Source organism: Brevibacillus antibioticus, from assembly GCF_005217615.1.
Classification (GTDB): Bacteria; Bacillota; Bacilli; order Brevibacillales; family Brevibacillaceae; genus Brevibacillus; species Brevibacillus antibioticus.
Map to the genome: position 1 here is coordinate 577,501 of NZ_SZNK01000001.1, position 55,953 is coordinate 633,453.

At 48.1% G+C, this 55,953-nt stretch carries 61 protein-coding genes, 15 tRNA genes and 1 rRNA gene (2 of these 77 cut by a window edge); 65 read left to right on the forward strand and 12 right to left on the reverse strand.

Translation table 11 applies throughout. The features are described 5' to 3' along the window. The 16 genes from E8L90_RS02645 to E8L90_RS02720 form a co-directional block, all read left to right on the forward strand. Positions 1–620, forward strand: a 23S ribosomal RNA gene (locus tag E8L90_RS02645) (it extends 2,309 nt beyond the left edge of the window). Positions 621–672: 52 nt separating this feature from the next. Beyond that, positions 673–748: transfer RNA gene (locus tag E8L90_RS02650), tRNA-Asn, on the forward strand. A gap of 6 nt (positions 749–754) precedes the next feature. Further along, positions 755–830 (forward strand) — tRNA-Thr (locus E8L90_RS02655). 19 nt (positions 831–849) lie between these two features. Continuing rightward, a tRNA-Glu gene (locus E8L90_RS02660) sits at positions 850–923 on the forward strand. A 33-nt stretch (positions 924–956) separates the two neighbouring features. Further along, positions 957–1,032, forward strand: a tRNA-Val gene (locus tag E8L90_RS02665). 79 nt (positions 1,033–1,111) lie between these two features. Next, positions 1,112–1,188 (forward strand) — tRNA-Met (locus E8L90_RS02670). A 77-nt stretch (positions 1,189–1,265) separates the two neighbouring features. Further along, a tRNA-Asp gene (locus tag E8L90_RS02675) sits at positions 1,266–1,342 on the forward strand. A 98-nt stretch (positions 1,343–1,440) separates the two neighbouring features. Beyond that, a tRNA-Thr gene (locus tag E8L90_RS02680) sits at positions 1,441–1,516 on the forward strand. Between the two features lie 7 nt (positions 1,517–1,523). Further along, a tRNA-Tyr gene (locus E8L90_RS02685) sits at positions 1,524–1,608 on the forward strand. 7 nt (positions 1,609–1,615) lie between these two features. Beyond that, positions 1,616–1,691 (forward strand) — tRNA-Lys (locus E8L90_RS02690). A 65-nt stretch (positions 1,692–1,756) separates the two neighbouring features. Next, positions 1,757–1,843, forward strand: a tRNA-Leu gene (locus E8L90_RS02695). A 19-nt stretch (positions 1,844–1,862) separates the two neighbouring features. After that, a tRNA-Gly gene (locus E8L90_RS02700) sits at positions 1,863–1,938 on the forward strand. Between the two features lie 6 nt (positions 1,939–1,944). Beyond that, positions 1,945–2,018 (forward strand) — tRNA-Arg (locus tag E8L90_RS02705). A gap of 34 nt (positions 2,019–2,052) precedes the next feature. Then, positions 2,053–2,129 (forward strand) — tRNA-Pro (locus tag E8L90_RS02710). 25 nt (positions 2,130–2,154) lie between these two features. Next, positions 2,155–2,242, forward strand: a tRNA-Leu gene (locus tag E8L90_RS02715). Between the two features lie 13 nt (positions 2,243–2,255). Next, positions 2,256–2,329: transfer RNA gene (locus E8L90_RS02720), tRNA-Gly, on the forward strand. Between the two features lie 291 nt (positions 2,330–2,620). On the opposite strand, the gene E8L90_RS02725 is transcribed toward E8L90_RS02720, so the two are convergent. Further along, the gene (locus E8L90_RS02725) at positions 2,621–3,787 is read right to left on the reverse strand and encodes a sensor histidine kinase (protein ID WP_137027883.1); all 1,167 of its coding nucleotides are present in this window, start codon (positions 3,785–3,787) and stop codon (positions 2,621–2,623) included. A 213-nt stretch (positions 3,788–4,000) separates the two neighbouring features. On the opposite strand from E8L90_RS02725, the gene E8L90_RS02730 reads away from it, so the two are divergent. From E8L90_RS02730 to ytfJ, 13 genes are all read left to right on the forward strand, one after another. Beyond that, positions 4,001–4,651, forward strand: a complete 651-nt coding sequence (locus tag E8L90_RS02730) for a TerC family protein (RefSeq protein ID WP_137027884.1) — start codon at positions 4,001–4,003, stop codon at positions 4,649–4,651. Positions 4,652–4,772: 121 nt separating this feature from the next. Further along, complete coding sequence (locus tag E8L90_RS02735) at positions 4,773–5,357, forward strand: YkoP family protein (protein WP_137027885.1); 585 nt, start codon at positions 4,773–4,775, stop codon at positions 5,355–5,357. Next, positions 5,357–6,487, forward strand: a complete 1,131-nt coding sequence (locus tag E8L90_RS02740; protein ID WP_137027886.1) for an MGDG synthase family glycosyltransferase — start codon at positions 5,357–5,359, stop codon at positions 6,485–6,487. Before E8L90_RS02735 ends, E8L90_RS02740 begins: the two co-directional genes overlap by 1 nt. Before the next feature lie 79 nt (positions 6,488–6,566). Beyond that, the gene (locus E8L90_RS02745) at positions 6,567–6,770 is read left to right on the forward strand and encodes an alpha/beta-type small acid-soluble spore protein (RefSeq protein WP_007717155.1); all 204 of its coding nucleotides are present in this window, start codon (positions 6,567–6,569) and stop codon (positions 6,768–6,770) included. A 150-nt stretch (positions 6,771–6,920) separates the two neighbouring features. Beyond that, positions 6,921–7,127 carry a DUF1657 domain-containing protein gene (locus E8L90_RS02750; RefSeq protein WP_007717150.1) on the forward strand — a complete coding sequence of 69 codons (207 nt, stop codon included), beginning with the start codon at positions 6,921–6,923 and terminating at the stop codon, positions 7,125–7,127. An 82-nt stretch (positions 7,128–7,209) separates the two neighbouring features. After that, complete coding sequence (locus E8L90_RS02755) at positions 7,210–8,070, forward strand: DUF421 domain-containing protein (RefSeq protein ID WP_137027887.1); 861 nt, start codon at positions 7,210–7,212, stop codon at positions 8,068–8,070. Positions 8,071–8,085: 15 nt separating this feature from the next. Further along, positions 8,086–8,559, forward strand: a complete 474-nt coding sequence (spoVAC, locus tag E8L90_RS02760) for a stage V sporulation protein AC (protein WP_137027888.1) — start codon at positions 8,086–8,088, stop codon at positions 8,557–8,559. Positions 8,560–8,562: 3 nt separating this feature from the next. Next, positions 8,563–9,579, forward strand: coding sequence for a stage V sporulation protein AD (gene spoVAD / locus E8L90_RS02765; protein ID WP_137027889.1), 1,017 nt, complete (start codon positions 8,563–8,565; stop codon positions 9,577–9,579). Positions 9,580–9,583: 4 nt separating this feature from the next. Continuing rightward, complete coding sequence (spoVAE, locus tag E8L90_RS02770; protein ID WP_137027890.1) at positions 9,584–9,934, forward strand: stage V sporulation protein AE; 351 nt, start codon at positions 9,584–9,586, stop codon at positions 9,932–9,934. Positions 9,935–10,028: 94 nt separating this feature from the next. Next, positions 10,029–10,676 carry a spore cortex-lytic enzyme gene (gene sleB, locus E8L90_RS02775; RefSeq protein WP_137027891.1) on the forward strand — a complete coding sequence of 216 codons (648 nt, stop codon included), beginning with the start codon at positions 10,029–10,031 and terminating at the stop codon, positions 10,674–10,676. Positions 10,677–10,824: 148 nt separating this feature from the next. Beyond that, a complete protein-coding gene (locus E8L90_RS02780) occupies positions 10,825–11,793 on the forward strand; it encodes an S-layer homology domain-containing protein (RefSeq protein ID WP_137027892.1) in 969 nt (322 codons plus the stop codon). 66 nt (positions 11,794–11,859) lie between these two features. Continuing rightward, entirely contained in the window at positions 11,860–12,519 is a 660-nt protein-coding gene (locus E8L90_RS02785) for a DUF2953 domain-containing protein (protein WP_137027893.1), read from the forward strand. A 108-nt stretch (positions 12,520–12,627) separates the two neighbouring features. Beyond that, entirely contained in the window at positions 12,628–13,113 is a 486-nt protein-coding gene (gene ytfJ / locus E8L90_RS02790) for a GerW family sporulation protein (RefSeq protein WP_137027894.1), read from the forward strand. Positions 13,114–13,181: 68 nt separating this feature from the next. On the opposite strand, the gene E8L90_RS02795 is transcribed toward ytfJ, so the two are convergent. Further along, positions 13,182–13,868, reverse strand: a complete 687-nt coding sequence (locus tag E8L90_RS02795) for a hypothetical protein (RefSeq protein WP_137027895.1) — start codon at positions 13,866–13,868, stop codon at positions 13,182–13,184. 73 nt (positions 13,869–13,941) lie between these two features. Beyond that, complete coding sequence (locus tag E8L90_RS02800; RefSeq protein ID WP_137027896.1) at positions 13,942–17,388, reverse strand: pyruvate carboxylase; 3,447 nt, start codon at positions 17,386–17,388, stop codon at positions 13,942–13,944. 111 nt (positions 17,389–17,499) lie between these two features. Between E8L90_RS02800 and E8L90_RS02805 the strand changes: the two genes are divergently transcribed. The 13 genes from E8L90_RS02805 to E8L90_RS02860 all read left to right on the forward strand — a co-directional run bounded on the left by E8L90_RS02805 (position 17,500) and on the right by E8L90_RS02860 (position 26,492). Continuing rightward, positions 17,500–17,943, forward strand: a complete 444-nt coding sequence (locus E8L90_RS02805) for a gamma-glutamylcyclotransferase family protein (protein WP_137027897.1) — start codon at positions 17,500–17,502, stop codon at positions 17,941–17,943. A gap of 49 nt (positions 17,944–17,992) precedes the next feature. After that, on the forward strand, positions 17,993–18,526 hold the full coding sequence (locus E8L90_RS02810; RefSeq protein WP_137027898.1) for a hypothetical protein: 534 nt from the start codon (positions 17,993–17,995) through the stop codon (positions 18,524–18,526). Positions 18,527–18,613: 87 nt separating this feature from the next. Next, complete coding sequence (gene tpx, locus E8L90_RS02815; RefSeq protein ID WP_007717107.1) at positions 18,614–19,135, forward strand: thiol peroxidase; 522 nt, start codon at positions 18,614–18,616, stop codon at positions 19,133–19,135. Positions 19,136–19,311: 176 nt separating this feature from the next. Then, positions 19,312–19,941: a TetR/AcrR family transcriptional regulator gene (locus tag E8L90_RS02820; protein ID WP_137027899.1), complete on the forward strand. Its 630-nt coding sequence runs from the start codon at positions 19,312–19,314 to the stop codon at positions 19,939–19,941. A gap of 9 nt (positions 19,942–19,950) precedes the next feature. Next, positions 19,951–20,655 (forward strand): MBL fold metallo-hydrolase, encoded by a 705-nt coding sequence (locus E8L90_RS02825; protein ID WP_137027900.1) that lies wholly within the window; start codon positions 19,951–19,953, stop codon positions 20,653–20,655. 73 nt (positions 20,656–20,728) lie between these two features. After that, positions 20,729–21,208 carry a hypothetical protein gene (locus E8L90_RS02830; protein WP_137027901.1) on the forward strand — a complete coding sequence of 160 codons (480 nt, stop codon included), beginning with the start codon at positions 20,729–20,731 and terminating at the stop codon, positions 21,206–21,208. An 85-nt stretch (positions 21,209–21,293) separates the two neighbouring features. Beyond that, positions 21,294–22,214: an RluA family pseudouridine synthase gene (locus tag E8L90_RS02835; RefSeq protein ID WP_137027902.1), complete on the forward strand. Its 921-nt coding sequence runs from the start codon at positions 21,294–21,296 to the stop codon at positions 22,212–22,214. Between the two features lie 389 nt (positions 22,215–22,603). Further along, positions 22,604–23,521 carry a fumarylacetoacetate hydrolase family protein gene (locus E8L90_RS02840; RefSeq protein WP_137027903.1) on the forward strand — a complete coding sequence of 306 codons (918 nt, stop codon included), beginning with the start codon at positions 22,604–22,606 and terminating at the stop codon, positions 23,519–23,521. Positions 23,522–23,546: 25 nt separating this feature from the next. Next, complete coding sequence (locus E8L90_RS02845) at positions 23,547–24,707, forward strand: homogentisate 1,2-dioxygenase (protein WP_137027904.1); 1,161 nt, start codon at positions 23,547–23,549, stop codon at positions 24,705–24,707. 18 nt (positions 24,708–24,725) lie between these two features. After that, positions 24,726–25,346 (forward strand): flavin reductase family protein, encoded by a 621-nt coding sequence (locus E8L90_RS02850; protein ID WP_137033240.1) that lies wholly within the window; start codon positions 24,726–24,728, stop codon positions 25,344–25,346. Positions 25,347–25,462: 116 nt separating this feature from the next. After that, positions 25,463–25,810: a PspC domain-containing protein gene (locus E8L90_RS02855; protein ID WP_137027905.1), complete on the forward strand. Its 348-nt coding sequence runs from the start codon at positions 25,463–25,465 to the stop codon at positions 25,808–25,810. Positions 25,811–25,990: 180 nt separating this feature from the next. Further along, positions 25,991–26,146: a hypothetical protein gene (locus E8L90_RS29835; RefSeq protein ID WP_162309028.1), complete on the forward strand. Its 156-nt coding sequence runs from the start codon at positions 25,991–25,993 to the stop codon at positions 26,144–26,146. Positions 26,147–26,312: 166 nt separating this feature from the next. After that, a complete protein-coding gene (locus E8L90_RS02860) occupies positions 26,313–26,492 on the forward strand; it encodes a hypothetical protein (protein ID WP_015892331.1) in 180 nt (59 codons plus the stop codon). A gap of 65 nt (positions 26,493–26,557) precedes the next feature. On the opposite strand, the gene E8L90_RS02865 is transcribed toward E8L90_RS02860, so the two are convergent. The 3 genes from E8L90_RS02865 to map form a co-directional block, all read right to left on the reverse strand. Continuing rightward, complete coding sequence (locus E8L90_RS02865) at positions 26,558–27,154, reverse strand: TetR/AcrR family transcriptional regulator (RefSeq protein ID WP_137027906.1); 597 nt, start codon at positions 27,152–27,154, stop codon at positions 26,558–26,560. 14 nt (positions 27,155–27,168) lie between these two features. Further along, positions 27,169–28,194, reverse strand: coding sequence for an LLM class flavin-dependent oxidoreductase (locus E8L90_RS02870; RefSeq protein WP_137027907.1), 1,026 nt, complete (start codon positions 28,192–28,194; stop codon positions 27,169–27,171). A 178-nt stretch (positions 28,195–28,372) separates the two neighbouring features. Next, positions 28,373–29,119 carry a type I methionyl aminopeptidase gene (gene map / locus E8L90_RS02875; protein WP_137027908.1) on the reverse strand — a complete coding sequence of 249 codons (747 nt, stop codon included), beginning with the start codon at positions 29,117–29,119 and terminating at the stop codon, positions 28,373–28,375. Between the two features lie 132 nt (positions 29,120–29,251). Between map and nadE the strand changes: the two genes are divergently transcribed. From nadE to E8L90_RS02890, 3 genes are all read left to right on the forward strand, one after another. Next, positions 29,252–30,004, forward strand: a complete 753-nt coding sequence (gene nadE / locus E8L90_RS02880) for an NAD(+) synthase (protein ID WP_137027909.1) — start codon at positions 29,252–29,254, stop codon at positions 30,002–30,004. Positions 30,005–30,006: 2 nt separating this feature from the next. After that, on the forward strand, positions 30,007–30,831 hold the full coding sequence (locus E8L90_RS02885) for an MBL fold metallo-hydrolase (RefSeq protein ID WP_137027910.1): 825 nt from the start codon (positions 30,007–30,009) through the stop codon (positions 30,829–30,831). Positions 30,832–30,895: 64 nt separating this feature from the next. Beyond that, a complete protein-coding gene (locus E8L90_RS02890) occupies positions 30,896–31,117 on the forward strand; it encodes a hypothetical protein (RefSeq protein ID WP_137027911.1) in 222 nt (73 codons plus the stop codon). Positions 31,118–31,180: 63 nt separating this feature from the next. Here E8L90_RS02890 and E8L90_RS02895 read toward each other — a convergent pair whose 3' ends face one another. Beyond that, positions 31,181–31,666, reverse strand: a complete 486-nt coding sequence (locus tag E8L90_RS02895; protein ID WP_137033242.1) for a DUF2062 domain-containing protein — start codon at positions 31,664–31,666, stop codon at positions 31,181–31,183. Positions 31,667–31,878: 212 nt separating this feature from the next. Here E8L90_RS02895 and E8L90_RS02900 point away from each other — a divergent pair, with 212 nt between their 5' ends. The 7 genes from E8L90_RS02900 to E8L90_RS02930 all read left to right on the forward strand — a co-directional run bounded on the left by E8L90_RS02900 (position 31,879) and on the right by E8L90_RS02930 (position 39,257). Continuing rightward, the gene (locus E8L90_RS02900; protein ID WP_137027912.1) at positions 31,879–32,508 is read left to right on the forward strand and encodes a DedA family protein; all 630 of its coding nucleotides are present in this window, start codon (positions 31,879–31,881) and stop codon (positions 32,506–32,508) included. Next, the gene (locus E8L90_RS02905) at positions 32,501–33,019 is read left to right on the forward strand and encodes a YkvA family protein (RefSeq protein WP_137027913.1); all 519 of its coding nucleotides are present in this window, start codon (positions 32,501–32,503) and stop codon (positions 33,017–33,019) included. The genes E8L90_RS02900 and E8L90_RS02905 overlap by 8 nt, the downstream gene beginning before the upstream one ends. A gap of 19 nt (positions 33,020–33,038) precedes the next feature. After that, positions 33,039–33,986 carry a 3'-5' exoribonuclease YhaM family protein gene (locus E8L90_RS02910; protein ID WP_137027914.1) on the forward strand — a complete coding sequence of 316 codons (948 nt, stop codon included), beginning with the start codon at positions 33,039–33,041 and terminating at the stop codon, positions 33,984–33,986. A 123-nt stretch (positions 33,987–34,109) separates the two neighbouring features. Further along, positions 34,110–35,672 carry a YcdB/YcdC domain-containing protein gene (locus E8L90_RS02915; protein ID WP_137027915.1) on the forward strand — a complete coding sequence of 521 codons (1,563 nt, stop codon included), beginning with the start codon at positions 34,110–34,112 and terminating at the stop codon, positions 35,670–35,672. A 166-nt stretch (positions 35,673–35,838) separates the two neighbouring features. Continuing rightward, complete coding sequence (locus E8L90_RS02920) at positions 35,839–36,834, forward strand: hypothetical protein (RefSeq protein WP_137027916.1); 996 nt, start codon at positions 35,839–35,841, stop codon at positions 36,832–36,834. Further along, the gene (locus E8L90_RS02925; RefSeq protein WP_017250361.1) at positions 36,831–37,106 is read left to right on the forward strand and encodes a hypothetical protein; all 276 of its coding nucleotides are present in this window, start codon (positions 36,831–36,833) and stop codon (positions 37,104–37,106) included. The genes E8L90_RS02920 and E8L90_RS02925 overlap by 4 nt, the downstream gene beginning before the upstream one ends. 81 nt (positions 37,107–37,187) lie before the next feature. Beyond that, positions 37,188–39,257, forward strand: a complete 2,070-nt coding sequence (locus E8L90_RS02930) for a YecA family protein (RefSeq protein WP_137027917.1) — start codon at positions 37,188–37,190, stop codon at positions 39,255–39,257. Positions 39,258–39,330: 73 nt separating this feature from the next. Here E8L90_RS02930 and E8L90_RS02935 read toward each other — a convergent pair whose 3' ends face one another. Next, complete coding sequence (locus E8L90_RS02935; protein WP_137027918.1) at positions 39,331–40,548, reverse strand: MFS transporter; 1,218 nt, start codon at positions 40,546–40,548, stop codon at positions 39,331–39,333. An 86-nt stretch (positions 40,549–40,634) separates the two neighbouring features. Here E8L90_RS02935 and E8L90_RS02940 point away from each other — a divergent pair, with 86 nt between their 5' ends. The 9 genes from E8L90_RS02940 (at position 40,635) to E8L90_RS02975 (ending at position 49,647) form a co-directional block, all read left to right on the forward strand. Beyond that, positions 40,635–41,732: a carbohydrate kinase family protein gene (locus E8L90_RS02940; RefSeq protein ID WP_244297140.1), complete on the forward strand. Its 1,098-nt coding sequence runs from the start codon at positions 40,635–40,637 to the stop codon at positions 41,730–41,732. A 56-nt stretch (positions 41,733–41,788) separates the two neighbouring features. Continuing rightward, the gene (locus E8L90_RS30070; protein WP_167497575.1) at positions 41,789–41,926 is read left to right on the forward strand and encodes a hypothetical protein; all 138 of its coding nucleotides are present in this window, start codon (positions 41,789–41,791) and stop codon (positions 41,924–41,926) included. A 229-nt stretch (positions 41,927–42,155) separates the two neighbouring features. Then, positions 42,156–43,613: an LCP family protein gene (locus E8L90_RS02945; RefSeq protein WP_137027920.1), complete on the forward strand. Its 1,458-nt coding sequence runs from the start codon at positions 42,156–42,158 to the stop codon at positions 43,611–43,613. A 176-nt stretch (positions 43,614–43,789) separates the two neighbouring features. Then, positions 43,790–44,104, forward strand: a complete 315-nt coding sequence (locus E8L90_RS02950) for a hypothetical protein (RefSeq protein WP_007717017.1) — start codon at positions 43,790–43,792, stop codon at positions 44,102–44,104. 76 nt (positions 44,105–44,180) lie between these two features. Then, a complete protein-coding gene (locus E8L90_RS02955; RefSeq protein ID WP_137027921.1) occupies positions 44,181–44,651 on the forward strand; it encodes a hypothetical protein in 471 nt (156 codons plus the stop codon). A gap of 145 nt (positions 44,652–44,796) precedes the next feature. Further along, entirely contained in the window at positions 44,797–46,800 is a 2,004-nt protein-coding gene (locus E8L90_RS02960) for an NADPH-dependent 2,4-dienoyl-CoA reductase (RefSeq protein WP_137027922.1), read from the forward strand. A gap of 165 nt (positions 46,801–46,965) precedes the next feature. Then, positions 46,966–47,262 (forward strand): hypothetical protein, encoded by a 297-nt coding sequence (locus tag E8L90_RS02965; protein ID WP_106782606.1) that lies wholly within the window; start codon positions 46,966–46,968, stop codon positions 47,260–47,262. Positions 47,263–47,335: 73 nt separating this feature from the next. After that, positions 47,336–48,184: a YtnP family quorum-quenching lactonase gene (locus E8L90_RS02970; protein ID WP_137027923.1), complete on the forward strand. Its 849-nt coding sequence runs from the start codon at positions 47,336–47,338 to the stop codon at positions 48,182–48,184. A 227-nt stretch (positions 48,185–48,411) separates the two neighbouring features. Further along, positions 48,412–49,647 (forward strand): MDR family MFS transporter, encoded by a 1,236-nt coding sequence (locus tag E8L90_RS02975; protein WP_137027924.1) that lies wholly within the window; start codon positions 48,412–48,414, stop codon positions 49,645–49,647. On the opposite strand, the gene E8L90_RS02980 is transcribed toward E8L90_RS02975, so the two are convergent. Beyond that, entirely contained in the window at positions 49,639–50,427 is a 789-nt protein-coding gene (locus tag E8L90_RS02980) for a GDSL-type esterase/lipase family protein (protein WP_137027925.1), read from the reverse strand. The two genes, E8L90_RS02975 and E8L90_RS02980, sit on opposite strands and share 9 nt — an antisense overlap. Before the next feature lie 129 nt (positions 50,428–50,556). Between E8L90_RS02980 and E8L90_RS02985 the strand changes: the two genes are divergently transcribed. The 3 genes from E8L90_RS02985 to E8L90_RS02995 all read left to right on the forward strand — a co-directional run bounded on the left by E8L90_RS02985 (position 50,557) and on the right by E8L90_RS02995 (position 53,006). Further along, complete coding sequence (locus tag E8L90_RS02985) at positions 50,557–51,516, forward strand: ABC transporter ATP-binding protein (RefSeq protein WP_137027926.1); 960 nt, start codon at positions 50,557–50,559, stop codon at positions 51,514–51,516. Next, complete coding sequence (locus E8L90_RS02990; RefSeq protein WP_137027927.1) at positions 51,482–52,477, forward strand: ABC transporter permease; 996 nt, start codon at positions 51,482–51,484, stop codon at positions 52,475–52,477. Before E8L90_RS02985 ends, E8L90_RS02990 begins: the two co-directional genes overlap by 35 nt. A gap of 88 nt (positions 52,478–52,565) precedes the next feature. Further along, on the forward strand, positions 52,566–53,006 hold the full coding sequence (locus E8L90_RS02995) for a small multi-drug export protein (protein WP_137027928.1): 441 nt from the start codon (positions 52,566–52,568) through the stop codon (positions 53,004–53,006). A 40-nt stretch (positions 53,007–53,046) separates the two neighbouring features. Here E8L90_RS02995 and E8L90_RS03000 read toward each other — a convergent pair whose 3' ends face one another. Further along, the gene (locus E8L90_RS03000; RefSeq protein ID WP_137027929.1) at positions 53,047–53,493 is read right to left on the reverse strand and encodes a GNAT family N-acetyltransferase; all 447 of its coding nucleotides are present in this window, start codon (positions 53,491–53,493) and stop codon (positions 53,047–53,049) included. Between the two features lie 159 nt (positions 53,494–53,652). Between E8L90_RS03000 and E8L90_RS03005 the strand changes: the two genes are divergently transcribed. Next, positions 53,653–53,913, forward strand: coding sequence for a YusU family protein (locus tag E8L90_RS03005; protein WP_137027930.1), 261 nt, complete (start codon positions 53,653–53,655; stop codon positions 53,911–53,913). A 284-nt stretch (positions 53,914–54,197) separates the two neighbouring features. Here the strand turns inward: E8L90_RS03005 and E8L90_RS03010 are convergent, their stop codons facing one another. Both E8L90_RS03010 and E8L90_RS03015 read right to left on the reverse strand, forming a co-directional pair. Beyond that, a complete protein-coding gene (locus E8L90_RS03010) occupies positions 54,198–55,592 on the reverse strand; it encodes a hypothetical protein (protein ID WP_137027931.1) in 1,395 nt (464 codons plus the stop codon). Then, positions 55,573–55,953, reverse strand: the 3' portion of a protein-coding gene (locus E8L90_RS03015) for an RNA polymerase sigma factor (protein WP_137027932.1). It continues 189 nt past the right edge of the window; 381 of the gene's 570 nt are visible here — the last part of the coding sequence; its start codon lies off the right edge, out of view; it ends in the stop codon at positions 55,573–55,575. Before E8L90_RS03015 ends, E8L90_RS03010 begins: the two co-directional genes overlap by 20 nt.

The following is a 55,953-nucleotide window of genomic DNA, read 5'->3' on the forward strand; positions in this document are numbered from 1 at the left end:
GCGCCCAAAGGTTCCCTCAGAATGGTCGGAAATCATTCGTAGAGTGTAAAGGCAGAAGGGAGCTTGACTGCGAGACCTACAAGTCGAGCAGGGACGAAAGTCGGGCTTAGTGATCCGGTGGTTCCGCATGGAAGGGCCATCGCTCAACGGATAAAAGCTACCCTGGGGATAACAGGCTTATCTCCCCCAAGAGTCCACATCGACGGGGAGGTTTGGCACCTCGATGTCGGCTCATCGCATCCTGGGGCTGAAGTAGGTCCCAAGGGTTGGGCTGTTCGCCCATTAAAGCGGTACGCGAGCTGGGTTCAGAACGTCGTGAGACAGTTCGGTCCCTATCTGTCGCGGGCGTAGGAAGTTTGAGGAGAGCTGTCCTTAGTACGAGAGGACCGGGATGGACGCACCGCTGGTGCACCAGTTGTCACGCCAGTGGCACAGCTGGGTAGCTATGTGCGGACGGGATAAGCGCTGAAAGCATCTAAGCGTGAAGCCCCCTCCAAGATGAGACTTCCCACAGCGCAAGCTGGTAAGACCCCTCATAGACGATGAGGTTGATAGGTTCGATGTGGAAGCGCGGTAACGCGTGGAGCTGACGAATACTAATCGGTCGAGGACTTATCCACAAATTCTTAGCAATCATGCGTATTCAGTTTTGAAGGAACAAACCTTCAATGTTCCTCGGTAGCTCAGTTGGTAGAGCAATCGGCTGTTAACCGATCGGTCGGCGGTTCGAGTCCGTCCCGAGGAGCCATATTATGCTCCTGTAGCTCAGTCGGTAGAGCGTTTCCATGGTAAGGAAGAGGTCGCAGGTTCGATTCCTGTCGGGAGCACCAGAAGTAATCTTATCATCTTGGCCCGTTGGTGAAGCGGTTTAACACAGCAGCCTTTCACGCTGTCATACAGGGGTTCGAATCCCCTACGGGTCACCTAGAAAAGTCCCTACATCTTGTAGGTGATTTGGAGGCTTAGCTCAGCTGGGAGAGCATCTGCCTTACAAGCAGAGGGTCGGCGGTTCGATCCCGTCAGCCTCCACCACTTATATTTAACGGACAAAGAAGGTCAGCTAAAAGCGCCACTTCCTGTGGCAACACTGACACTCAGTCGTCCTGACTATCGCGGGATGGAGCAGCTCGGTAGCTCGTCGGGCTCATAACCCGAAGGTCGCAGGTTCAAATCCTGCTCCCGCAACCAAATTTTCTACTTGCTCTACGTCGAGTAATCTACTTGATCAAGTAGGATCGGAGTGCCCATTAGGTGCAACCAAATATGGAGCTGTGGTGAAGTTGGAGTTCACGCCGGTCTGTCACACCGGAGGTCGCGGGTTCGAGTCCCGTCAGCTCCGCCATCTTTCTTAACAAGATGGCATAGTATTAACATGAAAAAGGTTTAACGGAATAAAAAAACGTTGATTTTTCATGAAAGATATGATATAATTAAAGATATGCCGGTATAGCTCAATTGGTAGAGCACCTGACTTGTAATCAGGGGGTTGTGGGTTCAAGTCCTATTGCCGGCACCATGAAATTGGGGAGATAGTGAAGTGGCTAAACACGGCAGACTGTAAATCTGCTCCCTCCGGGTTCGGCGGTTCGAATCCGTCTCTCCCCACCATTTTCATGAGCCATTAGCTCAGTTGGTAGAGCATCTGACTTTTAATCAGAGGGTCGAAGGTTCGAGTCCTTCATGGCTCACCAGTTTTCATAAACCCGAAAAGTGAGAGTCAGCTTGTTAACAACTCTGGCTTCTTGGATGGGAAAATGCGGTCGTGGCGGAATTGGCAGACGCGCTAGATTCAGGTTCTAGTGGTGGCAACACCGTGGAGGTTCAAGTCCTCTCGACCGCACCAATCAACTTCTTTTTACAATGCGGACGTAGCTCAATTGGTAGAGCGTCGCCTTGCCAAGGCGAAGGTCGAGGGTTCGAGACCCTTCGTCCGCTCCATAACATGTGCCCTTAGCTCAGCTGGATAGAGCGTTTGACTACGAATCAAAAGGTCGGGAGTTCGAATCTCTCAGGGCACGCTTCTTTACTACAAAAGTGAAGATGATAATTTGTCGGGAAGTAGCTCAGCTTGGTAGAGTACTTGGCTTGGGACCAAGGGGTCGCAGGTTCGAATCCTGTCTTCCCGACCATGATTTGCCCACGTTTTACAGGTTTGCCGGGGTGGCGGAATGGGCAGACGCAACAGACTTAAAATCTGTCGGGAGTTTCTCCCGTACCGGTTCAAGTCCGGTCCTCGGCACCAGCATTTATTTGATGCGGGTGTAGTTCAATGGTAGAACTCCAGCCTTCCAAGCTGGTCGCGTGGGTTCGATTCCCATCACCCGCTCCATACATAAAGCAGAGAGCCAATAGGTTCTCTGCTTTTTTGTGTCTAGGAAGGCAGACCTATTTTTACTTGAGCCGAAAGTATGGAGGCTTATCCAATCGCTGAAAGGATAAGCCTTTGTTCAATACAGGTATAAATGATTGTCGAAAGCTGTCTGACGTTTTCTATGGTAGAAACATATGTTTTTGTGTACAGTAAAACTAAGGTCGCTTACCGATGAAATTGGTAACGGATCTCTTGCGTTGCCTCCTGCATTGACAGGGGGCTTTTTTGCGTGATTCAAAAGAGAGCGACCTAGAGGGCTTCCATTCTTGGGCCGACTTCCTGGGCATTTGCAATCGGCAGAGAAAGGATAAAGCGTGTACGTTTTTCATTGGAATCACAATGGATCGTGCCTTGATGCTTTTCAATAATATTTTTGCAGATGGAGAGGCCGATACCTGTCCCATTTTGTTTAGTCGTAAAGAATGGTTGGAAAAGATTTTCCACGATCTCAGGTGGAATCCTTTCGCCGTTGTTTTCCACACTCAAATAGAGCCATCCATCTGAAGAAGTGGAAATGACATGAATATACTTGTCTGTACGATTTTGTACGGCGTCAATGGCATTGTTTAATAGATTGACGACAACTTGCTTCAAGCCTTCTTCATAACATGCGAGTGAGCAGGGGTGGATTTGTTTTTCAAAACGTATGTTTTCTCCCACGAGGCGAGGGGTAATCAGCATCTCTACTTCTTCAAGCAGTTCTTCTACTTGAACGGTTTTAAAAATTTCATCGAGAATTGGTTTCTTGGAAAAGCTGAGGAATCCGGTCAGTTGCCGATGTAAATTCTCAAACTCATGCATGACGACTTGGATATACGTCTGAAGCTGGGCCTGTTCCTGTGTAGACTCACCGATTAGCTTTAGGAACCCTTCAATGGCGCACAACGGATTGCGCAGCTCATGAGCCATATTGGCGGCAATTTTTCCGAGCATGGTCAATTTGTCGTTATGCAAATAGGAGATCGTTTCTTCCTTCTGAACCAGCTCTTTATTCATCATTTGTTCAAAGTGATAAACAGCCCAGAAGACACTTTCATCCATGGCCTTGCCCAGTTGGCTTTCCAAATAATGCATTTCCTGTGAGGAGAGGGACCATCTCTGTAATTCCGGTTGGAGAACCCGCCAGAATACATTCCGGTACAATTGATATGTGCGCAAAATGGAGGAGAAGGGGAATTCCTGGGAACGAAGCCACTCTCCCATATCTAATGCCCAAGTCTGCATGTCATGATCTACATCCTCAACCAGATAGCGAGCCAAGAGCACTGTTCGTTTTTCTGCAAAATCGCGAGGAATGGTTACAGGAATTTCCATGCTGCGAACAATTTCTTGCAGCCATATTGTGGTGATACTTGGTGTTAAGTCCAAAATCTTCCTTGAAACGTCATAAAGGTTCAGCGTCACAGTCTCCACCATCTCTTATCCACCCCATTAAAATCGTAAGGGAAAATGCCTAATTTAGACAAGGTATAATTAGCCTGATTTCGCAATAAAATGTATTTTTTCAGGAAGTTTTTATCTACAAAATCCGCTGAAAACCGCCTTTTTTCGGAAGAATATTCAATCATGAGTCCGATTCCAGTCGCATAAAGTAGAATGGACGAACTTTATTGGACCAGGGAGGCAGGGATGGGCGAGTATTTTTGGCTGGGTCTTGTACACATCTTCATGATCGATCTGGTATTAAGTAGTGACAATGCTGTGGTCATAGGTATGGCCTGCCGTGGACTCCCTCACCATGAGAAAAAACGGGCGATTTTATATGGGACATTGGGTGCAATCCTCTTGCGAATTGTTTTAACAGGAATGACTACCTGGATGTTGGATATTCCTCTCGTGAAGGCGATCGGGGGATTATTATTGCTATGGATCGCGTGTAAGCTGATGCTGGGTGAGTCTGAAGAGCTCGCAGGCGTATCGCATAATCAGACAATTGGTCAGGCAGTCAGGACCATCATAGTAGCAGATTTTGTCATGAGTTTGGACAATGTTTTGGCAGTTGGTGGAGCAGCACATGGCGATTTATGGTTAGTTTTGCTTGGGTTAGCGATGAGCATTCCATTATTAATGTGGGGAAGTGTGTGGATTGCCCGCATGATGAATCGGTTTCCTAGTATGGTCATCATTGGCGGTGGAATTCTTACCTTTACAGCAGTTGATATGTGTCTTCAGGATCCGTATGTTTGGAAGTGGGTGAATCCTTTGCTGCTCAACCATATGTGGTTGCCCGTATTTGCTGCCGTAGTGGTCATGTTTTGGGGGCGGATGAAAAGGACGTGAAAAGGTGATGAGGATTGTACATTCTAGGGCATACTACTACAAAGGTCATGACCGTTTTGCGTAAATGTAAGGGGTCACATCCAGCTTCATGAAAACATAGCGGGAAAGGAACTTTTTCGAAATGAATACAAGCCTCTTGATGCTATGGGGATACTGGGATGAAGTCTACCAACGCTGCACCAGACTTACCTATATTGAAAAAGGGAAAAATATATTTCGAGTAGTGGTTTTACGCTATCGGGGAGAGCCACTCGTTACTTCCGATAATTGCATCATTCATGACGGGGATTTGATCTTAAAACTACATATACACAATTATTATTTTGCTACTCTGTGCAAAGAAGTAAAGGATGAATTGCGCGTGGCACTTCTTTTGCGAAGACTTATCCTCCAATCACTGCCGACCCTAGCCACGTTCCTGAATTCGATGGAAAATAAAGATCAAATAAAAGGGATAGTGGGAACGACCATGCTACACAAAGGGGTAACACCTCTGGGCTTCTCGATTTCTGATGTACCTATGACTTGGTTTTTTCGATACAAGCGATGGTACTTGCGTCTCATGCTCAGAATCGTGCATCCCAATGGAAAGCGGCGGTTGCAATCATGGAATCATGAAATGCCCCTCAAGCGTGTTTATATGTCCAAGGAATTTTTACTCAATCGATATACGGAGGGCAAGCAGCCTCTAGGAGAGTCCTACTAATGGCAAAGCGGTTTCTGTTAGTGACAGAGGAATGGGCAGGGAGTGGTCATCGGATGGCTGCCGAAGCCCTGCAAGAAGTCTTACTAGAAAATGAGGGTACACGATCGGCGCGAGTGGTGGGAGGACTGAAAACCGCCAGTCCTGGCTTATGTGTGCTCTCTCATTTTTTTTATCGCAATATGCTGCGTTACGGTCAACCCGTGTGGCAACGCATCTATGAACAGGAAGAAATGCTGGGCCGTGCATTGACCAAAGCACTGGGATGGTGGCTATCTGCTAGATTAACCAATCAACTGTTGCAAGAAGAGAAGCCAGATGTCGTCATCGCTACGCATGCATACTGCTTGTCCGCATTGGCAGAAGCGAAGAAAAGGGTGTCCAAGTCTTTTCAGCTCGTTTGTGTTCCCACGGACTTTCATATTAATCGATTTTGGGTTCATCCAGAAATTGATGCGTACATGGTGGCACATGAGCAGATTGCGCAAATTCTAATGGAGCGCTATAGGATTGCCCCTAAAAAAATCCATGTTCATGGCATTCCAGTTCGGCCTGCTTTTACTACAGCGCTACATACTGACAAAGCGACTTGGAAAAAACAGCTGGGACTCGTGCCAGATCAATTCACGGTGCTGATTGGTGGGGGAGAAGGCGGTTATGGTGGAGTGGAGCAGGTTGTACGAGAGTTGATACTGGAAGAGCAACCATTGCAGGTCATAGTCGTCACGGGGAAGAATGCGAGCCTGTACAGAAGACTGGCGGACTTGTTACGTACAAAGAGTAATGACCATCGTTTTATATTGAAAGGGTTTGAGCCGCAAATGTGGCAGTGGATTGGAGCAGCTGACGCCTATATAACGAAGCCAGGTGGCATTTCGTGCGCGGAGTCACTTGCTCTTAAGACACCGCTCATTTTGTTCCACCCATTGCCCGGACAAGAAAAGCATAATTGCTCCTTTTTGCTCGAGCAACAAGCGGCGATCTTGGCTGAAACAACGGTGGAAATCAAAGAAATCATCAGGTCATGGCGTCAGCCTGAAAAAAGGGGTGCTTTTGCAGGAGATTTGGACAAGCTGGGGAGACCAGATGCGGTTTACCAAATTGCACAAACCCTTCTTCAATTAACAGACTAAAATTGGAAGAAAAAAAGGGCGCATGAACAAGCAAAACTTCACACATATTAAACTTACCAACGACGAGGAGGTGATATAGATGGCGAACAACAACAGATCCAGTAACAATCTGGTGGTTCCTCAAGCAAACCAAGCTCTGGACCAACTGAAATACGAAATCGCATCCGAATTCGGTGTTCAGCTTGGACCAGACACTACTTCCCGTCAAAACGGTTCAGTTGGAGGAGAGATTACAAAACGTCTTGTCTCCTTTGCTGAGCAACAACTGGCTGGACGTGGCTAATCTCATAAGCTGGATGAAGGGAGGCACCAATGGTGTCTCTCTTTTAATTTTTCTAGAAAAAGGGAAAATATTGTTAGATGAAAAGGGGGCAGACCACCGCATAAATAATGGGTGGAGGCGGATTCTATATGTGTTAGGAGGTGAGTGGATATGACAGTAGGAGCACAGGTGAAACAAACGCTTGCCAGCTTGAAAGGCGCACAAGCAGATTTTGAAACGTTTGCTCTTAGCACGCAAAACAAGAAAGCGAAGCAACTGTATTCGCAAGCAGCAGAGCAAACGCAATCCATCGTAGATAACCTCCAGCAGCGTGTAACAGAGCTGGAAAAGGAAGAACCACAGTTTAAGGGATTCTAGGAAGTATTGGGAAAGGGAGAGGGGCTTCCTCTCTCTTGGTTTTACTCTCTATAAAAATCACCTCAGGTGATGGAGGTGGCTTATGCCTGATTGGTTAATAATCCTTTTGCGCTCAATAGGCGCTGTTGCTTACTTATTTCTATTGACAAAGATCATTGGGAAAAGGCAAATCAAGCAACTTACATATATCGAATATATCGTCGGTATCAGCATCGGTTCGATTGCGGCTTTTATGGCAACTGAAATGGATGGGCCGGTCTACCATAGTTTAATCGGGATGGGGGTTTTTGCGCTTTTCCCTTATTTAATGGAGTGGCTTTCACTCAAGAGCAAGTTTCTCCGTGACCTATTTGAAGGGAAATCTACGGTTCTCATCAAGGAAGGCAAGATTTTGGAAGACAATCTGAAAAAGGAACGTTTGACCGCGGAAGACTTGATGGAACAATTACGAATCAAAAACGTGTTCCGAGTAGCCGATGTCGAGTTTGCATTAATGGAAACAAGCGGGGAAGTCAGTGTCCTCTTAAAATCAGAGAGTCAGCCGGTAACTCCCAAACACCTTGAATTGACAGTGGCTCCTTCGGAAGAGAATCAAGTGGTCATTATGGATGGGATGATCATGGACGAGCCTCTAGCAACAGCAGGTCTAAATCGCAGATGGGTTCGCACGGAGCTGCAAAAAGCGGGAGTGGCTTTGGAAAATGTTTTCCTCGGCCAAGTGGACAAAGGGGGAGAGCTCTATCTCGACCTGTATGACGATAAACTGATGGTCCCTGGGGCCCAAGCGATGAAGCTGGCTTTTGCTACATTGAAAAAATGTCAGGCGGATCTGGAGCTGTATGCACTCAATACAAAAAATGAACAAATGAAGCGTACCTACCAAATCGATTCGGAACAGCTCCAACAGATTATCGATCAAGTAAAGCCGTTCATGATACGGTAAAAAGGAGTGAGTGACATGGCAGATCAAAAAAAGAAAAAGCTTACCCCCGTCCAGCAAGAATACCAGCAGTTGGCAAAAACGCATGAGCCTCCGCGACCGCTTTTGCGCAATTTTACCCGGGCATTTGTAGTGGGTGGCATCATTTGTATGATCGGACAAGGGATACAAGAAATGTTCATTCACTACTTTAATTTTACGGAGAAAACCGCTGGAAATCCAACAGTAGCTGTCTTGATCATTCTTTCTGCTCTTTTGACCGGTCTAGGGCTATATGACCGGATTGCCCAATGGGCTGGGGCAGGTACAAGTGTGCCAGTAACGGGTTTTGCCAATTCGATTGCATCTGCGGCCATCGAGCACCGTAGCGAAGGATTTGTGCTGGGGGTCGGCGGTAACATGTTCAAACTCGCGGGGTCAGTGATTGTGCTAGGAGTGGCGGCGGCATTCGTCGTTGGCTTGATCAAAACATTATTTACGATGGGAGGCTGACAGATGCGTCAGGGCCATCAGTCTTGGGTCTTTCCTTTAAAACCTGTCATTCTCGGTCACGCTGCGATTGGTGGGCCTTTTGAGGCTAAGGGACCGTTAGCCGACGACTTCGATATCCTGCACGGTGACTTGATGATTGGACAAGATAGCTGGGAAAAGGCGGAAAAAGTCCTGCTGGAAGAAGCGTGTTCGAAAGCGGTGGAGAAAGCGGGGCTCACGAAAGAGCAAATAAACTTTATGCTTGCCGGGGATTTAATGAACCAGATCATATCTGCCAGCTTTTCGGCCCGGACGCTTTCGATTCCGTTTCTGGGGATTTTCGGAGCGTGCTCAACAGCGATGGAAGGCTTGGCCTTGGCTGCCCTCATGGTGAATAGCCAAGCTGCTGATTACGTCTTGGCTGCTACCTCCAGTCACAATGGGGCTGCGGAAAAGCAATATCGTTATCCGACAGAGTACGGCTCACAGAAGCCCCCAACGGCACAATGGACCGTGACGGGAGCAGGAGCAGCTGTTGTAGCCAGTCAGGGTAGGGGATTGCGGATTACGGGAGCCACGATCGGGCATGTCGTCGATATGGGATTGACAGACCCATTCAATATGGGAGCAGCGATGGCACCAGCCGCATTATCCACGATTGAGTCGCATTTCCGTGACTTTCAGCTCCCTCACGACCATTATGATTTGATTGTAACAGGCGATTTAGGACGAACAGGTCATGCCATTTTATCTGATCTGTTGCCCAAGCATCACATGCACATTCCACTAGACCGTTACGTCGATTGCGGGAAGCTCATTTATGGAGAAAATCCAAATGTGTGGTCGGGGGGGAGCGGATGTGGTTGTATTGCTACCGTAACCTATGGACATCTACTTCGGCGGATGAAGCAAGGAGAATGGAAGCGAATCTTGCTGGTTGCTACGGGAGCCCTTTTATCCCCGTTGACCTTCCAGCAGGGAGAAAGCATTCCTTGCATCGCGCATGCCGTGGCTGTTGAGTCGGAGCAACTTGGAGAGTGATACCATGATGTTTTTGTGGGCGTTTCTCGTAGGAGGAACAATTTGTTTAGTCGGTCAATTTCTTATGGATGTCGTCAAGCTCACACCTGCCCATACGATGTCCTCTCTTGTTGTGACGGGAGCTGTGCTAGACGGGCTCGGTCTATACGAGCCACTGGTTAATTTTGCCGGAGCAGGAGCGACAGTACCCATCACGAGCTTTGGAAATGCACTGGTGCACGGGGCAATGGCGGAAGCCGAAAAGCATGGAGTCATTGGCATCATTACCGGCATTTTTGAAGTGACGAGTGCGGGGATTTCGGCTGCCATCGTCTTCGGATTTATCACGGCAGTCTTGTTCCGACCAAAAGGATAATGGCAGGTACATGTTACCACTTGTGCCAAAATACTTGAATTGAACCTACTTTCGCCAACTTGTAGAATGAGTTGGGTAAAGGAGGGAACAACTTATGTGGTGGAGCAAGAAAGTAGTAACATCCTTGCTTGCTGCCTTTATGGCTGTAACGTTTATTTTCCCAGCCGACTCCCTGGCAGCCACACAGATTCAGCGTGGTAGTGTGAACGGGGATGTATGGGACTTGCAGTATCGTTTGCAGATACTGGGCTATTACAATGGGAAATTGGATGGCATTTACGGAGCGAATACAACAAAGGCCGTCAGACAGTTTCAAATAACATACGGATTACAGATTGACGGTATCACTGGTCCAAATACATGGCGCGTTCTCAAGAAAGTGTCGGTAAATCAAGCGGAAATGCAGATGCTGGCCCAACTGGTCTATTCTGAGGCTCGCGGAGAACCTTATGAGGGCCAAGTAGCTGTAGCTGCAGTTGCATTGAACCGTGTCCAGTCCAAAAACTTCCCTGATACACTTGCGGGTGTCATCTTTGAGCCATTAGCGTTTACCGCTGTAGATGATGGACAATTCTGGATGACTCCTAACAAGACAGCTTACAAAGCAGCATGGGATGCGGTACGAGGATGGGACCCGACAAACCATTCTCTTTACTACTTTAATCCTGTTACAGCGACCTCCGAGTGGATTTGGTCTCGTACACAAGTGAAAAAGATCGGCAAACACATTTTTGCCATTTAACCATTGACATGCAGCCCTTGAAGCAGTCTTCGTCATGATGCTGTTCGAGGGCTATCCTTTTGATTGGAAACTATTGTTCGTTGTTTTTGCAAAATAGTTCGATAAAATGGTACGAAAGGATTCGCATATTTCCCCATGGAGGTTGATGATGAAGAAACGGATGATCCTTGCCTCGCTGGCAGCCTTTTTGCTCATAGGTACGCCAGTTGTCGAGGCAGAAACAACTCACATGAACGAAACACCTTATGTAGACATTAGCGGCCATTGGGCAGAACAAAAAATCAATCAACTATACATAGCCAACGTAATTGGTCAAAACGAATATTTTCGACCTAATGACAACGTGACATTGGGTGAACTGCTCACGATGTTTATGAATGCCAAAGGAATCGAACCCCTTGGCAACAAGCAATCATCCTTTGCGGACGTACCGGCAAACAGCTGGTTGTCGACCTATGCCGAGACGGCCTATCGACTGGGAATTGTCCATGGGCAAAAGCAGGGGAATAACCTGTACCTACATCCAGATGCTCCAGTAAAAAGAGCGGAGCTCGCCTCTATTCTGGTAAGAACGATGGGGGACAGCGGAGCAGTCAATAACTTGAAGTGGTCTACGACGATCCAGACATTGAACCAATACCCGGATGGGAACAATGTGAAAGAGAAAGAGCAACGCCCACTCGTTTACGCCATGCAAAACAGGTTAATGAGTGCCTATGAGGACGGTACATTAAAACCGAACAAGTATATGACGCGAGCCGAAGCAGTCACATACGCGGCCCTTCACTTGCTTCCGAATAAGCTGAGAACGACAAAAGCCCTCGCAAACGGAACACCTTTTCGCCAAGAATTAACGGTACAGACGACTGCTTACAGCTACACGAACGACAAGATCCTGTCGTATCTGGAGTATCCACTGCGCGAAGGTGTTGTAGCGGTTGATCCAAATGTCATCCCGCTTGGTACACACTTGTACATCGATGGCTACGGCTATGCAGTGGCAGCTGATATCGGTGGTGCGGTAAAGCAACGCCATGTGGATCTGTATCTTCCGACGTTGAACGAAGCTGAAAATCACGGCCTGCAAAAAGGCGTTAAAGTATACGTACTTGATTAACAAAAATGCTGAACATATTTCCTGCTCTTTCCACTCATACTAACGTGGAAGGGGTGGGATTTTTTCATGGTATGGGTGTTGTTAGGATTGCTTTGTTTATTTGTCCTACTAGTGATCACGCCAATAAAATTGACGTGTTTTTACAGTCGCGAGGGCGAAAATGATCAATTGGAAATTACGATAGCGGCTTGGGGTATCATTCGCAGGAAATACGAAATACCCGTTCTCCTTTTGAAAATGACGGAAGCTGGTCCTGAGCTTGTCGCAAAGGTGGAAACCATTCAGCATGGAAGAAAGCTTCGGGAAAAGGTCAAAGATTTTACGCGGAGGCAAGTGAAATTATGGTATCGGAATTATCGGGATGTGCTGGAAAGAGTACGTGACTTGCTGCCTTTGCTAAAAGACCTGTTCAAACAAATTCGTTGTACGAAATTAGAATGGCATACCTTGTTAGGCACAGGTCAGGCGGCTGAAACAGGGGCACTGACAGGATTGATCTGGGGAGTGAAAAGCTTGATTGTAGGGATCCTCTCCCATTCCATCTCCTTACAAACGATGCCTGCCATGAGTGTACAGCCTGTCTGGAACCAAGCACTTCTACATACGAAAGTTCAAGCGGTGTTGCATTTTTATTTGGGGCAGTTTGTTTTCTACGCGTTGAAAGTTTTTCTGCGGATTCGAAAAAGTAAGCAGCGAAAATGGCAAGCTGCACCGACGCGTGCCTAAAAATAAATGTGGTACCAAACATATTTATTCCTTTGTACAGGGTACATGCTCCGGATTTGTTGGGGGAATGATAAAACATGAAACAGATAGGAAGGAGGAGCGACAAATATGGCAGACCACCCGATTCAAGGCCTCATGAGAACAGCGATGGAAAATCTCAAGCAAATGGTGGACGTGAATACAATCATTGGTGATCCTGTTGAGACACCTGATGGTAGTGTCATTCTTCCGATCTCCAAGGTAGGATTTGGTTTCGCGGCCGGGGGTAGTGAGTTCCAATACGATCACCATCATAATGGGCACCAACACAATCAACAGTATGAACATACGGGTAACCCATTTGGTGGGGGGAGTGGGGGCGGTGTTTCCATCACACCTGTAGCTTTCTTGGTCGTTGGCAAACAAGGAATTCGTTCGATTCCGCTTGAAAATACGACCCATCTCTACGACCGGATTTTGGATTCTGTTCCGCAAATCGTGGATAAGGTTCAGGGGATGTTTACCAAATCGGATGATACTCCTGTTTATTCCAATACGACGATTATTGCCGGAGCAGAAGAACAAGATTTGGAAGACCTTATGGATCGAAAGTAAAACAAACACAAAACAGGTATGCTCCATAGAAGGGGCATACCTGTTTTTTCAATAAGAGGCGTATGGCATTACCAGCGTTCGTTTACATACAAACCTGTTTTCGCAGCATGTTGATAATGAAGGCTAGAGCTAGATGAGGCGATATAAGGATGGAGGGCCATCGCTTCCTCGTAGTAACGTGAAAAGGAGCCAAGGGGCTTACTTTGCAATCCCAATGTACCTGCTCTGAATGCTTGGGCTACACGCTCCACTGTATTTATATAGTCAACATAGCTGCTCTGTACGGCCTCCAACCATTTCTCATCGTCCATTTCCAATTGTCCATCTGGTAACAGTTTGATTCCAAACGTTTGGAGTTTTTCCTCTTCGTCTTTTACCACTTGAGCGAATGCATCCAATTTTTGCGTCGTTAACGTATCTGCTTTTTCGGCAAGCAACAGCTGCAGACGATTGTATTTACTTAGTAGCGAGTGTGTGCGCTCCTGTAATCGCTCAATGTCAGTTCCAGCCTCGTCATCTTTTCCCGCAGCAATAAATTCGCGAGCACTCTTCTCCAAATCTGAGGAAAACCGGTACAGACGCGATAAGGAATCAGACAGCTCCGTTGTCCATTGCTGCTGGCGAGTGTAATACGGCTGCAAATTAAAACTGAGAATCGGATTCACTGGCGTGCTTAATTTTGCATGAAGCATATGGGAATGATAGCGGCCTACCCGCTGCGTAAATGGAACATGGCTGACTCGATTCGTTTTCATGTCGGTCACCTCCTCACAAGCAAATGGAATGAATCCCCAGGAACAATTTACTATCTTCTATTATAGACGATGCCTACTCCATTTCAATGAGCAGATCGCCGGTTTGAATGGCTTCGCCTGCTTTTACATAGACGGCTTTAATTTTTCCGTCGAGTGGGGCCTGAATCGTCGTCTCCATTTTCATCGCTTCACTCACCAAAAGATGCTCGCCTTTACGCACCTTGTCACCTTCTGCTACAAGCACCTTGAGCACTTTTCCTGGCATAGAAGCACCGAGATGGGCAGGGTTTTGCGCCTCTGCTTTTCGGCGGATCAGTTCAGAGACTTTTGCGGAGTGGTCTCGGATGAAGATTTCACGTGGCTGTCCGTTCAGTTCAAAATAGATGATGCGTCGGCCATCTGGATGAAGCTCGCCGACTGCGACCAGCTTGATAATCAGCGTTTTACCGCGCTCAATCGTAATGGCAGTTTCCTCACCCGGACGCAATCCGTAGAAAAACGTTCCCGTATTCAATACCGACAGGTCACCGTATTCCTTCATACGTTGTTCAAATTGCAAATAGACTTGCGGATACATGATAGAGGACAGGATGTCTAAATGACTGGGTTCACGTCCGATTTTGGCTTCCAGCTCAGCAGCAACTTGCGAAAAGTCAATGGGTGCGAGCAATTCGCCAGGACGTGCAGTAAAGGCATCGCGGCCTTTTAGCACGAGTTCCTGTAACTCCTTGGGGAATCCGCCTGGCGGTTGGCCAAGATACCCTTGGAAAAATTGAATGACGGAATCCGGAAAGTCGAGGCGTGTTCCTTTCTCCCAAATGTTTTCCTCATTCAAGTTGTTTTGGACCATGAACAGCGCCATATCACCGACGACCTTGGAAGAAGGGGTCACTTTTACAATGTCACCACACATTTGATTGACCACAGCATACATCTGCTTCACTTCGTCCCAACGACCTTCCAGACCAACGGCTTTAGCTTGCTGCTCCAGATTGGTGTATTGTCCGCCTGGCATTTCGTGAACGTATACCTCCGTGTTGCTCGCTTTCATGCCGCTCTCAAAGCCTTGGTAGTACGGACGTACATCCTCCCAGTAATCAGACAGCTTGTTGAACGATTCAAGAGATAAGCCCGTCTCACGCTCCGTATGGGCAAGGGTTGCGATCAACCCGTTCAAGCTTGGCTGGGAAGTGAGTCCAGACATGGAGCTGACGCAAGCATCGACGATATCCACGCCTGCTTCGATCGCTTTCAGAAGCATGGCTCCAGCATTGCCAGACGTATCGTGAGTGTGCAGATGGATCGGAATGCTGATTTCTTGTTTTAAGGCAGAGACGAGCGAATAAGCAGCATACGGCTTCAAAAGACCTGCCATATCCTTGATCGCGAGAATATGGGCACCTGCTTTTTCCAATTCCTTCGCCAGATTGACATAGTAGGCCAAGCTGTACTTGGTCTTGGTCGGGTCGAGAATATCTCCGGTGTAGCAAATCGCTGCTTCGGCTACCTTGCCGGATTCACGAACGGCTTCAATGGCTGTTTGCATGCCAGGAAGCCAGTTCAGGCTGTCAAAAATCCGGAAGACATCAATGCCATTTTCTGCAGATGCTTTGACGAAGGAGTGAATCACATTATCTGGGTAGTTGGTGTAGCCTACGCCATTTGCTCCGCGCAAAAGCATTTGGAACAAAACATTCGGTATGCGCTGGCGGAGAATTTGTAGCCGCTCCCAGGGAGATTCCTGCAAAAAGCGCATAGTCGTGTCAAAAGTAGCACCTCCCCACATCTCCAGCGAGAAAAGGCCAGAACCGAGCTTGCCTGTCGCCTCTGCAATGGAGGCGAGATCATAGGTGCGCACACGCGTAGCAAACAAAGACTGGTGGGCATCGCGGAATGTCGTGTCTGTAACGAGCACCTGCTTCTGCGCCTGAATCCAGCGTACCAGACCGTCGGCACCTTCTTTGTCCAGAATTTGCTTCGTGCCGTCCGGATATGGCTGAGTAAATGGTGTCCGCGGGATGCGAGGCGAGTCAAAGTGCGGCTTTTTCTCCGATTTCTGGAGACCAGGATATCCGTTGACAATCGTGTCTCCGATATAAGATAGTAATTTTGTACCCCGGTCTTGACGACCAGGGAAGATGAACAGCTCTGGTTTGGTATCAATAAACGACGTATCGTAGTTGCCACTCAAAAAATCAGGATGTGTCACGACATTTTCCAAAAACGGCAGGTTCGTTTTCACGCCACGAATACGGAACTCACGCAAAGTTCGCAGCATTTTCCGAGCGGCTTGATCAAAGCTCGCGCCATACGTGGAGATTTTGACCAGTAGCGAGTCATAAAACGGTGTAATGATCGCGCCTGGATAACCATTACCGCCATCCAGCCTTACGCCGAAGCCTCCACCAGAACGCCAGGCGGACAAGCGACCGGCATCTGGCAGGAAGTTGTTTTCAGCATCTTCTGTTGTGACACGGCATTGGATGGCAAAACCACTCATCTGGATATCACTTTGCGCACTGATGCCAATCTCCTCATCGGAGAGCGCATGACCCTCAGCTACGCGAATCTGCGACTGAACAATGTCGATTCCAGTGATAAGCTCCGTGATGGTATGCTCTACTTGAATGCGAGGATTGACTTCTATAAAATAAAAACGCTTGTCCGGCGTTAACAAAAACTCGACAGTACCAGCGTTCGAATAACCGGCTTTTTGCATGAGAGTGAGAGCAGCCTGGCAAATATCTCCACGTAGCTTGTCATCCAACGATAGGCTCGGTGCTACTTCGACCACTTTTTGATGGCGCCGTTGAACAGAGCAATCGCGCTCATACAAATGGACGATGTTTCCATGGTTGTCACCGAGAATTTGGACCTCGATGTGTTTGGGCTGTTCCAAGTATCGCTCTAAATACACCTTGGCATTGCCGAAGGATGAGCGGGCCTCGGAACGGGCGCGATCTAACGAATCTTGCAATTCATCCTGACTGCGGACGATACGCATGCCACGGCCTCCGCCGCCAGATACGCCTTTAATAATGATGGGGTAGCCGTATTCTTTGGCAAAGAGAAGCGCCTCTTGGAGTGTTTCGATTGGCTCCGGAGTGCCTGGAATCACTGGGATTTTCGCTTCAATTGCAAGACGACGGGCTTCTACCTTGTCCCCGAATTTGTCGATCAGCTCAGGGGATGGTCCAATGAAAATGATGCCTTCCTCTTGGCAACGCTTTGCAAACTCAGCGTTTTCAGCAAGAAATCCATAGCCTGGGTGAATGGCATCGATATCGTTGCGCTTGGCAATTTCGATGATACTTTCGATATCGAGGTAAGCCTCAATAGGCCCTTTTCCCGCTCCGACCAAGTAAGACTCGTCAGCCTTGAAGCGATGGATAGAAACGTTGTCCTGCTCGGAGTATACAGCTACTGTACGTATGCCGAGTTCCGTTGCTGCACGAAAGATCCGAATGGCGATCTCACCGCGGTTTGCTACCAGTAGGCGATTGATTTTTCTCTTTTTCATTATTCTCTCCCCCTTACGTCTCGAAAAAAAGACGTATTAAAATTATATATAGAACAAATATACAAAATTTTCTCGACACAAGACACCCTTTTTTCGATCACAGGAGGATGGATGAACGTGAACAATCAAAACGACAAGCTGCCTGTATTTGTGTACGGCACACTTTTGGCGGGCTTTGGAAATCATAGGAATTACGTGAATCCATATAAGCATGAGGCAACACCTGCGACGATTCGAGGCGAGATCTATCATTTGCTGGCAGGCTATCCAGGATTGCTGAAAGGAGAGCAGGAGGTCGTGGGGGAGATCGTTACGTTTGCCCCTGACGTGTACGAGCAAGCACTAGCTGGACTGGATGAGCTGGAGACGTATTATGGCGAGGGTGATCCGCGCAATGAATATGAACGGATCATCGTGCCCTCGACCATGGAAGGAACAGGTCAGGTCGTGAACGTCTACGTTTATCGTTATTTGGATCAAGACCTGGTCAAGCAAACAGGGATGCACATTTCCCATGGGAATTGGCGACGCTACATGCAGGAGCTGTCTGAATAGCCGGTGCTAGTTTTGCCAAAACTGGTAGGGAAAAGGAGGGAGCCCTGCCATGGAATTACTCCACTGTGAACCTGCACAAATCTGGCGTTACCTGATTCCGCAAAATCACTGGATGTTTCCCGACGAAGTTCCGGAAGATGAACTGATCTTTCATTATCGCGACCATATTTATTTTGTAAACAATGACGGCTCAGTTTTGTCCATGCCACAGCCTGCTTGCTTCGATACGCTTGATATGGGGACCTTGCTGGAGTATTTGGCAACATCGGACGACACCATTGATTTTGACGATGAAGGAGAATTCGATTACGGCCATGTCTTAAAGCGTATGGGATATATCGTGCCAGTCAGGGACAAGCGGGAAAAAGCCACGTATCAAATTGAGATTATCAACACGGCATTGCCGAAAGCACATGGAACGCGGTACGAAATGAAGCAGGTTACCTTCGCTTTTGCCCTCTATCACGCGCTGATGCGCTGTCATGAGCTAAATGCGAAAACGGATTGGGAGTACGAGCATGAAGTGAAGCGAATCGCCGTTGTACAAGCCAAGCAAAGCGGAAAAGTGCAAGTGAATCTGTAATTTCTACTATTGGCATAGTGAAAAAAAGTGAATGATAGGGTATGATATTGAGGTACATATGAAAGATTTGGTGAGGAGGAAGAAATCATGACAACTGCTGTTGAGCGTCAAGGCGCATTTGTATTCAAAGGTGGTCCTGTAACACTGCTTGGTCCTGAAATCAAAGTAGGAGATACTGCTCCTAACTTTACTGTAGTAGGTGGCGATCTGTCCCCTGTAACTTTGGAAGACTCCAAAGGTACTGTTCGCATCATCTCCGTAATCCCTTCTATTGACACTGGCGTGTGTGATGCACAAACTCGCCGTTTCAACGAAGAGGCTGCGAAATTGGAAGGCGTTACAGTGCTGACAGTTTCCGTTGACCTGCCATTCGCGCAAAACCGCTGGTGCGGTGCTGCTGGCATCGACAAAGTGAAAACAGTATCTGACCATAAAGACCTGTCCTTCGGTACAGCTTATGGCGTAGCGATCAAAGAATTCCGCCTCTTGGCTCGCGCTGTATTCGTAATCGATGCAAACGACAAGGTTGTACACGCTGAGTATGTGGCTGCTGCTGGTGAGCATCCAAACTACGAAGCTGCGATTGCTGCTGCACAAGCTGCGAAGTAAGCAATTTTCATAAGGAAGCTCCCTTTTTGTCCAATTGACGAGAAGGGGGCTTTTTTTATTTGCAGCTAGTGGAAAAATAATCTTGACGGCTTTAGTAACCAGTGGTTATATTATAACCAACGGTTACTAACCAATGGTTATAAAAAATTCAAAAAGCAAGGAGCTGAATTTCACGCATGGCAAGCAAACAAGAAATACGCTCAGAAGAAACGAAACGGGCGATTTTGACGGCGGCAGCAGACCTTTTCGCTACCCGAGGCTTTGATACGGTATCCATTAGGGAAATCGCCAAAGCAGCCGGCTGTTCCCATACAACCCTCTATATTTATTTCAAGGACAAAGAAGCACTGCTTCATCATCTGTCTAAGGAACCTTTACAAAGCTTGGCTCTCCAAATGGAAGAAATACTGTCCAAACTAGGACAAACACCAGAAGAGAATCTACGTGAAATCAGCAGACAGTTCATCCACTTTTGCTTGCGCAATCGAACGATGTATACCTTATTCTTCATGATCAAAGCCACACGGATCGATGTAGAGGAACCGGAAAAAGAATTGCAAACGCTGCGCAATCAATTGTTTGGTTTATTGAGGCAGGCTGTAAGGAGATGCTTGCCAAGTGACATAGAGGAAGAAAAAGCGCTGGCCCAAGCACGGATTTACTTCTACACGCTGCATGGCATTGTCGGTACGTATACACATTCCGAAGAACCTTTAGACAGCTTGATGGAAAGGCTAGCACCTACATTTGCTTTATCCATAGATGTCTTTCTCGCCGGAAGTCAAAAAATAATGAACAGGGAGTGACGAGAGAAAATGATGAGAGTGGAGCAAATCTCGGCCAACATTTGGTGTATCAAAGCGTGGTTGTTGATTCCTTTGCGGGTCTGGATTGTCAGGGAGGAAGATGGCATTACGCTTGTCGATGCGGGGATGCCATTTATGACGAAACGGATTATGGCCTTTATTAAGCAGTTGAATGCAGGACCACTCAAGCGAATTTTGCTGACGCACGGTCATTCGGATCACGTGGGGGCCGTTGAAAAAATTGTGGCGGCTGAATCCGTACCGGTCTATGCCCATCGAATCGAGATTCCGTATATGGAAGGAAAAGAGCTGTATCCGCGTCGTAAAAAGTTGGAAGTAAACGTCCAGCCTGGCTTGGCTCAGCCTTTGCCGGAGGATACCGAAGGGAATATAGCTCCCATTGGCGGACTGCAACCTTATCTGACACCTGGTCATTCTCCGGGGCATGTGGTGTATTATCACGAAAAGGATGGCGTGCTTTTGGCGGGAGACTTGTTTACTTCCAAACGCGGCAAACTGCATCGTCCCATGCCGATGTTTACGGCGGATATGGCCCAAGCACTCAAAAGCAGCTTGATCGTCCGCCAATTGCGACCACGTCATTTGGAAGTGTGCCATGGTAAACCGATCGAAAATCCGGCAGAACAGCTCGATGATTATTTGAAAGAAGTCTCTACTTCTTTTTCGATTCCAACGAGTGTTTGGCAATCATAGGACAATGATCGACTGAACCAAGTCGTATGAAACGAATCCCCTTTTTCTAGCGTCATAGGTTTGAGGTGATTCGATGAAAAAGGTAGGATGGATTAGTCAACTATTTCTGATAGTGACACTGTTACTGACGGGATGTGGGAACGGATCATCCGTGCAAGGGAATTCGCAGCTTGCGGAGCCACCACAACCAGTCATTGAATGGAGTGGAAAAACAGCCGCGACAGTCCCTGCATCTTCCTGCTGGAGCTATAATAACGAGGCGATCTGCAAGGATACGGCGGCACCACCTGAACTCGTCGCAGAGCATAAGCCTGCACCCCTGCAAGTGAAGCCGGGGGCGACGCTGACCGTCACTTTTGCCCAGCAGCCAACTGCCAATACGCTCAAGGTGACTCAATGGAACGGCATGAAAGTAGTAGAGCAGGCAGTTGAAAATGGCAATCAGTGGAAGGTACCCGAACAGCCTGGCTGGTATTTGTTCGATGTTCGCGGTCAGTGGACGCAAGGCGATGCAGGTCATGCATTTGTCATCGAAGTGAAAGACAACATCTGATAGATACTCTAGACGGTTATGGCCAAACAGCCATGATCGTTTTTTGCTATACTGAGGAGGAGGGAAGACTTAAAGGAGAGACAACATGCTAGAAGAATTAATAAGCTTCACGGTCGATGAGGCAGATGCAGGGCAAACCGTGCGAGAAGTACTGCAAAAGCGGTATGGTGTATCGCGTCGCTTGCTCATTCGTGCCAAGTTTAAAGGCTCCATTACACGGAATGGCGTCCTCGTATTTGTAAACGAAAAATTGCATGCTGGCGATAAAATAGCAGTCATGGTTGAAGAAGAGGCGGAAGAGACCGTTGCCCCAGAGGACATGCCGCTCTCCATCCGATACGAGGACGAGGATTTGATGGTCATCGCAAAGCCAGCGGGATTGGTTGTTCATCCGACAGGAAATCATCCCAGTGGAACTTTGGCAAACGGGATGATCGCGTATTGGAAAAAGCGTGGCGAGCACAGAAAGTTCCGAGCGGTGAACCGTTTGGATAAAGATACATCAGGCTTGATGATCGTGGCGAAAAATCAATGGGCGCACGAACAATTCAGCCGCATGCAGCAGATCAGGACATTACAGCGGACTTATCGAGCAATCGTTCAAGGGATCGTGGAATCAGACGAAGGTACGATTGATGCATCGATTGGCCTTGCAGAAAATTCGTTTATCACCAGACAGGTAAGGCCGGATGGGCAGACAGCTGTTACCCATTATCGTGTGCTTGCCCGAGGGGAAGGAATGAGTTTTGTCGAGGTGAAGCTGGAGACGGGGCGTACGCATCAGATTCGCGTACATATGAGTAGTGAGGGGCACCCACTTGCCGGAGATGATCTGTACGGGGGAGAACGGGAGCATATCGGCAGACAAGCTTTGCATGCATGGGGGCTATCCTTTGTCCATCCGCGTAGCGGTCGTGCGATGAGCTGGGAGGAGCCGCTGCCAAGTGATATGGAGCAGCTAGCCCAGCAATTTTTTCCCGATTATCCGTGCAAGGAAATGACTTAGGCGAAAAATTTCGTCATTTCCCTCTGGAAAGCGGTAAGCGTTTTCGATATGATAGAAGAAATTCGTAACAAACTTTGGAAACACAACAGTGAATAGCTGGCTGTCTGCGGGGGAAAATCCCGCAAAGATTTTTTTCAGTAGCAGACGAGACCCAGCTTGCGCCTGATGCCTGTTTCGGATCGTTTTGACAAAGAGGGCTTCCCTTTTTATTTGTCATGCACCGGAATCGCTTTGGGGGTGAGCTGGGTTTTCTTATCATATCGGAAAGCATAAACCTCTTCGGGTTTCTTCCCGATATTACGTAAAACATTCCGCTAATACGCGGTCGCTCATCCTTGAGCAAGCATCGATATAGGTTTTCTTATTGTCCAAGAGAAGGAGAGGGTTTCATGAAGCTGGTTTCCTATCGAGAATGGGAAAGGGATGCTTGGCGAGCGGGGCTCTTGCACGAAGGAAAAGTCAAAGATATTGCACATGCTTGTCCCGGGGCGCCGAGTACAGTGCTAGGTTTGCTCGAGGAGTGGGCGAACTGGTTACCTGTTCTCCAAGCAGCATACGAGGCACAGGATGGCTGGGATTTGGAACAAGTCGAGCTAGGTTCGCCACTTCCACGTCCTGCCAGCTTTCGTGACTTTTACGCCTTCGAGGCTCATGTGATGACAGCGCGAGCCAAACGAGGACTTCCGATGGTTCCCGAATGGTATCACTTTCCCGTCTTTTATTTTTCGAATGCAGCGGCTTTTACTGGGACGCAAGCGAATATTCGCAGACCAAAAGCAACCGAGTGGCTGGACTATGAGCTGGAAATCGCCTGCGTGATTGGAAAAGCAGGTGTAAACATTTCAGTAGAACGAGCGGAAGAGCACATCGCAGGATATTGTATCTTAAACGACTGGAGTGCCCGGGATATACAACGGGAAGAGGTCAAGGTCGGCTTAGGACCAGCCAAGGGTAAAGACTTCGCAACCTCCATGGGGCCGTGGCTAGTTACACCGGATGAGCTGGCGGATGTAAGTATGACAGGCGAAAAGGGCAGCCGCTTCGATCTGGAAATGGTGGCACGCATCAATGGTAGGGAGTATTCAAAAGGAAACTTCAAAGACATTCACTATACATTTGCTGAAATGATTGCCCGCGCCTCGGAGGATTGCTACTTGTATCCCGGAGATGTTATTGGATCGGGAACAGTAGGGACTGGCTGCATTTTGGAGCTGGGGACAGAGCAGTATGCTTGGCTTGCACCAGGTGATGTAGTAGAGCTAGAGGTGGAACGCCTCGGTGTGCTTCGCAATACGATTTGTGAATAACGATGAAAAAAGGAGGAAGGAACGTATGGCTTTTTATCAACGAATGGGGGAAGTTCCACAAAAGCGGCATACGACGTTTTACAAGCCGGATGGGGGACTGTACCGCGAGCAAGTGATGGGAACCAAAGGGTTTTCCGGGATTCAATCGATTCTGTATCACCACAATCCGCCTACCCAAGTAAGGGAGACGCGCAAATACGCAGATGTCCGCTTGGAATATGTAGAACAGGTTGATTTAAAGCATCAGCATTTTAAAACGTTTGATGTTCAGCCAGGCGGAGACCCGATTTTCGGACGTCGCTACATGCTGGGGAATAACGATGTCGTCATGGCAGTATGCGCACCGACAGAGCCGATGGATTACTTCTATCGCAATGCGGATGGGGATGAAGTTGTCTTTGTCCATCAAGGAGAGGGAGAGCTGCAAACGATTTTCGGTACACTCACTTACAAGCCGGGTGACTACCTCGTCATTCCGATCGGCACGACCTACCGGATTGTACCTTCTGTGCAGAGCCGTTTCCTCGTCATCGAGTCCCAGAATGAGATCGTGCCACCAAAGCGTTATCGCAACGAGCACGGACAATTGTTGGAACATTCGCCGTTTTGTGAACGTGACATTCGTTTGCCGGAAAAACTGGTGACGTATGTGGAAAGCGGAGACTTCGAGGTGCGCGTCAAACGCCAATCCGTGGTCTACAGCTACTTTTTTGACTTTCATCCGTTTGATGTCGTGGGCTGGGACGGATATTTGTATCCGTATGCACTGAGTGTTCATGATTTTGAACCGATTACTGGACGTATACATCAACCGCCACCTGTCCATCAAACCTTTGCCGGTCAAAACTTTGTCATCTGCTCGTTCGTTCCGCGGATGTACGACTATCATCCCCAAGCGATCCCTGCGCCTTACTACCATAGTAACGTAGAAAGTGACGAGGTGTTATACTACGTAGAAGGCAATTTTATGAGCAGAAACGGTATTTACGAGGGTTCGATCACTCTGCATCCAATGGGGATACCTCATGGGCCGCATCCAGGTAAGGTAGAGGCGAGCATTGGGAAAAAAGAAACGCAGGAGCTGGCTGTCATGCTGGACACATTCCACCCGCTTCACGTCACAAAGCAAGCGTTGGAAATTGAGGATGAGGCATATATGTCAAGCTGGTTGCCACCGAAGGAATAGAAAGAGGTGCAAAACGCAATGGAAATCGCTATTCACGAGATTGAACGTCAAGAAAAATACAAGCTCTTAATCGGATGTATCGTCCCGCGGCCGATCGCTTGGGTCACCTCGATAGGGGAGGGAGGAATCGTCAATGCCGCTCCTTTCAGCTATTTTAATGTCGCCAGCATTGAACCGATGATGGTTTCGGTTGCTGTCATGCGCAAGCCGGGTAGTGTCCCAAAAGATACGGCACGAAACATCATCCAAACGGGAGAATTCGTGGTCAACATGGTGGACGTCCACAATGTGGATGCAGTCAATCAGACTTCTGCTGATTATCCGCCAGAGATCAGTGAAGCAGAAGCATTGGGGCTGGAAGTCGCCCCATCTGTTCGCGTCAAGGTGCCAAGACTATGCGCATCCCGCATCCATTTTGAGTGCAAGCTGCATCAGATTGTGGAATTAGGTAGTCCGACGACTTCGGATCTGATAATCGGGGAAGTGGTGCATGTACATGTAGCGGATGAGCTGTATCATGCAGGACGGATTGATGCGACAGCGTTTGCCCCCGTTAGCCGATTAGCGGGTCATACGTATGCGACTTTGGGTGAACAGTTTGATCGTCCGCGCCCTATTTATGAGCCGCCTGTCAAATAATTGATCTCCGTCCAGCGACGGAGGACAAATCCCTCTACGGACCATTTTACCGGAATCGCCTATCGGGTATCCTGTAGATACAAGGCAAGCGGATACCGTGGAAAGGGAGGAATGTAATGATGGAAAGACGACTATACCGTTCTCATGATAAACGGTTATTTGGAGTTTGTGGTGGGATTGCGCAGTTCTTGCGCATTGACTCTACGCTGGTACGTGTAGGAGTGGTCGTTCTCACTGTTTTTACAGGAGTACCGATTTTGCTTTACTTGCTGATGGCGATGATCATGCCAAAGGAACCGCAGTGGTCATACGCTTCTGATGGTTTCCCGATGCAGGATGTTCCATATAGTGGACATGCACGTATGAACGATTTGGATCAGGAGATTGACCGTCTGGAGAAGCGTGCTTTGGTACAGGAAGTGTATCGTCTGCGAGAAGAGTTGGCTAAGTACAAAGGACTTTAAAACAATAAGGGATTTCCAGGGCAGAATTGTGACCCGTTAGATGGATGCTTTGAACAAAGTGACCGTCTAACGGGTTTTTGCGTTTTAATCATCATGAACAAGAAATGAGTACTAAACAATTGATACGCAATTTAACAAGTGAGGCACTGGGTCTCTATACTGAATCAAAGGAGAAATTTGATGATTCTTAAAAAAAGACGAATAGGAATTTTTGGTATAGTATTACTTTTTTTAGGAGTAGTTGTTCCGTTGGGCATTGCTCCAAAAGAAGCGTGGTACTACACATCTCTACCAGGTTTAATTCTGCTGTTGGTGTCAAGCTTCATAAAAAAGTAGTACTCATTTATAAAGTGCTTATTGTTCTCCGGTCACAGTTCAGGCGTAAAAGCCACAAGTCTCTTTCCGGTTTACCTATTTTGATCCCACAAAAAAATGGTCAGCAACTTCTGGCGATCGCTGCATAACATGTAAGGTGGAAAACCTACATAGGGAGGGAAAAGCAGTGTATCTCGGCGTGTTCGATTTGAATCAGCGTTTGGAGCAAACCCGCAAAATTCTGCGGGAAAAGCAACATCTGAAAAAACTGATTGAAGAAGACATCCATGACTTGGAACAAGACGTCAAAGAGTTAGAAGCAATGACGTCGAAACAAGACAAGTATGCGACCAGTGCTCAGCGCTAAAAAAGCTGCATGAGCGACAAAAAGAGGAAGTGGCAACTGCCCGAAGAAGGCAGGGAGCCACTTTTTTAATTGTGAAGCGCTTGATCCAAAACTTTTTCTACGATGGCAGGAACCATGCGGATCGCTGCACTATCGGTTCCGTACGTCTGGCTATCCGCATAAGTACCTTCCATTAACAAGATAAGCGTATAGGCCAACTCGCATGGATGCGCAGCGCCAAGAGCAGTCGTGCGATCCAAAAAAGCGTCGCGGATTCGTTTCTGATGGGAGCAAACCAACTCGCGAACAGGATGAACCGGATCAGGAAACTCGACAGCTATATTGATAAAGCAACACCCGCGAAACTGTTCGTTGGTCGCGCGCTCAGCCAGATCAGCAAAAAACTGAATGAGTTGCTCTCGTGGCCGATTAGGATGTTTCGCGATGCTCTCTTCCCACTCTTGCCAAAAAACGTCTTGCTTGCGCTTCATGTAGGCGAGAATCAGGTCCGTTTTCGAGGAAAACTGCCGGTAGACGCTCATTTTATTCATTCCAGCACGCTCGACGATGGCGTCTACACTGACGGCATGGATCCCTTCTTGATAAAACAATTCTTCCGCAGCGTTCAAGATGATCTCTTGTGCTTTTTCACGAGGCACGCGAGGCCGTTTTGCTTCCGTCATATACGATCCCCCATTTAAGACTTCCAGACGTCGGCGACTATTTCAAAAGAGCGCATACGATCGGCATGGTGGTACATTTGCGTCGTAATCATGAGCTCATCTGTTCCTGTAGCATTGAGCAACTCTTGCAGTTTGCTTTTCACGGTAACAGGGCTGCCGATGATAGAAGAACGCAATTGTGCTTGGACAGACAGTTTTTCGAATTCGCTCCATAGCTCATCCATATTGTCCACAGGTGGTTGGATGGGTTTGAGATCGCCGCGGACGAGATTTAAGAATGCCTGATAATGGGAGGTGGCCAGTCGATTCGCGAGCTCATCCGTATCGGCAGCCATCACGTTGACGCCAACCATGGCATATGGCTGATCTAGCACTGCCGATGGACGGAAACAATGGCGATACGTCTGCAAGGCAGGCAAGGTGAAGTTCGGTGAAAAATGCCCAGCAAAAGCAAACGGCAATCCGAGCATGCCCGCCAGTCGTGCTGAGAAATCGCTGGAACCAAGCAGCCAGATCGGGATGTTCAGACCTTCGCCAGGGATAGCGCGGATGGCTGAGGCTGACTCACTTGTTCGTGGACGAAAATATTCACGCAGCTCCTCCAATAACTCCGGGAAATCCTCTCCACCAATCCGCAAATCCCGGCGTAGCGCACGTGCTGTTCGTTGGTCCGCCCCGGGTGCCCTTCCTAGACCTAAGTCGATCCGGCCTGGATAGAGGGACGCCAGTGTCCCGAATTGCTCGGCGATCACGAGCGGAGCATGATTGGGTAGCATAATGCCGCCTGAGCCTACACGGATTTTGCTGGTGCCACCGGCTATGTAACCGATGAGTACAGAGGTGGCAGAGCTGGCTACGCTGGGCATTGCGTGGTGTTCGGCGAGCCAATAACGTGTAAAGCCCCATTTTTCCACTTGTTGTGCCAGATTGAGACTGTTTTTGTACGATTCAGCAGCGTTGCTACCCTCCGTAATGGGTGCTAAATCGAGAACGGACAATGGGATATCTCGTAGTTGCTTAGATGATATTGTATCGGACATAGGATGGACCCTCCTTGTGCTTAGCGGTAGCTGGTCAGATAGTTTGTTACTGAGTAGTAACAAAACGTACTTGCATCATACGGAGCAGCGGAAGGTATGTCAACGCTTGGATGTGCGACCGAGCACATTGGGAGAAAAAGAAAGAGCCCTGACAATGCAAGGGCTCCTTCGTACATCCTTATTGTTTTGTTAAGATAACAGGTCCATTCGTGGTAATAGCGAGGGTGTGTTCGTATTGAGCGGACAGCTTCCCGTCGCGTGTACGTGCTGTCCAACCATCTTCATCGACCGTCGCATGGTACGTCCCGATGTTTAGCATGGGCTCAATGGTAATAACCATGCCTTCTTTGAGGCGTTGTCCTCTGCCAGGAGGGCCAAAGTGAGGAACGAACGGCTCCTCATGCATTTCCTGACCGATACCATGTCCGGTAAAATCGCGCACGACGGAATAGCCTTGTTCTTGGGCATACGTTTGGATGGCGTGGGAAATGTCGCCGATCCGATTGCCTACGACAGCTTGCTCAATACCGAGATACAACGATTTTTCAGTGACTTCTAGCAGTCTTTTCGCTTCCGGGGATACTGTTCCCACTTCATAAGACCAAGCGGAGTCAGCCAGCCAACCGTTTTTGCGAACAACCATGTCGATTGTGACGATATCGCCATCACGCAGAGGCTCTTTTTTCGGGAAGCCATGGCAGATAACATCATTTACTGAACCGCATGTAGCATAGGGATATCCATGAAACCCTTTTTGCTCAGGGGACGCGCCATTTTCAGCCAAAAATTCTTCTACGAATTGATCAATCTCCCAGGTAGAAATGCCTGGACGAATCATCTTGGCAATCTCACGATGACAAGCAGCCAAAACCTTGCCTGCTGCATGCATGAGTTCAATTTCTTCAGGTGTCTTGAGGATAATCATCGACTCTCTCCTTCTCCTCGTTAGTCAGGAACTCTCTATAGTATATAGTGTAGTCCCGTTCTGCGCCAATTGCCACACCGAAAACGGCATGGTAGGATGAGGGAGAAATAATCAACCTTGGGGGTAGGTAGCGTGGACAAGTTTCAAGAACATCTGGCGAACTACCAGATTCATGTAAAAGAAGACGTGGAAAAACGTATTGCCTTTATTCGTGAGCAAATTGACGGAAATGGCCTCGGCGGTGCAGTCGTCGGTATTTCTGGAGGGATTGACAGTGCCGTTACGGCAGCGCTGTGTGTGCGTGCATTAGGCTCTGAACGCGTCATTGGCGTTTGGTTGCCTGCATACTCGCAAACTGTTCATGAAACGGATTCCAAGCAACTTGCTGAAGCGATTGGAATGAATTTGCACACGGTAGATGTAGGGCCAGCCTACGACGCTTTGGTTCCTGCTATCGAAGGTGTACTTGGGCTTGATGATAAAACAAAGGGAAATACAAAGGCTCGCTTGCGCATGACAGTTCTGTACGCCATCGCTAACCAAAAAGGATACTTGGTAGCGGATACGTGCAACCGCAGCGAGATTCATGTTGGCTATATGACAAAAGGCGGAGACGGTCTTGCTGACTTTAATCCAGTAGCTAGCCTGACGAAGCATGAGATGAGGATTCTTGCTGCTGAGCTCGGGGTGCCTGGAGAGATCATCACAAAGCCGCCTTCTGCCGATTTGTGGGAAGGGCAGACGGATGAACAGGAGATGGGCTTCACTTATGAGGATCTGGACCGTCTGCTGATTACAGGGGAAACTCGACCGGCAGCCAAGGAACGTATTGATTACCTGCATCGAATCTCTGAGCATAAGCGCAATATCATGCCAGGCATATAGATATGGCACAGACCTACAAGCTGTTTACAAGCTGTTTGTGGCAAACGACCAGTGCAGTCGTCTCAACCGAGCAACGTCTCTACTTGTTTGATCCGGCCTATTTTCCCCATGAGGTAGAGGCGATTGCTGATTATGTGCAGAGTGAGAGGAATGGAAGAGAGCTCGTTCTCGTCCTGACTCACGGAGATTGGGATCATATTGTGGGAGTCGGAAAATTTTCAGATGCCACAGTCATTGCACAAAAGGAAATCCTCACAGCTGGACGGATCGAGGCTAAGCTGAACAAGGCGAAAAAGTTTGACGAGTCGTATTACGTGGTCAGATCGTATGAAGTAGGAATGCCGAAGTTCACGAAATTTGTGGAGGATGCCCAAGAGTGGCAGGAAGTTTTTTTCCTGCCTGTACCAGGACATACACCCGATCAGATGGCGACCTTGTTCCGGGAGCAGAAGCTGCTTGTTGTCGGTGACATGCTATCCAATTTGGAGTTCCCGTTTATCGATGACAGTGGTGCCTATTTGGAGAGTCTGGAAAAGATCGAATGGTTGGTTCTTCAAGGAGAAGTGGAAGAAGTCATTCCTGGACACGGAGTACCTGCAAAAGGACGCGAGGAAATCCTGCATCGAATTGGACGGGATCGCCAATACTTGTTGGATGCACGTGCAGTTGTTTTCGAGGGTATCGCTAATAACGTAGGGGAAGAGGTACTGGGAGAGCAGTTTTCCCAACTGACGTATGATGGTGTATCGATCGATGAACATCTCCGTGTATCCCATGACCAAAACCGGGATCAACTAAGCAAGGAAGCTATTTCGCAGAAAGGTTGATTATTCCACGGTTTTATAAGATAATAGGGGTTACGCAAATCTTTCTAGGAAAGAGGTGGAACAGATGTCTACAACTGAATTGATGCTGAGAACAAGTCTGGAAGGACGTGTGAAGCGTACGTTGCAAACGTACTTTCGTCGCCCTAACGACGTGTTGATCAAGGAAAGCCTCGGAGCGAACGGTTTGTCCCCAGAGCAAGTGGAAGTAACCGTGAAGCTCTTGAAAGAAGACAAAACTGTTGCCGAAATCATGGAGCACCTGCACGATAAAGGCTACTTTGCATAACATTGCGAGCAAAAAAGACCGGACTGACATCGATTGTCGGACCGGTCTTTTTCGTTCGAGCAATTAAGGGGGAGGACTTTCCTCAGGTAATGAGCGCCGTAATTTCTTGCGGCGATACAATTGAAGGCCAGTTAAAACGAGAAAGTAGCTCGCGAACGCGACAATCAGCCCCATAATGGCACTCCCGGTAAAATAGACAAGTCCTTTTTCTTTCACCCAGACAAGCCATTGCATCCCAGACTCGTGATGATTCAAATGCTTTTGTAACGGTTTGCCGATCAACACGTATCCAATATTATAATTGAAAAGAATGAAAAGCGGTAAGATGAGCTTTCCGATGACAAACGCAACCAAACCAGCAGGCAAACTGGCGCGAAATAGCTTGCAGAGTGGGAAGAGCAACAGAAACGCGATGCCAAAAGTAGGCAGGGTAATAAACTCGATGAAGATTCCGAGCGAAAATCCGCGGGCGACGAAAGCTGGAGCCCCTTTCATTCTCAGCACCTTGTAGTACTCGAATTTTAGCTTGCGATATATTTTTTTCCACATCCGTGCTATCCCTCGTTTGTACCCAGTCATTTGTCTGTAAAATCCCCAAAGGGTCAGGCGAATGGTGAAGCTGGATTCGTTTTTCGGTTGATGTTGTAGAGTATCTCCAAGTTGGCAAAAATTAATAGTTGCCATCCGAGCTCTTATTTGTGAATGCGCCTTTCTTTTGGCATAATGGAAGAGGGTAGCTTGCTGGAAAAGTGGTGACATTCGTGGAAGGTGTAATGGGAACCTTCGGTGACTATATTGCGCAATATGGGTATGGCGCCTTGTTTGGATTGTTCTTTCTAGGAATTTTGGGGATGCCCTTGCCAGAAGAAACGCTGCTTGTTTTTTCAGGATTCCTTGTTTCAACGGGAAAATTGGAATATTGGCCTACTTTTTTTGTCTGCTTTCTCGGTTCCGTTACAGCGATGACGGCAGCATACTGGATCGGCAGAACGCTAGGCTACGCTTTTCTCGAGCGATATGGGAAACGACTGGGTATGGGCTATACCGTTTACAAAAAAACAGAAGAGTGGTTTAATCGCGTCGGAAAATGGGCACTTCCGCTAGGCTATTTCATCCCTGGTGTTCGTCAGTTTACAGCCTATTTTGCCGGGATCACGCGATTGCCATTTTCGACTTTCATGCTTTATACCTATTTGGGTGGGCTGTTTTGGAGCTTGCTTTTTGTGACGCTTGGCTGGCAATTAGGAGAACGCTGGGATGAGCTGTTTGATTTGATTGCCCGTAACCTTGCGATCTTCTTTATCACTTTGCTCGCTTTGATCGCAGCCTGGTCGTATTTTAGACACAAGGCGAATGTAAAAAAGCAATTACGGAGGGATCAGAATGAGTGAAGAAAACCACAACGAAAATCTATTGCCTGTGGTCCGGAAGCCAACCGAACTGGTTCCTGTAGTATTACCGGAAAAACATCAACGGTTTTATGATAAATTGCGTGAGAAAATCGAAACGTTCATTAAAGACAAGGGAGTCAATGATTCTGTAGCCAAATTTATACTGCTTGCACCCGATTTGTTTGTTCTCTTGGCGCGCCTTATGCTAGACAAGCGCGTAGGTGTTCAATCAAAAGCGTTAGCGGGTGTAGCCGTTGCTTACTTCATTACCCCGATTGATTTTATTCCAGAGGCATTAGTGGGCGGATTCGGACTTGTGGATGACGTTATTTTGGCTGTTTATGCTTTGCGCAAGATTTTGGTGGATATCGATGAATCGATTGTACGTGAGCATTGGAATGGCGAAGAAGACCTCTTGGTTGTCATTACGAAGGTGATTCGATCAGCGGATGATTTAGTTGGCAAGAAAATAGTGAAAAAGTTGGAAGACACCCTGTTCCGAAAAAAATAAGCTAGGATGAGACGAATAGATGAAATATTTATTGGACTATCAAGAGGGAGAGCGTGTTGTCGCTTTTTGCCTGATTAAAAACAAGGAAGCAGGCGTGGCGAGTAATCAGAGTGAATACTTGAATTTGGAGCTGGGAGATCGCTCCGGTACACTCATGGCAAAGCTGTGGGATGTCAATGCAGAAATGAAGGAATGGATTAACGTCAAGTCTGTCGTGAAGATCGACGCTGCCGTCCAAATGTATCGTGGGAAAAAGCAACTGGTGATTCAACGGATCAGACTGGCTGCCGCTTCAGACGAAGTTCAGATGGAGTCGCTCATTCCGATCTCGCCATTTCCAGTAGATGAACTGTGGACAAAGCTTACCCATGCAGTCGACAGCTTGCAGAGTGCCACGCTCAAGGCCATTATTCAAGAAGCGCTGGCAACAGAGGAGATTCAGGATCGCCTTCGTCATTATCCGGCTGGCGTTCGCATGCACCACAACTATTATCATGGATTGCTCGAGCATATTGTCTCTCTGTTGACGGCGGCACAGAGCCTCTTGCCACTGTATCCACAGGTAGACAGGGATGTACTGATTGCGACTTGTATCTTGCACGATATTGGAAAACTGTACGAGCTATCTGATCCTATCGCTCCGGATTACACCACGCCAGGTCAGTTAATTGGTCACCTGGTCATGGGAGTCGAGATGGTGAGCGGAATTTGCCGGAAGCTAGATATTTCGTTAGGGGACGCGGAGGTTCTGCACTTGAAGCATTGTATTTTGAGTCATCATGGAGAGGTAGAGAACGGCTGGGGCAGTGCTGTATCTGGAAAAACGCCTACAGCTGTCATGTTCCATTACCTGGACCAGATCGACAGCAAAATGAACGCTTTGAGCCAAACACTAGCGGATATGACGGAAGAAGAGGAATGGGCGTACGCTGGCGTGCTAAGACGAAAAGTCTGGCGCGGGTATTAATTCAATGAACAAAAAGCCAACTGCTAATCAAAACGAAGCAGTTGGATTTTTTTAGATAAATCAGAAACGTTTTTGCAGGAAGCTCGTCTTAACAGTAATGTCTTGAAATGAGGAGGTATTCCTGTGAAAAAGAGAAACAGAGCTGTCATGTTTGTGTTGGCAGTCAGCATGGTCACGACACCAGTGGCACTTCTACATCCGATATCTTCCTATGCGTATGATGGCAAATCGAGTTTGGAACCGATTGAGTTGCCAGAAGACATCGTCCATTTGTTAACAGAATTGAAGGAGGACTATGTGCCTCTCATGAAAGGCCTTCATGTGGACTCATACGGAGGGACAAGCAACTCGGGGTATGTCATTAATCTTTCGGATCGAAAGAGTGTTATTACCACGAATACGACGCTCACTGTCTCTACAAATGCAAAGGGAGATTTGACTAGTTTTGTCCTGCTTGATGTGAATCGGGACAAAACAACCAAGATCAAACAAAAGGAAGCCTATCAAAAGGCTGTGGACTTTATTCGGAATTACATAGCAGTTGACCATGTTATTTCCCCAAAAGCGATGCTTTCTTTCGATCGCGCATCTGAGCTGGATCAACTGGCGGTTGTCAGTGTCTACCCACAGTTGAACCATACATGGGTGGACAAAGAGACAGCGCGGGTCATGGTTGACGCAAAGGGTCAGGTTGTCCATTTTCAGCAAGAAAAGCTAAAGCTTCCTACCGCAGAAGAAGTAGCGGACCCAAGCAAGGCTGTACCGCTTGAAAAGGCAATGAAGGAGTGGCGAGACAAGGTATCCTTGGAATTGGTCTACGATGAGTCAGCGGGCAAGCTCGTTTACGTGCCTGACCAATTCCCAACGATAGATGCTCTGTCTGGTGAAGAAGTTCCGTCTGTGTATAAAACAGCGAATAAGGCGCTGAAAATCAAAGGAACAGCCGACATGGGTGTCTGGCGAGAGACGAAAAAAATGGAGCAGATGCTCGAGAAGGATTTTGGCCTGAAGCTAAATCAACGCACGTACAAAAATGTAAAAGAAGACAAAAAGTATAAAAACAGTGACATCGATCGCCATGAATGGAATGCGAGCTCGTATCAAAGCGCATGGATTACGCTCGACCGTAAAACAAAATCGCCCATTGAATTCAAGCTGGACGGCCCCGTAGAAAAGGAGCTTGAGAAGCCGCTCACGCATGATGAGGCAAAAGACATCGCTGTTCAATTTGTGGAGAAATACTTATTGTCCAAAGAACAATCTTTTTTTATAAAAGAGACGAGTCTTGTTGAAAATCTGCCGGGTTGGGCGGATCAAAATCTGGTGCGGCCGATCAGTAGCTTTGCTTTTCACCCTGAGATTGGCGGTATCCCTACCAAGAGACCACTGTTCTACCTGGAAGTGGACGCAAAGAAGGGCAATGTAGTCTTTGTTCACGTAAATGACCTGCCGTCTATGCCTGCTACGATCAGTAAAGACGGTATTATCAAGGATGAGAAAGCAAAGGATGCGTATGTCAAAGAAGCAAATCTGCGCTTGGCATACTGGTATCCGAGGGTAGGGACGCATTCAGCGAAACTGCCGCAGTTGGCGTATTTACCGACAACCGATGCCAAGGCGCTGCAGATCGATGCTGCAACGGGTGCAGTGGAGGAAACCTGGCTGGAATGGAAAGCGTCCCACTAAGCATGACCCGATATGGTGTAGAAGCCATGTCGGGTTTTCCTTTTCATCATTATCGGAATTCATAAACACTTCACGGCAGGTAGGATTTTTTTTCTTTTTGTAGAATATCTTCTTGATTCCCATTTGATTTGGCAAACAATGCCGATCACGCGAAGGAGAAAGTGCAATGAAACGGCCAACTTATACCCTACCAAGTATTGTAAAAAAGGTATTCCGGCCCGGTGAGCGCTCCCTTCCACGTACGGAGATCTGCTCCCGGATGGAAGCGAATGAGCTGAATGCTTTTTTGGATCTGGACTGCAAAACAATACTGGATAAAGTGTTGAACATGGAGCAGTCTCCAGTGCGAGTTGGAAGCTCAGAGGCGATCGTAGAGGTCACTCACCAGCCGCATCAAGTGTACGACCTGGCTCATCGCTATTTGCGCGATAGCCAAACACCAAAAAAGCTTGAGCAAATTGTCGCGGAGCTGCGTCGTCAAACGCAGTTTGGCTGGAATCAGATTCTTCGTATGCTGCAATTGGAACGCGATCCTCGCTTTGTGCAATATCAAGGCGACAGCAGATGGTTTTTGGCAGAGTGGACGTTGGGCAATGATCAAGTGTATGCGTTTTGCCGCGATAATGGCATTACGCAGGTAGCTGCTCGCACATTAGTCCATTTTCTGGAGCAGGAAGTAAGGATTGCTGCAGACGCTGCTTTTCTCCCTGCACAAGATGACCGCTTCCGCATTGACGGTGATACCATGTACATCATTGCTCGTAGCGAAGATTCCAAGGAAGAGCAGGCGGCCCTCGAGGTTGCTGTTGCTGCCCCTTCTGTATCGATAGGAAACAGCGAGTCCGTCTCAGAAGAAATTGCATCGGAAGAACCAGCGAATCCCTTACACCAGGTGGAAGAACAACAAGAACAATTATTTACCAAGGAGGAAGCTACTATGTCTACGATTACCAACCAGCAAGTTCTCGAGGAAGTACAAAAATTGATGCAAGAAGCTATCGACCGCTTGGAGACAAGAAACCAAGAAATGTCCCAAGAAGTTGTCGCTCATTTTCAACAAAGCAATATGCAAGCTATAGAAGTGCTGATGAAAGAGAAACATAAGCATGAGCAGATCGTACTTGGCATTCAACAGGTTCTGGCGACCAGTGAACAACAATGAGTAAACTTGAGGCTACGATCCGGTTAGAGCAGAGATTTGCCATCCTGCGCGAGGTTATCGCGGGCTATCGGATTCGCCTTCAAGAAATGGAGCAGGAAGTGGTGGAGCTTTTTACCACGAACCAGCTCTCTGCTATTTCAGCATGCATGGGCGAGAAGCAGCGCATCGTCAGGTTGATGAATCGACTGGAACAATTTATTGTTCAATGGGAAAGCAACAACACGGATGTGGGTATCGCACATGAACCAAAGCGAGAACACTTGAACACATGACGAATAATGCGGTAAAATAGGGGGATTGTGCATGATTCCCCGCGCATGCCGCGTGGGATGGAAAGGAGATCCAAACCCTCTATGTCGGTAGGAAGAAACGAACTGTGCCCTTGCGGGAGCGGAAAAAAATACAAAAAATGCTGTGGGGTTGTCACTCCCATTACGGAGCTGCGGAGCCGCCACGAGCAAAAGCTTCAAAAAGAATACGCTGGCTGGGTTGAAAGACTGAACCATTTTGTCGGCGCAAATGTAACCAGCGAGACGATTCAAGAAGCGCGGAATCGTTTTGCTGAAGAAGTAGGCTTGACCCAAGAGAGTGTTGCTCGTCCTGAATGGGCTGCCCACTTCTTCAACTGGTGTGTCTTGGACGTCAAAACAGGTGGAAGCACGCTGCTTGAGAACTATATCAAACAGCATGGACGTCGGATGGAGCCTGATCTTCGCCGTGCGTTTGCTGGATTGCACCTGAATGTTTATGAAATCGTGGAAGTGGATCGTGATGTCATCACGGTTCAACAACCGATTTCGGAAGAAAAACACTATCTGCTTCGTGCCAATACGTTGAATGTTGTCCCTGGACAATTGATCGTAGGGCGCCTGCTGAATCTAGGTCTGCGTGATATGCTCTTCTCTGGCAGCATCATCTTGCAGCCACATGTCAAGGAAAGACTGCTCGAGTGGTTACACCAGCATCCAGAAGTAGAAGCTGCGAAGACAGATACGAGCAAGAGAAGCTATACGACAGAGCTATATCACTTCATCGTTCAATTTGGTGAAGCGGCAAGTGAGTCGGAAGCACCGAAGCAAGAATCGCTTCTGCGTCGTACCTATGCGATGCCAGACCGTAAACAGCTGTTGAAAGTAATTGAGTCAAACCCTGCATTTGAGCTGAAAAAGCGGGATGGTGCTCGTGAGACATGGGTATATGCGACACGCAAGGAAGAGCATTTGTTCCCGAATTTAAAGGATGCCTTGCTGGAGCTATACGAAGTACAGGCAGAAGTGATATTGCAGGATGACAGCCTGATTCTGGAAGGGTATGCACCGCAGTTAGACGAAGTCGCAGAGCTTTTGCTGCTGCTTGCATTTGAGAACGAAGAGGAAATTCGCGTTCTTACTTCAACTGGCTCTCGTTTGTCCAAAGGAACTCTGTTTATCACGAGTCAGCCTACCTTGCCACCAAAAGTGTTGCAGTGGGCAGTCCAAACCTATTTTGCTGAAAAATGGCTGGTTACGTCCCATGAACAGCTCGATGATTTGGCTCCACTCCTGGTAGCGGCTACTGAAAACGAGGCACTGCATGAAAAACTCCACAAGCTGATGGAGCAAATGGAACAGGATCATAAAATCGGACAAGGCTTGGCTCGCTTTATCCGAATGGACATGCTTCGTCCGCGCCTCTCGTTGTCAAATGACAGCCTGCATGTGCATAACCTGCTGCGCCGTCCGTTGATCGAGGGATTGCCGGAGAGTGTGTACACCGTACATCCTGACAGACTTGCGGACATCAATCGCTTCGTGCAAGAGATGACCGATGGCAAGTCAGAAGCCACCGTCAAAAAGTACGATGAGGTGATGAACCACTTCCGTTCATTCGTCAGAGGAGCGTTTGGCCCTTCCTTCACATGGGGGCAGTTGCGCAGAGAGGACCTGGTATACTTCCTCGTCCACGACATTTTCACGCGCACGGACGCAACGACCAAAACATTGGCAACCAATCTGATGTCTGTTTTGACGGCGTTCTTCAAGTGGTTGGATAAGCAAGGACCATACGCGCTTTATCCTGTCATGCAGCCATTGTTCGCCGAGTTGAAGGAAACATTGCCGGAATCCTATCGCTTGCGTGGTATGCTAGAAAAAGAAGCGACGCAAAATCTTTACAGCAACCCGATGGCGATCCAAGATATCACGGAAGAATCCTTGCTTGTGCAAGAGGTCACTTCATCGGGTTGTACGGCAAAACGTGCGAATGGAGAGACAATCAAGCTGTCTATTGGTGCTGAATTAGGTACTGTGGTGGCAGCAGATTGGATGATCCATGGCTTGTTCGGTCAAGGTGAGGACGGTACTTGGAGACTGTATGGTACGCCAGAGGTGTATCCGCCAGTCATCGCCCAAGTGCTGGGCGCACCAACAGGTGTATTGGTCTAGATCCCCTAAACAGTAAGAAAACCCGAGGATTCGTGTCCTCGGGTTTTTTGTTTTGATTTTCCATTGGTATAGATTAGTGAGCCCATTCGCGGAGTGTCTTGTCCTTCGGGAGCAAAAAGCCGATAAACCCGATCAACGGGAGGAACGAACATAACAGAATGACAAAGCTTAGACTGTAAAGATCGGCGAGATAGCCGAATACGAGAGCGCCCATGCCTCCCATTCCAAAGGCAAGCCCGATAATCAGCCCGGATACGGTCCCAATTTTACCAGGCAATAGCTCCTGCGCATATACGACCGTGACGGAGAAGCTGGAAAGCATAATAAAGCCGCTGATCACGAGCAATGGAAAGGCCCAAAATCCGGAGACGTAAGGCGTCAGTAATGTCAGTGGAAGTGAACCGAGTGTGGAAATGATGAGCAAGTTCCTTTTTCCGAATCGGTCAGACAGCGGTCCGCCAAAAAATGTCCCAATCGCTCCTGCGAAAAGAAAACCAAAAATGACGAGCTGGGCATTGGCGTATTCCATATCTTTCACATACATCAAATAAAACTGGTAAAAGCTTTGGTAGCCAGCATTCATCCAGGAACGCACACTGACGATGACAATCAGGAGGCCTAAGGCAATCAGCCGCTTGTTCAGATTCGTATACGTAACAGGTGCGGCAGTAGCCTTTTTCAAACGCTGTTGCCCACGATACCAGAGAGCAACATAGAGCAAGATGCCGCTAGCTAATAGCGCGGGTAGCAGAAACCAGGCGGCTCCTGGCTGTCCCAGGTTCGCAAAGACCAGGATGGTCATCAAGGGAGCGAGTGCTTGCCCAGCATTTCCCCCCACTTGAAAAATGGATTGCCCCAGCCCTCTGCGAGGACCTGATGCCAAGTGGGCGAAGCGTGAGGCTTCTGGGTGGAAGATGGCTGAGCCAATCCCAACACAGGCGACTGCTGCAAGAACGAAATAATAATTGCCAGAGAAAGCGAGTGCCAGCATCCCCAATCCCGATACGATCAAAGCCAGTGGTGGCAATATTGGGATCGATTTGCGATCGGAGAAGTAACCGACGAATGGTTGCAAAACCGATGAAGTAAGATTCATGACGAGCAAAATCATTCCGACCTGTGTAAACGTTAATGCTAGGTTCTTTTCTACAATTGGAAGCAATGCAGGGATGACGGCTTGCAAGCTGTCGTTTAACAGATGCGCAATGCTAATGGCAAATAGCATGCGATAGACAGTCGGTGCTGCAGTCCCTGCGGGTGTAGAGTGAATGGGTGTCGATGATGCACTCATGCCAGTTCATCCCCAACCTTTCTTTCGTAACTTACTTTTTCGTTTTTTTTCAATGTAGCACGTATTCTACAGGACGTCATCCATGAATGATGGGAATATGGTGGTCGGAAATAAAGGATTTGATCTGTCAGGAAGTTTTTAAAAAGGTAGGTAAAAAGGGAGATGCTGTCGAAAAAAGAGTGAAGCACAATGGACTAGACCATGAGCAGAAGGCTAGGGGGAATGCTGGAATGCTGGACGGGATAACAGAATACTGGCTATGCGTGGGAGGAGCCAATGTTGACGTGCAGGGAGTCACTTCTGCCAGACTGTTGCCTGGAACAAGTAATCCGGGTGAAGTGCATCAAGTGGCAGGCGGCGTAGCTCGAAACGTGGCGGAAAATCTGGGATGGCTAGGAGAAGAAGTGCAGCTATTTGCTCTGGTAGGAGAAGATGCAGATGGCGAGTGGCTGAGACAGGTCACAGCAAATAGTGGAGTGGCTACCCATGGCATGTTGCGAATCGCAGGGAAATCGACTGGGCGCTACTTGGCTATTCGTGACCGTGACGGTGAATTGTACACGGCTGTTGCAGATATGGAACTAAATGAAGAATGGCCAGCGGAAATTGTCCAGCAAGGTCTCAAGCGCTTGCCGCAGGCGGCAGGCTTGTTTCTGGATGCCAACCTTCCCATCGAGGTTATGCGGGCATTCTTGACGGAAGCCAGGAGACTCGACAAAAAGATCATTGTAGACCCTGTTTCTGTGAAAAAAGCAGAAAAGTGGCAAGGATTGCTTGAAGGCGTTCATATACTTGTCGCGAGCATAGATGAGCTGGAAGTGTTAGGTGGCCAAACCCTTCATTCCTATAATGATGTGGAAGTATGCGCGAAAAAATTAGTGGCAGAGGGTATTCATCAGGTCATGGTCATTTGTGGGGAAGCAGGGCTATGGCTGTGTACCGCACAGGAGGAAAAATGGCTTGCTGCACCAACTATGCCGATCCGAGAAGCTGCGGGAGATGCGTTTGCTGCGGGGATCATTTATGCCCAAAACAAAGCGTTGTCCCTTGCAGAACAAGCAGCATTCGGCGTTGCTCTGGCCGAGATGAGAACAAAGGGAAATGGACGATACGATATCGATGTCCTTTTGGCACGAAAAGATTACTATACCACAAAAGAAAGACAGATCGTCGACAGAGAATGAAATTACATAGCTTGACGTACACTACCCGTTAGTTGGAATTAGGAGGAGTGTATGTCGTGGAAAAGAAATCGAATGATGTAAACGGAAAACAAGAGAGCCATGTTCGGCAGGGCGGAGATTCACACCGCTCCAAAAACAAGCGTTCTGACGGTCCTGTACAAGGATTTAGTCAGGCACCACGCGGCTTGCAATAAGCCGAAAATTATATGTGCAACTAAAGTCCCCTTATCGACAAAAAGATGGGGGACTTTTCGTTTAAAGGAACATTTTTCTACAAATGCAGACAACGATATGGTACAATACCTGAATCAGAGTATTGCCAACTGAAGAAAAAAGTGGTGCAAATTGTCGAGTGGCACAATTCAAAATCGTGCCTCCCTTTACTTTGTTAAAAAGCGTGCGCGAACAAGGAGACTGATTCATATGCCAGATACTGTTGTGAAAACACGCGCTTCAGCTTCTCGAAAGAAACAGCCGAGCCGTAATAAAAAAATACGTAAACTCGTGGTATCCTTCACGTTGATCACCTTGCTACTGGTTGGCGGTGTAGCTGGAGCAATTTATTGGAAAATTGAAGACACTCTGACGGAAGTAACGAGCCCTGCAAATAATGGGTTTACTTCGCCAGTATCCCAAAATGCTGATCCTGTTTACTATTCGGATAAACCAATGTCGTTCGTATTGCTTGGTTCTGATTCCCGTCCTGAAACAGGCTCCATGAATACAGACGTAATGATCGTGGCAGTAGCTAACCCGAAGACGAAGAAAGTTACCCTGGTATCGATTCCGCGGGACACACGTGTCAAGATCCCAGGCTATCGTGACTACCATAAGATCAATTCAGTCTATGCCAATGGCGAAGCAGAACGTAGGCAAGCAGAGCGCAATAGCCGGACGGTTACCGAAGATGGTATTTCTTTAACCAAGAAAACGTTAAATGAAATACTAGGTATTCCGATTGAGCATTTTGTAGCTATTGATTTCGATGGTTTCAAAGCAGTCATTGACGAATTGGGTGGCGTGGAAGTCAATGTGGATCGCAGACTGGTATACGATGATCCAACTGACAATACACATATCAATCTCCAGCCAGGACTTCAAAAATTGAATGGTGAGCAAGCACTTGGTTATGTACGACATCGTCATGACAATCGTGGAACGAAGTACTACTCCAGTGACTTCGACCGTAACCGTCGCCAACAAGAAGTCATCAAGGCAGTCGTGGACAAAACGGCCTCTCTTGAAGGCTTGACAAAGATATTTAACGTCATGGACGTAGGCGCCAAGAATATACATACCGATCTTTCCAAGGATCAGATCAAAGGCTTGGCCTATGATTTCAAAGGATTTAATTCCTCTACAGTCACTGCATTGGATAATGGGGCATATTGGCAGGGAGGATATACCCATCTCGAAAAAGAAAAGCTCGAGTCTGTTCGCGATTCCTTGCAATCAGAGATGGGATTGACTGGGAGCGTAGTAGCGACGCTCAACAATTCCCCGATTCTCGGCGCTGGTGAAGCGGTTGCGACTAGCAACAAGAAGAGCGTCAAGAAGAAAACGACAGAATCAGCTACGTCAGCGAAACAAAAAACGGAGGCTCCGAAAGAACATGAGCCGACGAATCCTACAGACAATCAAGACGGTACGGCAAATGAAGGCGCAATGCCACCACCTGATGTTGTAAATCCAGAAGGGCAAGGCCAGTCGACAGATCAAGGTCAGGGAGCACAGATGCCTGCGACTAATGCAACACAATCTCCTGGTACTGTACCAGCAGGTAAAAACGGCAACAACTCTACTCCACCGCCGGATATCACCCCGCCTTCCAGTCAGGATGCTGGTCCTGCACCTACAGATGGTCCGAGCACGAACTCCTAACAAGTACGAAAAACACCCGTTCATCACGAGCGGGTGTTTTTTATTTGTCGATTCATTGTAAATTTTTAAAAATTCGTTTATGGAAAAGGTTTAGAAAACACCAATTTCGTGGTACAATAATAATATGCTGATAAGACAGATTAATCAGATAATTATTACTAGCTGGAGGGATTTCTATGACGATTTTCTTGGTGAACCTGTTCTTGGTGATTGCTTTTGTGTACCTGATCAGCCGCCAACAAAATGAAGAGTTTGTGTATGATGAAGATTTTTTCCTCCAGAACCCTTCAGCTTTGGAAGAATATCAGCAGATGCCGATTGATTTCCAGCACGCCTTTTTCCGCAAGCATAAAGAGTGGATTAAGGAAAAATATATGCGCGGAGAAAGCTACATTTTAGGTTACTGTCCAAACAAAGAAGTACGTCGTGCATGGCTGTCAGAATTCATGAATCAAAAAAATATGAACAATACACCGACCCCTTCCTCGTGAAGGGGTTTTTCGCAAACTGTAGAACTCGTGCTATACTGCTACGAGAGGATATCGTGAAACAGGAGGAAAGAAGTACGTGCTACAATTTATGGTGGAAAAACTAAATCAACAGTTACCTATGCATGGAATGATTTCGGATATCGTTTTGCGCTCCGATCATTCTTTGTTGGAAGAAGCGGAAGGGCAAGAGGTTCTGATCACGTTTTCCGAGGCGGAGGACGAGAAGCAACCAACGGCAACCATCCATCTGTTTACGCTTGCGGAAGAGGACAGCTGTGAAATTGAGGTGGAAATTAACTATCCTTCTCGCTTGCAGGATGAGGAGATTCAAGGATTATGGACACAAGCAAAAAGCTTGGTAGCTGAGTGCGCGCTGACAGAAAAGCGCCGCTTTGTGGAGGCTGGCAAGCAGGCAGAAGTGAATGTCGTGCTGGATTATCACTTTGTCGTGCAGATGCCGCGAACAGAAGCTGAGGAAATGGCATTTACAGAAACCATCGCAAGATTTTCCGCAGATTTGGGGATGCTCGTCAAACTTGGCACATAAAAAAATGTACATACAAAAAGCTCAGGCGTAAATGTCCTGAGCTTTTTTGCATGAAAGGGGAGGAAGGAGGAATATGAAGAGGAGAGAGAGAATCGTATAGATAATTAAAATGAATGAGCATTCACTCGTTAGGAGGGCGTTTAACGTGGAACTTTCAAAAATATGGGAACCGATTCAAATTGGTCCGATGACGTTGCCAAATCGGATAATGATGGGGTCCATGCACGTTGGATTTGAAAAGCTTCAGAATGGTGTAGAGCGGCTTGCTACCTTTTACGCAGAGCGTGCTAATGGAGAGGCAGGTTTGATCGTGACAGGAGGGGCTGCCGTACATCCAGAAGGCGGCATGGGCGACGAGTATTGCAATGTATACCAAGACGAGGATATCGAGAAATTGCGCCTGATCACGAAAGCGGTTCATCAAGCCAATGGGAGAATTGCATTGCAGCTGTTTCATGCAGGGCGTTATGCGTACAAGGAAGCAACAGGATTAGACCCGGTAGCACCATCGCCATTGCAGGCGCCGATTAACCGTTGGAAGCCGAGAGAGTTAAATGCTGAGGAGATCGAAGCAACGATCCAATGCTTTGCTGATGGCGCCGTCCGTGCTAAAAAAGCTGGCTTCGATGCCGTAGAAATTATGGGTTCGGAAGGATACTTGATCAATCAATTTTTGTCCCCTGTGACCAATAAGCGAGAAGATGAGTGGGGTGGGGACTTTTTACGCAGAGCCCGTTTTGGCATCGAGGTGGCTAAGCGTGTCCGCCAAGCAGTGGGGCCGGATTATCCGGTCATCTACCGGATGTCGGGATTGGACTTGATGCCAGATAGTACGACGATGGAAGAGACATTGCAATTTGCCAACATGCTGGAGGAGGCAGGAGCTGATGCTCTCAATGTCGGAATTGGCTGGCATGAATCACAAGTACCGACGATTGGCATGATGGTGCCGCGTGGAGCGTATGTATGGGTGGCCCAGCAAATCAAGCAGGTCGTGAACATCCCGGTTATCGCGAGCAATCGAATCAGCGACGTGCGCCAGGCTGAAAAGATTTTGTATGAAGAATGTAGTGATATGGTTTCAATGGCCCGCCCATTTTTAGCGGACCCGTATATCGTTCAAAAAAGCAAGGAAGGGCGCTTTGATGAAGTAAACACATGTATCGCTTGCAATCAAGCCTGTCTCGACCATATCTTTGATGGGAAGGTAGCTTCCTGTCTGGTTAACCCTCTCGTCGGCAGGGAAGCAGAGTGGCAGTTGGTTCCCGCGGAAAACCGCAAGAAGGTAGCTGTAATCGGTGCGGGGCCTGCCGGCTTGGAGGCAGCTCGTGTGCTGGCAGAGCGAGGGCATCAGGTGGTCATCATGGAGGCCAAAAAACAGATCGGTGGCCAATTAAACTACGCCAGACAGGTGCCGGGTAAAGAGGAATTTAATGAAACGCTTCGCTATTATCGGACAGAGCTTGCACGTCTTGGTGTCGAAATTAGGCTGGGAACACTGGCAGAGGCAGAAGCCCTGATCGAAGAAGGCTTTGCAGAAGTGGTGGTGGCAACGGGAGTCATTCCTCGGCGTCCAGAGATTCCAGGTGTGGAGCTCGGACATGTGAAGGGATATGATGCGGTATTCGAAAAGCGCGCCAAGGTCGGTAGGCAAGTAGTCATCGTTGGTGCGGGAGGAATCGCATGTGATTTGTCCCATTTGCTGATGCACGACGAAACGATTTCACCGAAGGCAGCGGAATACTTGCAGGAGTATCGGATTCTAGATGGAAGAGCTGTACAGAAGCTGCAACAAAGAAAACGAAAAATCAGCATGCTGCGGCGTGGGAAGCATGTCGGATCGGGCTTGGGCAAAACGACGCGCTGGGCAGTTCTCGCTAACCTGAAGCGACGTGGCGTAGAGATGCTAACACAAATTGAATACAGCCGGATTGCAGAAGAAGGGGTATATTTCATTCAAAACGGGGAGGAACGCATGATACCTGCTGATACGGTTATTGTAGCGGCTGGTGCGACCTCCAACAATTCGCTATATCACACATTGCTTGATCGGTTGCCTGTGCACCTCATAGGTGGGGCGAAAGAAGCGGGAGAGCTCGATGCCAAGCGAGCCATTTTGGAGGGTGCGACCGTAGGAAGAGCGATTTAAGGCGCTGAAGAGATTTTCTATTTCGAAAACAAGGGCAATCGGATATGATTAAGAAAAGTATGTCGTCTTTTTAGAAGTTTTGTCGAATCGCTTTTCAACCTCCGCTAATTTTTGCAAAATGAAGTTATACTGTTCAAATTCATTTGATTGGGGGCTCTCGCCTTGATGAACCATAATGGCATTCTCTTAGGAAAACGTTACTTCCTGTACTCGTTAGCACCGCTAGTAGAGGTGGAGGGATGGACGTTTACAATAGCCCCGGGGTTTAAGATGATCGCAGGCGGGAGTGCCAATCCTTTACAGACATTAATCAGCGTTTACCGAGAGAATGAAAAGGTAGCGCAGCTCGTGCTTCATCATAGACGAAGTGATTCAGATGTCACTGTGCAGGCTGTATCGAGTGATCTCCTGTTAGAAATCGCCCCGGCGACTAGAACTGTAAGTGTAGCAGAAAAGCTGTAAGGCACCCTGAACGGGGTGCTTTTCACTTTCGATCTTCAATCATCATTCCGAGCAATCGAGGAGGCGCAGGATCATGGTAGGGAACGAATGGCAGGTAGGTCAGTTTCAATTGTCGTGGCTGAGAGGTGGACTCACGAAGCTAGACGGAGGCGCAATGTTTGGAGTCGTGCCCAAGCCCCTCTGGAGCAAAAGATATCCATCGAATGATCTCAATCAAATTCCTTTGCGTGCTGACCCGATCCTGGTACAGGCTCATGGCAAGCGTATTTTGATTGAATCGGGATTGGGAAATGAACGGCTAACGGAAAAACAGAAGCGCAATTTTGGCTTGGAAGAAGAGTCTCAAGTAATGGACTCCCTCGCTGCAAAAGGGTTGACTCCTGCCGATATTGATATCGTCATCATGACACATATGCACTACGATCATGCCAATGGGCTTGTCTCTATACGTGATGGGCAACTTGTCTCTACCTTTCCACAAGCCGCCATCTACGTGCAGGAGCAGGAATGGGCGGAGATGAGAGAGCCGAATGTTCGCTCGAAGAATACCTATTGGGAAGAAAACTGGCGTCCCATTGAGAATCAGGTGAAGACGTATGGAGCTTCGCACGAAGTTGTGCCGGGAATCACGCTTCATCATACAGGTGGTCACAGCCAGGGACACGCGATCGTCCGGATGGAGACGGAGGGGCAGCTGCTTTTGCATCTTGCGGACATCATGCCTACACACGCCCACCAAAATCCATTATGGGTGATGGCCTACGACGACTACCCGATGACATCGATCTATGCAAAAGAAGAATGGATCAACAACGGGATCAAGCAAGGCGCTTGGTTCACGTTCTACCACGATAGCGTTTACCGTGCCGTGAAATGGAACGAACAGGGAGAAATGATTGATCGGATAGAGGTTATTTTGTAAAAAGGACAAGCAAGGACCGTCAGTGTGTACTGGCGGTCTTTTACGTTGTTTAAGGTCACCGTGTCTAACCCTATCGAAATTTTGATTACTCTAATAGAAATGTTTCATAATCAAAAAATTTTGAATGCTCATTGACGAACGCCCATTGCCTCTCTACAATGGGAACATCACAGAGCATCTGTTCTGGCAAAGATGGGAAGGCATAACAGTGGTGAGGAGAGAGACAAATGAGCTGGATCAAGATGCGTTTACAGGAGTTTCACCCGATCGTCTGGTCGTTAGTCGTCGGGACCGTGTTCGTCCGGGCCGCCAGCTCGATGAGCATGCCGTTTTTGTTTTTATATTTGTCTAATCAAACAGATATGAGCTTGGCTATGATCGGATTGACGATTGGAGCAGGACCGCTCGCGGGTACAATCGGAGGCTTTATTGCGGGAGCATGGTCGGACAGAATCGGGCGCAGGCGAGTCATGCTAGGTGCGTTGTACGTGTGGACGCTCGTGTTCGTCGGGTTTGCGCTAAGTAAAGACCCGTGGATTCTGCTTTTGCTCAATATAGCAGGGGGACTCTGTCGATCCTTCTACGAACCGGTCTCACAGGCACTGATGGCAGATGTAACGCCACAAGAGAAACGGCTTCGTGTGTTCGGTATTCGCTACATGGCGATTAATGTGGGGGTAGCGGTAGGGCCGATCGCAGGGGTAGTACTCGCGAAAAGCTCTGTCGCCCTACCTTTCCTGGTGACGGCACTGATTTATCTCATCTATGTGATTAGCTTGCAAGGATTATTGAACAAGTTCGGTATTAAACAAATTGAAGGCCAAAAGAAAGAAGTTGTTACATTCAGCCGTGCATTCAGCGTAGTCGTGAACGACAAGGCGTTTCGCTTGTACATGCTGGCCGGTGTTTTAGGAGCAATTGGCTACTCGCAGATGTCTTCTACGCTGGCCAAATTCGCAGAAATGACGGTCGTGAATGGAACTGAGCTGTTTGCCATCCTGATGACAGTCAATGCGATTGTTGTCGTTGTGATGCAGCTTCCGTTGACGACTTGGGCAGAAAAAAAGACGCCTCTCACCGCAATTTTGGTGGGAAACGCCATGTATGCGGTTGGTGACGTGGGTTATGCCTTTGCCAATTCGTGGCTGATATTCATCGTAGCGATGGTATTTTTTACGATTGGTGAAATCCTTACGTTTACAGCAGGAGATGTCCTAATCGACCGAATGGCGCCAGAGAATATGCGCGGCAGCTATTACGGTGCGAAAAGCTTCAGCAACCTCGGCCAGTTCATCGGTCCGTGGATGGGTGGATTGCTGTTGGCACACTACGGAGGTACGACCTTGTTCCTGATTGTAGCAGCTACCTCGATGATGAGCAGTGCCTTCCAATGGGCGGGTGCTCGTGCCTTTGAGGTAACTCGTGGCAAGTCCTTGAATGAACCGAGGGTCGAATCACTCTAACGCTTGCAAGATACGCTCCGCCATCCGTTTATAGCCTTCAGCATTCGGATGGAAGTGGTCTGTAAACAAGTAGTTTTGTTCTTTACGCAAAAACAAGTCGTAGGTCGGCACCACGAATACTTGCGGGTATTTAGAGGCGATTTGGGAAGCCTGATTGTTCCAGTCGAGTACGGGCCCGATGGTGTCGACGGCTGCTTCGGTATTGCCAAAAGGATTGTACAGGGAAGTGTAAACAATTGTCGCCGTTTTGTTGACGCTGCGAATCTGTTTGAGAATCTCTTCATAGTTGACCGCAAGCTGATTAAGAGCTGTGGTCACTTTTTCTTTTTCAATGGTATACAGCCCGCCTGTCTGCCTGAACAAGTCATTGCCGCCGATGGTAAAAACAATCAGATCGGCTTCAACGAGCAGCTTCTTCACTTGCTCCTGAGACATTTGCTTGAGTAGCTCAGATGATTCCTGTCCATTAATCGCGAGGTTTGTGAACGTGATCGACTGGCCCGATTTTTTCTCCAATGCTTGGCGAACGAGTCCGACATAGCCTTGGCCGTTTGCGTCTCCGGCACCGCGCGTGAGGGAATCCCCTAGTGCGACTACTTTGTGGACACCCTTTTCTGGTAAAGGAGAGGGGGGCTGCTCTTTTTGTGCAGGTGGGCTTGCTGTGGATGGTGCCAACTGCTGCGGATTCATCGCGAGGACAAACCCTGTCGCAAATAAGAGAAAGGAGAGGAAAGACAAGAGACCTGCCGTGCGCCAAAGAAATTGGCCGGATGTGCGCATCGGGTATCCTCCTATTCGTTGTAAAGTGTATGGTCATGGTATAATGTGGATGGACATCTTATGACAGTGTACCATAAACAGAACGCCATCGTCAGTTGACGAGGCGTGACTCAGATAGGAGGGCGCACATTGGCCGAAACGGTCCTCTCAGTAAAGGGATTGCAAAAAGCGATTGGCAAAAAGCCGATCATTCATGATATTACGTTTGACGTTTTCGCCGGAGAGGTATTTGGATTTCTCGGGCCAAATGGCGCAGGCAAAACCACCACGATCCGCATGCTTGTTGGATTGGCAAAGGCGGATGGGGGAGATATTCGCATCGGAGGCATCTCCCTTCAGGAACAGTTTCCACAAGCGATTGCGCAGGTTGGTTGTATCGTCGAAAACCCGGAGCTGTACAAGTTTTTGACCGGCAGAGAAAATCTGGAGCAGTTTGCGAGAATGAGTGGTGGTATTACGCCTGAGCGCATTGAAGAAATCGTCCGATTCGTTGATTTGGAGCGGGCGATTGATGATAAGGTAAAGACGTACTCACTCGGAATGAGGCAGCGTCTGGGGATTGCGCAGGCACTTTTGCACCGTCCGAAAATATTGATCCTGGACGAACCAACGAACGGCTTGGACCCGGCGGGGATTCGTGAGTTGCGCCAGTTTATTCGCAAGCTTGCTGAGGAGGAAGGGCTCGCTGTCTTCATTTCGAGTCATCTTCTCAGTGAAATCGAGATGATGTGCGACCGGGTGGCGATTATCAGCCAAGGGAAGGTCATTTCGGTTGGATTCGTCAAAGAACTGATGGAGCAGTTTGCTGATCAGGTCGATTGGACAATCCCGTCTTCCCATATACAAAAGGCCGAGGAAGTCCTGCGAAATCTACCAGCAGTGACAGAAGTGTGGGTCGTTAGTGAAGAGCGCCTGAAATCACGAATGGATATAGAAAAGGTGAGCGAGGCTAACCAAGCGTTGGTCAATGGTGGCATACCTGTGAAGGGGATTGCGACGAAGACGGTTACACTGGAAGACCTGTTCCTTACGTTGACGGGAGGAGGGGGAAGTCATGGAGCAGAGCATGGTGGGACTCGTACAGAATGAAACCATAAAATTACTGCGTCGGCGCCGTTTTCTCGTCGTCGTGCTGATCTTGGCAATTCTGATCCCGATTTTTACATACGCACAGTACCGTTCGGTTGTTACTGCACAAGAACGAATGGGGACAACCGACTGGCGTCCGCTCTTAACCCAACAAATTGTCGATATGCAAAACAGGCTGGCATCAAGCCGTCTTCCCGAAGAGTGGCGAGATTTTATCAAGGTCAGGATTGCACAGCAGCAATATTATTTGGATCACGACATTAACCCGATGGCGCCGGGTGGACCTACTTTTGCCCGTGGCTTTATGGATCAGGCCATTTCGATGTTTTTGCCGATGATTATCGTCGTACTCGCGGTTGACCTCGTATCTTCTGAGTTTAGCGAGGGGACGGTCAAGCTGCTATTGACGCGACCCGTACGGCGTTGGAAGGTGCTGACCAGCAAATACATCACTCTGCTGCTATTTACCTCTCTCACGGTTCTCACGACACTGATTCTCGCTTATCTACTCTCTGGGGTCGTGTTTGGCTATTCGGGATGGGACCTGCCCATTTTGACTGGCTTTGAAGTAGCGGGGGGAGAGCTCGAGACATCTGGGGCTTTCATGCTACCACAATGGCAATTTTTGTTGATGCAGTACGGGTTAGGCTGGTTTGTCTGCGTCGTGGTTGCTACGGTAACGCTTATGGTCTCTGTGTTGGTTCGGAGTGCGGCTGCGGGCATGGGAATTATGATGGCAGCATTAATTAGCGGAACGATCCTGACGCAGATGGCATCCTCCTGGGAATCGTCCAAATACTTGTTCGTGGTAAACTTGCAGCTGACAGATTATCTTAATGGAACACTGCCTCCGATAAAGGGGATGACGTTGCCGTTCTCGTTGACCGTGTTGAGTGTATGGGCAATCGCAGCGCTGATCATTGCGTACGTGACCTTTATCCGTCGGGATGTCACATCCTAATTTGACTTTTTTCGTTACTTTTATCCAAGTCTGCTCGTCTTTACCATGACGAATGAAAAAGACAGCGAGAGGAGAAAGACGAAACAGAATGGATGTATTATGGAAAGCAGGATCGGTAACACTATCTGGCATGTTTGAGCTGTGGGCAGCGATCCCTGTAGGTTTTATGTTGCAGCTACCACCGGTTTTGATCGCAATCTTTAGTGCGGTGGGTGCGATTATCAGCGCAGGTGCTGTTATTTTTGTGGGAGGTTCTCTGCGCGCCTGGCTTCTAAAGCGTGTAGAGAAACGGGGCAAGCGTCAGGGGCGCATGTGGCAGATATGGAATAAATACGGAGTGGTCGGCCTTGGTCTGGCTTCGCCGCTTTTAACGGGAGCCCCACTGGGAGCTGCTATTGGTATCTCGCTTGGAGCCCCTACGAAAAAGCTCATGCTGTGGATGTCGGTGGGCATCATTATCTGGAGTGTGTTATTGACGGCAGGAGTGGCTTTTGGTCTTTTGCAATTCATGGTACCAGAAACCAAATAGTTATATGCATGAAAACCGCCAATTTCTGGCGGTTTTTTGTTCAGAATGAGAGTCTGTAAACAATCTCTCCATCGTATACGTCGCCAGTTTGTTCAAAACCGGATTGACTGTATAAATGTCTTGCACCTGCATTGTCTGGACATACGGTCAAGTTGACAAATCGGCTTTGCGGGAAACGGTTCCGTACTGTATCTACGATCGCTGCGAGAGCCGCTCTGCCATATCCTTTGCCTTGGTACTGGTGATCAATCAAAAAACCGTTGAACCAGTAACACCAATCTGTGGAGGCGTCATAAGCAATCATGACAAACCCAACCATTTCATCAGCGTCATACAAACAGAATGGTTCATATTCGCAGTTATCACCGTCAGGGCGGATATGAACCTTCGCCAATGAAACGGCAACAGACGGGACAAAGCGCTGCTGCTCATCCTGCACCTGCAAGCGTAATGCATCTTGCCAGTTATCTCTGGTTGTTGGAACCAATCGAATACGAGTGTCTTTGATAAGTCTTCACCTCGATCATCTTGATAGCTTAAGCGTAACCGATCCCACCCGAAAAATCTTCCTTTTCCGCGTGGGCGTTTTTTCGTAAAATAAACCAAGGATACAAATAGAAAAGTTCCCGAAAGTGAGGTAACTGACATGGATGAGAAAAAAGAAGCGTTGGTCCCTGAACTGGAGGATCTCGTTCGTAAATTTACAGAGCTGTTGACAGGAGACGCGACTCCTGAGCGCGTAGAAATGGTAAAAGTATGGTGTCTGTACACGACAATGGCAAAAGCAATGCCGCCGCTGATTCAGCATTGGGGAAGCGAGCCTGAGCATATGGAGGCACGCAATCAAATTCGGGAAATTATCGAGCAAATCAAGCAGTGGAATCAGGAGAAAAACCAAAAGCATTAAAATAGGAAAAAACGCTGTCTCTTGGCGAAAGAGAACAGCGTTTTTTTACTTCAATCCAATCTCTAACTGGCGTAGAGGCATCAACTCTCCTTGGTACTGTAGCAGGCATATTCTTTTTCACCTGATAAGCGTCCATCACCAATTTAGGAGGAAGGGCACCCGCGCTTTTTCAATACATAAGCTACCTCGTTGCGGTCTCCAGTTTAGGCCGAAGCAGATGTGAAATTAGAAAAAGACACGATCCTGAAAAGTAGCTCGTGTCTTTTCCAATTGTAGGGATCTTTTTATAGATTCCACGTGATATGTTTGGTAGCATCCATTAATTCATTTAAGGTAACTCCGTTTGCGGTCACTACCACATACAACGATTGGTTGTCGGATTGAGCGTTAAAATGAACCGCATGCTGGGCTGTTGAACCTTTTGAATCGGTTTGATCAAAAGAAACGGCGATAGCTTGCTCTCCGTTGACAGCGAACAACTGAGTAGCGGAGAAGGTGCCTGGGATAGAGAGGCTGCGCTTGCCTTCTGTATTACGCACCACATCTAGGCGAATCCAGTCGTTGTTCCGCTTGTAATCTGCTGTTAAGCGAGTCACCTTCTGACTGGTTTCGGATTCATATTGGACCGATACCGTACTCATCGAGAACCCATTCGGTGCTTGCGAGAGGGTAGGCACGGGCATATCTGATGCTTGTACAGCGGTGTTTAAATCCGAGAAGGAGGAGAGCGTAATGGGCTGATTCGCTACCGACGGCAGCGTTGGACCCACTAATGCGTTCTCAGCCTTACTGCCATCAGCAGTGTCTGGTTCCACTTGGGAAGCGATCCCAAAAGTCGTAGGCTTCTCACCAGCAGCGCCATTGGCTTTCTTAGCGGCTACATGGTTACCAGTATTTGCTGACACGGCTGGAACTTCCGATTTCGCTTTGGCTGCTTGATCAGCTGAGTTCCCTTGTAATCCGCGAGATGCCACGCTGTTTTGCCCGTCTTTATTGATAGTACGTGGCTCGGGTGCTACTACTTTTTCCTCTGGTTTCACCATCGCAATCGCATTGTTCGATTGGGGAGGTGTTGCAGGAGGTGTATGTTTTGCAGGTGCAGTCAGAGCGACCTGCGATTGTGTAGCAGTGGACTCTGGATTGCTTTCTGCTTTTTTCATCGTCGGAGTATCGGCTGCTGCTGGTATGGAAGCGATAGCAGGTGCTGGATCTGAGGGTGCCGATTTTGATGCCGAGTCTTCGAATGCAAAAGTGTTTTGGTTGTCTTTTATCTCGTTTTCTTGTATGGCAGCCATTTGAATATTATCCGGTGCCAGTTGTTGGTAGCTGACGAAACCAACTGCAAGCAAGACAGCCGCTGCGCTAACCAAGGCGTATGAAGGGAAGCCTTTGGTCCAACGCTTGTTTGGCTTTGTTATCACAGTGCTCGCTTGTTGCTCTGGAGATGCAGTAGCGGCGTGAGGGGGTACACCTTTTCCGGCGGTCTGGTAGATTGCTTGCATGATTCTATCTTCCAGGTTCGCTTGAGGTAGTGGAACCTCCTTCAAGAACTGCACCTCCTCTTCTGTTGTCATTTGCGTTTCTATCCAAGCGATGCATTCGTCACAGGTTTCAATATGTGAGTGCGAGTCGCTATCTGTGTCATCTAGCCATGCTTTTCTAAATGCCTGGCAGTTCATGTACGAGCCCCCCTTCCTTGCGGGATAACAATTTTGCGAGTTCCTGACGAGCACGCAAGTAACGGACGCGAGCTGTAGATTCGGCGATGCCGAGGAGTGTAGCTATTTTTTCAAATGGATATTCGTGCGTACAGCGAAGGACGATCACTTCTCGATAAGAATCTGACAGTAAGGCAAAGGCTTCCTTAATTTCTCGACGTTGCTCTTTTGTCATGAGCGATTCCTGAGGGGATTCGTCCCGTGTATTGGATGGCACATAGGCCAATTGTTCATCCGAGTCATGATACTTTCGGCGACGCAAGAAGTCGATGCTCTTATTTCGGGCAAGCGTATGTAACCAAGAAGAAAATTGGCTGTCCCC

Coding starts and splice junctions, on each gene's coding strand:
- E8L90_RS02810 (WP_137027898.1), top strand. CDS start 17,993: ATGGAATTACTCCACTGTGAACCTGCACAAATCTGGCGTTACCTGATT.
- E8L90_RS02735 (WP_137027885.1), top strand. CDS start 4,773: ATGAATACAAGCCTCTTGATGCTATGGGGATACTGGGATGAAGTCTAC.
- E8L90_RS02950 (WP_007717017.1), top strand. CDS start 43,790: ATGACGATTTTCTTGGTGAACCTGTTCTTGGTGATTGCTTTTGTGTAC.
- E8L90_RS02725 (WP_137027883.1), bottom strand. CDS start 3,787: ATGGTGGAGACTGTGACGCTGAACCTTTATGACGTTTCAAGGAAGATT.
- E8L90_RS02905 (WP_137027913.1), top strand. CDS start 32,501: ATGAGTGAAGAAAACCACAACGAAAATCTATTGCCTGTGGTCCGGAAG.
- E8L90_RS02975 (WP_137027924.1), top strand. CDS start 48,412: ATGAGCTGGATCAAGATGCGTTTACAGGAGTTTCACCCGATCGTCTGG.
- E8L90_RS02980 (WP_137027925.1), bottom strand. CDS start 50,427: ATGCGCACATCCGGCCAATTTCTTTGGCGCACGGCAGGTCTCTTGTCT.
- E8L90_RS02930 (WP_137027917.1), top strand. CDS start 37,188: ATGTCGGTAGGAAGAAACGAACTGTGCCCTTGCGGGAGCGGAAAAAAA.
- E8L90_RS02785 (WP_137027893.1), top strand. CDS start 11,860: ATGGTATGGGTGTTGTTAGGATTGCTTTGTTTATTTGTCCTACTAGTG.
- E8L90_RS02895 (WP_137033242.1), bottom strand. CDS start 31,666: ATGTGGAAAAAAATATATCGCAAGCTAAAATTCGAGTACTACAAGGTG.
- E8L90_RS02755 (WP_137027887.1), top strand. CDS start 7,210: ATGCCTGATTGGTTAATAATCCTTTTGCGCTCAATAGGCGCTGTTGCT.
- map (WP_137027908.1), bottom strand. CDS start 29,119: ATGATTATCCTCAAGACACCTGAAGAAATTGAACTCATGCATGCAGCA.
- spoVAD (WP_137027889.1), top strand. CDS start 8,563: ATGCGTCAGGGCCATCAGTCTTGGGTCTTTCCTTTAAAACCTGTCATT.
- E8L90_RS02800 (WP_137027896.1), bottom strand. CDS start 17,388: ATGAAAAAGAGAAAAATCAATCGCCTACTGGTAGCAAACCGCGGTGAG.
- E8L90_RS03010 (WP_137027931.1), bottom strand. CDS start 55,592: ATGAACTGCCAGGCATTTAGAAAAGCATGGCTAGATGACACAGATAGC.
- E8L90_RS29835 (WP_162309028.1), top strand. CDS start 25,991: ATGATTCTTAAAAAAAGACGAATAGGAATTTTTGGTATAGTATTACTT.
- E8L90_RS02920 (WP_137027916.1), top strand. CDS start 35,839: ATGAAACGGCCAACTTATACCCTACCAAGTATTGTAAAAAAGGTATTC.
- E8L90_RS02940 (WP_244297140.1), top strand. CDS start 40,635: ATGATGGGAATATGGTGGTCGGAAATAAAGGATTTGATCTGTCAGGAA.
- E8L90_RS02795 (WP_137027895.1), bottom strand. CDS start 13,868: ATGAAAACGAATCGAGTCAGCCATGTTCCATTTACGCAGCGGGTAGGC.
- E8L90_RS02805 (WP_137027897.1), top strand. CDS start 17,500: ATGAACGTGAACAATCAAAACGACAAGCTGCCTGTATTTGTGTACGGC.
- E8L90_RS02945 (WP_137027920.1), top strand. CDS start 42,156: ATGCCAGATACTGTTGTGAAAACACGCGCTTCAGCTTCTCGAAAGAAA.
- E8L90_RS02865 (WP_137027906.1), bottom strand. CDS start 27,154: ATGACGGAAGCAAAACGGCCTCGCGTGCCTCGTGAAAAAGCACAAGAG.
- E8L90_RS02740 (WP_137027886.1), top strand. CDS start 5,357: ATGGCAAAGCGGTTTCTGTTAGTGACAGAGGAATGGGCAGGGAGTGGT.
- E8L90_RS02730 (WP_137027884.1), top strand. CDS start 4,001: ATGGGCGAGTATTTTTGGCTGGGTCTTGTACACATCTTCATGATCGAT.
- E8L90_RS03005 (WP_137027930.1), top strand. CDS start 53,653: ATGGATGAGAAAAAAGAAGCGTTGGTCCCTGAACTGGAGGATCTCGTT.
- E8L90_RS02870 (WP_137027907.1), bottom strand. CDS start 28,194: ATGTCCGATACAATATCATCTAAGCAACTACGAGATATCCCATTGTCC.
- E8L90_RS02885 (WP_137027910.1), top strand. CDS start 30,007: ATGGCACAGACCTACAAGCTGTTTACAAGCTGTTTGTGGCAAACGACC.
- E8L90_RS02935 (WP_137027918.1), bottom strand. CDS start 40,548: ATGAGTGCATCATCGACACCCATTCACTCTACACCCGCAGGGACTGCA.
- ytfJ (WP_137027894.1), top strand. CDS start 12,628: ATGGCAGACCACCCGATTCAAGGCCTCATGAGAACAGCGATGGAAAAT.
- E8L90_RS02825 (WP_137027900.1), top strand. CDS start 19,951: ATGATGAGAGTGGAGCAAATCTCGGCCAACATTTGGTGTATCAAAGCG.
- E8L90_RS02970 (WP_137027923.1), top strand. CDS start 47,336: ATGGTAGGGAACGAATGGCAGGTAGGTCAGTTTCAATTGTCGTGGCTG.
- E8L90_RS02855 (WP_137027905.1), top strand. CDS start 25,463: ATGATGGAAAGACGACTATACCGTTCTCATGATAAACGGTTATTTGGA.
- E8L90_RS02820 (WP_137027899.1), top strand. CDS start 19,312: ATGGCAAGCAAACAAGAAATACGCTCAGAAGAAACGAAACGGGCGATT.
- E8L90_RS02835 (WP_137027902.1), top strand. CDS start 21,294: ATGCTAGAAGAATTAATAAGCTTCACGGTCGATGAGGCAGATGCAGGG.
- E8L90_RS02850 (WP_137033240.1), top strand. CDS start 24,726: ATGGAAATCGCTATTCACGAGATTGAACGTCAAGAAAAATACAAGCTC.
- spoVAC (WP_137027888.1), top strand. CDS start 8,086: ATGGCAGATCAAAAAAAGAAAAAGCTTACCCCCGTCCAGCAAGAATAC.
- E8L90_RS02830 (WP_137027901.1), top strand. CDS start 20,729: ATGAAAAAGGTAGGATGGATTAGTCAACTATTTCTGATAGTGACACTG.
- E8L90_RS02965 (WP_106782606.1), top strand. CDS start 46,966: ATGAACCATAATGGCATTCTCTTAGGAAAACGTTACTTCCTGTACTCG.
- E8L90_RS02910 (WP_137027914.1), top strand. CDS start 33,039: ATGAAATATTTATTGGACTATCAAGAGGGAGAGCGTGTTGTCGCTTTT.
- E8L90_RS02990 (WP_137027927.1), top strand. CDS start 51,482: ATGGAGCAGAGCATGGTGGGACTCGTACAGAATGAAACCATAAAATTA.
- E8L90_RS02840 (WP_137027903.1), top strand. CDS start 22,604: ATGAAGCTGGTTTCCTATCGAGAATGGGAAAGGGATGCTTGGCGAGCG.
- E8L90_RS02745 (WP_007717155.1), top strand. CDS start 6,567: ATGGCGAACAACAACAGATCCAGTAACAATCTGGTGGTTCCTCAAGCA.
- E8L90_RS02780 (WP_137027892.1), top strand. CDS start 10,825: ATGAAGAAACGGATGATCCTTGCCTCGCTGGCAGCCTTTTTGCTCATA.
- E8L90_RS02845 (WP_137027904.1), top strand. CDS start 23,547: ATGGCTTTTTATCAACGAATGGGGGAAGTTCCACAAAAGCGGCATACG.
- E8L90_RS02750 (WP_007717150.1), top strand. CDS start 6,921: ATGACAGTAGGAGCACAGGTGAAACAAACGCTTGCCAGCTTGAAAGGC.
- E8L90_RS02925 (WP_017250361.1), top strand. CDS start 36,831: ATGAGTAAACTTGAGGCTACGATCCGGTTAGAGCAGAGATTTGCCATC.
- sleB (WP_137027891.1), top strand. CDS start 10,029: ATGTGGTGGAGCAAGAAAGTAGTAACATCCTTGCTTGCTGCCTTTATG.
- spoVAE (WP_137027890.1), top strand. CDS start 9,584: ATGATGTTTTTGTGGGCGTTTCTCGTAGGAGGAACAATTTGTTTAGTC.
- E8L90_RS02890 (WP_137027911.1), top strand. CDS start 30,896: ATGTCTACAACTGAATTGATGCTGAGAACAAGTCTGGAAGGACGTGTG.
- tpx (WP_007717107.1), top strand. CDS start 18,614: ATGACAACTGCTGTTGAGCGTCAAGGCGCATTTGTATTCAAAGGTGGT.
- E8L90_RS02995 (WP_137027928.1), top strand. CDS start 52,566: ATGGATGTATTATGGAAAGCAGGATCGGTAACACTATCTGGCATGTTT.